57 protein-coding genes, 3 tRNA genes and 1 pseudogene are annotated in these 55,467 nt (G+C 68.5%); 35 read left to right on the plus strand and 26 right to left on the minus strand.

Annotation, left to right across the window (positions count from 1 at the left end; genetic code table 11):
* Positions 1-731 precede the first annotated feature (731 nt).
* Positions 732-1,040, minus strand: coding sequence for a hypothetical protein (locus ACRWK8_RS15110; protein ID WP_017546622.1), 309 nt, complete (start codon positions 1,038-1,040; stop codon positions 732-734).
* A gap of 229 nt (positions 1,041-1,269) precedes the next feature.
* Here ACRWK8_RS15110 and ACRWK8_RS15115 point away from each other — a divergent pair, with 229 nt between their 5' ends.
* The 5 genes from ACRWK8_RS15115 to ACRWK8_RS15135 all read left to right on the plus strand — a co-directional run bounded on the left by ACRWK8_RS15115 (position 1,270) and on the right by ACRWK8_RS15135 (position 4,520).
* Positions 1,270-2,103 (plus strand): helix-turn-helix domain-containing protein, encoded by an 834-nt coding sequence (locus ACRWK8_RS15115; RefSeq protein WP_431871016.1) that lies wholly within the window; start codon positions 1,270-1,272, stop codon positions 2,101-2,103.
* Positions 2,104-2,289: 186 nt separating this feature from the next.
* Positions 2,290-2,412 carry a DLW-39 family protein gene (locus ACRWK8_RS15120; RefSeq protein WP_014912962.1) on the plus strand — a complete coding sequence of 41 codons (123 nt, stop codon included), beginning with the start codon at positions 2,290-2,292 and terminating at the stop codon, positions 2,410-2,412.
* 161 nt (positions 2,413-2,573) lie between these two features.
* Positions 2,574-2,646: transfer RNA gene (locus tag ACRWK8_RS15125), tRNA-Ala, on the plus strand.
* 707 nt (positions 2,647-3,353) lie between these two features.
* On the plus strand, positions 3,354-3,683 hold the full coding sequence (locus ACRWK8_RS15130) for a WhiB family transcriptional regulator (RefSeq protein WP_378743304.1): 330 nt from the start codon (positions 3,354-3,356) through the stop codon (positions 3,681-3,683).
* A 216-nt stretch (positions 3,684-3,899) separates the two neighbouring features.
* Positions 3,900-4,520, plus strand: a complete 621-nt coding sequence (locus ACRWK8_RS15135; protein ID WP_378743306.1) for a DUF1707 and DUF4870 domain-containing protein — start codon at positions 3,900-3,902, stop codon at positions 4,518-4,520.
* A 103-nt stretch (positions 4,521-4,623) separates the two neighbouring features.
* Here the strand turns inward: ACRWK8_RS15135 and ACRWK8_RS15140 are convergent, their stop codons facing one another.
* Positions 4,624-5,160: a hypothetical protein gene (locus tag ACRWK8_RS15140; protein WP_378743308.1), complete on the minus strand. Its 537-nt coding sequence runs from the start codon at positions 5,158-5,160 to the stop codon at positions 4,624-4,626.
* A gap of 237 nt (positions 5,161-5,397) precedes the next feature.
* Between ACRWK8_RS15140 and ACRWK8_RS15145 the strand changes: the two genes are divergently transcribed.
* Together ACRWK8_RS15145 and ACRWK8_RS15150 are read left to right on the plus strand one after the other, a co-directional pair.
* Positions 5,398-5,922 carry a peptidylprolyl isomerase gene (locus ACRWK8_RS15145; protein WP_378743309.1) on the plus strand — a complete coding sequence of 175 codons (525 nt, stop codon included), beginning with the start codon at positions 5,398-5,400 and terminating at the stop codon, positions 5,920-5,922.
* Positions 5,923-5,966: 44 nt separating this feature from the next.
* Positions 5,967-6,881 (plus strand): rhomboid family intramembrane serine protease, encoded by a 915-nt coding sequence (locus ACRWK8_RS15150; protein ID WP_378743311.1) that lies wholly within the window; start codon positions 5,967-5,969, stop codon positions 6,879-6,881.
* Positions 6,882-7,096: 215 nt separating this feature from the next.
* On the opposite strand, the gene ACRWK8_RS15155 is transcribed toward ACRWK8_RS15150, so the two are convergent.
* The 8 genes from ACRWK8_RS15155 to ACRWK8_RS15190 form a co-directional block, all read right to left on the minus strand.
* The gene (locus tag ACRWK8_RS15155) at positions 7,097-7,351 is read right to left on the minus strand and encodes a cell division protein CrgA (RefSeq protein ID WP_378743313.1); all 255 of its coding nucleotides are present in this window, start codon (positions 7,349-7,351) and stop codon (positions 7,097-7,099) included.
* 203 nt (positions 7,352-7,554) lie between these two features.
* Entirely contained in the window at positions 7,555-9,360 is a 1,806-nt protein-coding gene (pknB, locus tag ACRWK8_RS15160; RefSeq protein ID WP_378743315.1) for a Stk1 family PASTA domain-containing Ser/Thr kinase, read from the minus strand.
* Positions 9,361-9,440: 80 nt separating this feature from the next.
* Positions 9,441-10,916: a serine/threonine-protein kinase gene (locus tag ACRWK8_RS15165; RefSeq protein WP_431871020.1), complete on the minus strand. Its 1,476-nt coding sequence runs from the start codon at positions 10,914-10,916 to the stop codon at positions 9,441-9,443.
* Positions 10,916-12,379 (minus strand): peptidoglycan D,D-transpeptidase FtsI family protein, encoded by a 1,464-nt coding sequence (locus ACRWK8_RS15170; protein WP_378743319.1) that lies wholly within the window; start codon positions 12,377-12,379, stop codon positions 10,916-10,918. Before ACRWK8_RS15170 ends, ACRWK8_RS15165 begins: the two co-directional genes overlap by 1 nt.
* Positions 12,376-13,782, minus strand: a complete 1,407-nt coding sequence (locus tag ACRWK8_RS15175) for an FtsW/RodA/SpoVE family cell cycle protein (RefSeq protein WP_378743321.1) — start codon at positions 13,780-13,782, stop codon at positions 12,376-12,378. Before ACRWK8_RS15175 ends, ACRWK8_RS15170 begins: the two co-directional genes overlap by 4 nt.
* A gap of 4 nt (positions 13,783-13,786) precedes the next feature.
* Positions 13,787-15,181: a Stp1/IreP family PP2C-type Ser/Thr phosphatase gene (locus ACRWK8_RS15180; protein WP_431871023.1), complete on the minus strand. Its 1,395-nt coding sequence runs from the start codon at positions 15,179-15,181 to the stop codon at positions 13,787-13,789.
* On the minus strand, positions 15,178-15,678 hold the full coding sequence (locus tag ACRWK8_RS15185; RefSeq protein ID WP_431871025.1) for an FHA domain-containing protein FhaB/FipA: 501 nt from the start codon (positions 15,676-15,678) through the stop codon (positions 15,178-15,180). Before ACRWK8_RS15185 ends, ACRWK8_RS15180 begins: the two co-directional genes overlap by 4 nt.
* 292 nt (positions 15,679-15,970) lie before the next feature.
* Complete coding sequence (locus ACRWK8_RS15190; protein ID WP_431871027.1) at positions 15,971-16,735, minus strand: FHA domain-containing protein; 765 nt, start codon at positions 16,733-16,735, stop codon at positions 15,971-15,973.
* 229 nt (positions 16,736-16,964) lie between these two features.
* On the opposite strand from ACRWK8_RS15190, the gene ACRWK8_RS15195 reads away from it, so the two are divergent.
* Both ACRWK8_RS15195 and ACRWK8_RS15200 read left to right on the plus strand, forming a co-directional pair.
* Positions 16,965-17,047, plus strand: a tRNA-Leu gene (locus ACRWK8_RS15195).
* A 527-nt stretch (positions 17,048-17,574) separates the two neighbouring features.
* Positions 17,575-18,186 carry a TenA family protein gene (locus ACRWK8_RS15200; RefSeq protein WP_431871029.1) on the plus strand — a complete coding sequence of 204 codons (612 nt, stop codon included), beginning with the start codon at positions 17,575-17,577 and terminating at the stop codon, positions 18,184-18,186.
* Between the two features lie 53 nt (positions 18,187-18,239).
* Here ACRWK8_RS15200 and ACRWK8_RS15205 read toward each other — a convergent pair whose 3' ends face one another.
* On the minus strand, positions 18,240-18,731 hold the full coding sequence (locus ACRWK8_RS15205) for an SSI family serine proteinase inhibitor (RefSeq protein WP_352388537.1): 492 nt from the start codon (positions 18,729-18,731) through the stop codon (positions 18,240-18,242).
* 81 nt (positions 18,732-18,812) lie between these two features.
* Here ACRWK8_RS15205 and ACRWK8_RS15210 point away from each other — a divergent pair, with 81 nt between their 5' ends.
* From ACRWK8_RS15210 to pheA, 7 genes are all read left to right on the plus strand, one after another.
* Positions 18,813-19,145, plus strand: coding sequence for a rhodanese-like domain-containing protein (locus ACRWK8_RS15210; protein ID WP_431871031.1), 333 nt, complete (start codon positions 18,813-18,815; stop codon positions 19,143-19,145).
* 89 nt (positions 19,146-19,234) lie between these two features.
* Positions 19,235-21,160 carry a sensor histidine kinase gene (locus tag ACRWK8_RS15215; protein WP_378743332.1) on the plus strand — a complete coding sequence of 642 codons (1,926 nt, stop codon included), beginning with the start codon at positions 19,235-19,237 and terminating at the stop codon, positions 21,158-21,160.
* Positions 21,161-21,387: 227 nt separating this feature from the next.
* Complete coding sequence (locus tag ACRWK8_RS15220) at positions 21,388-21,981, plus strand: ATP-binding protein (protein WP_378743334.1); 594 nt, start codon at positions 21,388-21,390, stop codon at positions 21,979-21,981.
* Between the two features lie 130 nt (positions 21,982-22,111).
* Complete coding sequence (locus tag ACRWK8_RS15225) at positions 22,112-22,468, plus strand: STAS domain-containing protein (RefSeq protein ID WP_378743335.1); 357 nt, start codon at positions 22,112-22,114, stop codon at positions 22,466-22,468.
* Between the two features lie 10 nt (positions 22,469-22,478).
* Positions 22,479-23,327, plus strand: a complete 849-nt coding sequence (locus ACRWK8_RS15230) for a glycosyltransferase (protein WP_431871120.1) — start codon at positions 22,479-22,481, stop codon at positions 23,325-23,327.
* Between the two features lie 36 nt (positions 23,328-23,363).
* Positions 23,364-23,948, plus strand: a complete 585-nt coding sequence (locus ACRWK8_RS15235) for a DUF4446 family protein (protein ID WP_431871034.1) — start codon at positions 23,364-23,366, stop codon at positions 23,946-23,948.
* A gap of 37 nt (positions 23,949-23,985) precedes the next feature.
* Positions 23,986-24,933, plus strand: a complete 948-nt coding sequence (pheA, locus tag ACRWK8_RS15240; RefSeq protein ID WP_378743339.1) for a prephenate dehydratase — start codon at positions 23,986-23,988, stop codon at positions 24,931-24,933.
* Between the two features lie 248 nt (positions 24,934-25,181).
* Here the strand turns inward: pheA and ACRWK8_RS15245 are convergent, their stop codons facing one another.
* Positions 25,182-25,358: a hypothetical protein gene (locus tag ACRWK8_RS15245; RefSeq protein ID WP_431871036.1), complete on the minus strand. Its 177-nt coding sequence runs from the start codon at positions 25,356-25,358 to the stop codon at positions 25,182-25,184.
* Between the two features lie 149 nt (positions 25,359-25,507).
* Between ACRWK8_RS15245 and serS the strand changes: the two genes are divergently transcribed.
* Positions 25,508-26,788 carry a serine--tRNA ligase gene (gene serS, locus ACRWK8_RS15250; RefSeq protein ID WP_431871038.1) on the plus strand — a complete coding sequence of 427 codons (1,281 nt, stop codon included), beginning with the start codon at positions 25,508-25,510 and terminating at the stop codon, positions 26,786-26,788.
* A gap of 87 nt (positions 26,789-26,875) precedes the next feature.
* Here serS and ACRWK8_RS15255 read toward each other — a convergent pair whose 3' ends face one another.
* Both ACRWK8_RS15255 and ACRWK8_RS15260 read right to left on the minus strand, forming a co-directional pair.
* Positions 26,876-27,427, minus strand: a complete 552-nt coding sequence (locus tag ACRWK8_RS15255) for a bacterial proteasome activator family protein (protein ID WP_378743345.1) — start codon at positions 27,425-27,427, stop codon at positions 26,876-26,878.
* Positions 27,428-27,460: 33 nt separating this feature from the next.
* Positions 27,461-28,435: an NAD(P)H-quinone oxidoreductase gene (locus tag ACRWK8_RS15260; protein WP_378743347.1), complete on the minus strand. Its 975-nt coding sequence runs from the start codon at positions 28,433-28,435 to the stop codon at positions 27,461-27,463.
* A 183-nt stretch (positions 28,436-28,618) separates the two neighbouring features.
* Here ACRWK8_RS15260 and ACRWK8_RS15265 point away from each other — a divergent pair, with 183 nt between their 5' ends.
* The 3 genes from ACRWK8_RS15265 (at position 28,619) to ACRWK8_RS15275 (ending at position 32,301) form a co-directional block, all read left to right on the plus strand.
* The gene (locus ACRWK8_RS15265; RefSeq protein ID WP_431871041.1) at positions 28,619-30,322 is read left to right on the plus strand and encodes a MinD/ParA family ATP-binding protein; all 1,704 of its coding nucleotides are present in this window, start codon (positions 28,619-28,621) and stop codon (positions 30,320-30,322) included.
* A gap of 75 nt (positions 30,323-30,397) precedes the next feature.
* A complete protein-coding gene (locus tag ACRWK8_RS15270) occupies positions 30,398-31,288 on the plus strand; it encodes a universal stress protein (protein WP_431871043.1) in 891 nt (296 codons plus the stop codon).
* Positions 31,289-31,371: 83 nt separating this feature from the next.
* The gene (locus ACRWK8_RS15275; protein WP_378743353.1) at positions 31,372-32,301 is read left to right on the plus strand and encodes a universal stress protein; all 930 of its coding nucleotides are present in this window, start codon (positions 31,372-31,374) and stop codon (positions 32,299-32,301) included.
* A gap of 214 nt (positions 32,302-32,515) precedes the next feature.
* On the opposite strand, the gene ACRWK8_RS15280 is transcribed toward ACRWK8_RS15275, so the two are convergent.
* Positions 32,516-32,719 carry a hypothetical protein gene (locus ACRWK8_RS15280; protein ID WP_378743355.1) on the minus strand — a complete coding sequence of 68 codons (204 nt, stop codon included), beginning with the start codon at positions 32,717-32,719 and terminating at the stop codon, positions 32,516-32,518.
* Between the two features lie 122 nt (positions 32,720-32,841).
* Positions 32,842-33,054, minus strand: a complete 213-nt coding sequence (locus ACRWK8_RS15285) for a hypothetical protein (RefSeq protein ID WP_431871046.1) — start codon at positions 33,052-33,054, stop codon at positions 32,842-32,844.
* A 797-nt stretch (positions 33,055-33,851) separates the two neighbouring features.
* Here ACRWK8_RS15285 and ACRWK8_RS15290 point away from each other — a divergent pair.
* Entirely contained in the window at positions 33,852-35,354 is a 1,503-nt protein-coding gene (locus ACRWK8_RS15290; RefSeq protein WP_431871048.1) for a hypothetical protein, read from the plus strand.
* 13 nt (positions 35,355-35,367) lie between these two features.
* A complete protein-coding gene (locus tag ACRWK8_RS15295) occupies positions 35,368-36,258 on the plus strand; it encodes a DNA adenine methylase (RefSeq protein WP_431871050.1) in 891 nt (296 codons plus the stop codon).
* 101 nt (positions 36,259-36,359) lie between these two features.
* Here ACRWK8_RS15295 and ACRWK8_RS15300 read toward each other — a convergent pair whose 3' ends face one another.
* From ACRWK8_RS15300 to ACRWK8_RS15310, 3 genes are read right to left on the minus strand one after another with little or no spacing between them, the layout of a single operon-like run.
* Positions 36,360-36,815, minus strand: a complete 456-nt coding sequence (locus ACRWK8_RS15300; protein WP_431871052.1) for an NUDIX hydrolase — start codon at positions 36,813-36,815, stop codon at positions 36,360-36,362.
* A gap of 32 nt (positions 36,816-36,847) precedes the next feature.
* Complete coding sequence (locus ACRWK8_RS15305) at positions 36,848-37,396, minus strand: flavoprotein (RefSeq protein WP_431871054.1); 549 nt, start codon at positions 37,394-37,396, stop codon at positions 36,848-36,850.
* A complete protein-coding gene (locus ACRWK8_RS15310) occupies positions 37,389-38,801 on the minus strand; it encodes a helix-turn-helix domain-containing protein (protein WP_431871056.1) in 1,413 nt (470 codons plus the stop codon). Before ACRWK8_RS15310 ends, ACRWK8_RS15305 begins: the two co-directional genes overlap by 8 nt.
* A gap of 414 nt (positions 38,802-39,215) precedes the next feature.
* Between ACRWK8_RS15310 and ACRWK8_RS15315 the strand changes: the two genes are divergently transcribed.
* The 9 genes and pseudogenes from ACRWK8_RS15315 to ACRWK8_RS15355 all read left to right on the plus strand — a co-directional run bounded on the left by ACRWK8_RS15315 (position 39,216) and on the right by ACRWK8_RS15355 (position 46,607).
* Positions 39,216-39,539, plus strand: coding sequence for a hypothetical protein (locus tag ACRWK8_RS15315; RefSeq protein ID WP_431871058.1), 324 nt, complete (start codon positions 39,216-39,218; stop codon positions 39,537-39,539).
* The gene (locus ACRWK8_RS15320; protein ID WP_431871060.1) at positions 39,536-39,967 is read left to right on the plus strand and encodes a hypothetical protein; all 432 of its coding nucleotides are present in this window, start codon (positions 39,536-39,538) and stop codon (positions 39,965-39,967) included. Before ACRWK8_RS15315 ends, ACRWK8_RS15320 begins: the two co-directional genes overlap by 4 nt.
* Positions 39,968-40,194: 227 nt before the next feature.
* On the plus strand, positions 40,195-40,935 hold the full coding sequence (locus ACRWK8_RS15325; RefSeq protein WP_431871062.1) for a GntR family transcriptional regulator: 741 nt from the start codon (positions 40,195-40,197) through the stop codon (positions 40,933-40,935).
* 116 nt (positions 40,936-41,051) lie between these two features.
* Positions 41,052-41,462 (plus strand): plasmid replication, integration and excision activator, encoded by a 411-nt coding sequence (locus tag ACRWK8_RS15330; RefSeq protein ID WP_094800300.1) that lies wholly within the window; start codon positions 41,052-41,054, stop codon positions 41,460-41,462.
* A gap of 94 nt (positions 41,463-41,556) precedes the next feature.
* On the plus strand, positions 41,557-41,811 hold the full coding sequence (locus ACRWK8_RS15335) for a hypothetical protein (protein WP_431871064.1): 255 nt from the start codon (positions 41,557-41,559) through the stop codon (positions 41,809-41,811).
* Positions 41,808-43,238 carry an FtsK/SpoIIIE domain-containing protein gene (locus tag ACRWK8_RS15340; RefSeq protein WP_431871066.1) on the plus strand — a complete coding sequence of 477 codons (1,431 nt, stop codon included), beginning with the start codon at positions 41,808-41,810 and terminating at the stop codon, positions 43,236-43,238. Before ACRWK8_RS15335 ends, ACRWK8_RS15340 begins: the two co-directional genes overlap by 4 nt.
* Before the next feature lie 235 nt (positions 43,239-43,473).
* Positions 43,474-44,892 (plus strand): annotated as a pseudogene (locus tag ACRWK8_RS15345) (replication initiator); the annotation flags it as partial.
* Positions 44,893-45,175: 283 nt separating this feature from the next.
* A complete protein-coding gene (locus ACRWK8_RS15350; RefSeq protein WP_431871122.1) occupies positions 45,176-45,385 on the plus strand; it encodes a helix-turn-helix transcriptional regulator in 210 nt (69 codons plus the stop codon).
* A gap of 22 nt (positions 45,386-45,407) precedes the next feature.
* Positions 45,408-46,607 carry a tyrosine-type recombinase/integrase gene (locus ACRWK8_RS15355; protein WP_431871068.1) on the plus strand — a complete coding sequence of 400 codons (1,200 nt, stop codon included), beginning with the start codon at positions 45,408-45,410 and terminating at the stop codon, positions 46,605-46,607.
* Between the two features lie 123 nt (positions 46,608-46,730).
* Here ACRWK8_RS15355 and ACRWK8_RS15360 read toward each other — a convergent pair.
* Positions 46,731-46,819 (minus strand) — tRNA-Ser (locus ACRWK8_RS15360).
* Positions 46,820-46,946: 127 nt separating this feature from the next.
* Between ACRWK8_RS15360 and ACRWK8_RS15365 the strand changes: the two genes are divergently transcribed.
* Positions 46,947-47,405 (plus strand): DUF4442 domain-containing protein, encoded by a 459-nt coding sequence (locus ACRWK8_RS15365; protein ID WP_431871124.1) that lies wholly within the window; start codon positions 46,947-46,949, stop codon positions 47,403-47,405.
* A 57-nt stretch (positions 47,406-47,462) separates the two neighbouring features.
* Complete coding sequence (dnaN, locus tag ACRWK8_RS15370) at positions 47,463-48,569, plus strand: DNA polymerase III subunit beta (protein ID WP_431871070.1); 1,107 nt, start codon at positions 47,463-47,465, stop codon at positions 48,567-48,569.
* A 199-nt stretch (positions 48,570-48,768) separates the two neighbouring features.
* Here dnaN and ACRWK8_RS15375 read toward each other — a convergent pair whose 3' ends face one another.
* The 3 genes from ACRWK8_RS15375 to ACRWK8_RS15385 all read right to left on the minus strand — a co-directional run bounded on the left by ACRWK8_RS15375 (position 48,769) and on the right by ACRWK8_RS15385 (position 50,906).
* Positions 48,769-49,581 (minus strand): DUF2786 domain-containing protein, encoded by an 813-nt coding sequence (locus ACRWK8_RS15375; RefSeq protein ID WP_378743439.1) that lies wholly within the window; start codon positions 49,579-49,581, stop codon positions 48,769-48,771.
* Between the two features lie 136 nt (positions 49,582-49,717).
* Positions 49,718-50,155 carry a hypothetical protein gene (locus ACRWK8_RS15380; protein WP_431871126.1) on the minus strand — a complete coding sequence of 146 codons (438 nt, stop codon included), beginning with the start codon at positions 50,153-50,155 and terminating at the stop codon, positions 49,718-49,720.
* A gap of 274 nt (positions 50,156-50,429) precedes the next feature.
* A complete protein-coding gene (locus tag ACRWK8_RS15385) occupies positions 50,430-50,906 on the minus strand; it encodes an NUDIX hydrolase (protein WP_378743365.1) in 477 nt (158 codons plus the stop codon).
* Positions 50,907-51,118: 212 nt separating this feature from the next.
* On the opposite strand from ACRWK8_RS15385, the gene ACRWK8_RS15390 reads away from it, so the two are divergent.
* On the plus strand, positions 51,119-52,306 hold the full coding sequence (locus ACRWK8_RS15390) for a hypothetical protein (protein ID WP_431871072.1): 1,188 nt from the start codon (positions 51,119-51,121) through the stop codon (positions 52,304-52,306).
* Positions 52,307-52,319: 13 nt separating this feature from the next.
* Here ACRWK8_RS15390 and ACRWK8_RS15395 read toward each other — a convergent pair whose 3' ends face one another.
* From ACRWK8_RS15395 to ACRWK8_RS15405, 3 genes are all read right to left on the minus strand, one after another.
* Entirely contained in the window at positions 52,320-52,859 is a 540-nt protein-coding gene (locus ACRWK8_RS15395; protein ID WP_431871128.1) for a hypothetical protein, read from the minus strand.
* 514 nt (positions 52,860-53,373) lie between these two features.
* Positions 53,374-53,985, minus strand: a complete 612-nt coding sequence (locus tag ACRWK8_RS15400; protein ID WP_431871074.1) for a hypothetical protein — start codon at positions 53,983-53,985, stop codon at positions 53,374-53,376.
* On the minus strand, positions 53,982-54,599 hold the full coding sequence (locus ACRWK8_RS15405) for a hypothetical protein (protein ID WP_431871076.1): 618 nt from the start codon (positions 54,597-54,599) through the stop codon (positions 53,982-53,984). The genes ACRWK8_RS15400 and ACRWK8_RS15405 overlap by 4 nt, the downstream gene beginning before the upstream one ends.
* A gap of 669 nt (positions 54,600-55,268) precedes the next feature.
* On the opposite strand from ACRWK8_RS15405, the gene ACRWK8_RS15410 reads away from it, so the two are divergent.
* On the plus strand, positions 55,269-55,427 hold the full coding sequence (locus ACRWK8_RS15410; protein WP_431871134.1) for a hypothetical protein: 159 nt from the start codon (positions 55,269-55,271) through the stop codon (positions 55,425-55,427).
* Positions 55,428-55,467: the final 40 nt, after the last annotated feature.

Genomic DNA, 55,467 nt, shown 5'->3' on the forward strand with positions numbered 1-55,467 from the left:
GTTGGTGTGGGCAGCCCTGTGTGGGCGCAGGCGTGGGTTCCCCCGGTATTGAGGTTAGGCCTTCTGGGTGGGGGTTGTCAGGGGCGGCCACGGGGGGCTGTGGACAACCGAAGCCCCCTGGACAACCACGAGACCCCCGGGCGCGGAATGGGCCTCGGGGGTCTTCGATGGTGCGGGTGGAGGGAGTGGAGGGATGGGCCGCGCACCCCGGCGGCCTGACCGGCTCCTCGACCTCCAGGGCCTGGAGTGAATGCCGCGGGGCGAGCCGCCACCGCGCGGGAGCGGGGGCTCGGAACTCGGGTCGGGGATCAGAACACGGGGCCTGGGACAGGTGGGGACCCCCTGGGTCCGAGGGGGTCTGCACCGTGCTCCTGGAGGTCAGTCCTCGTCGGCTTCTGGTGCGTCGATGAGCTGCCGCAGCAGCGCAACGAAGTCGTCCTCGCTCATCCCAGACCAGTCCACGTGCTCGTTCATGTTCAGCGGTCTCCCCCAACTTCTCCGTCCGTAAGCCTCTGTGTGGCGTATTGGTTCGGGAAGTCTGGGTTAACGGCGAGTTGGCGCAGGTGGGAGAGGTGACCGGAAGAGGACGCCACAGGGGAAGAGGAGAGGACACCGCGAGTGGACCGCGGAACCGGAGGAGGTCCGCACGTGCGGGACCCGCACCTGATCGGTACCGCACCTCGTCAGGCCGAACGTCGGTCGGTACGGCACCCCGTCAGTCCCGCACTCGATCAGACCCGCTGCTGGAGGGCCCCACGGCACTCGGGGCAACGGCAGCGCTTGTTGTAGCCGGTGACACTGCCGTGGGGGAGGGACGGGTCCCGCTGGCTGGTGAGCGTGGCGTCGAGCTGCTCACCGAAGGGCTTGAGGACGCGCGCCGTCGAGAAGACCTGCTTGGGGCTGATGTCCAGCTCCTTGGCGGCGTCGTCGATGTGCTTACCCATGCGGAGTTTCGCGATCAGGCGTGACCGTGTGCTCGGAGGCATCTGGGCCTCCGCGTTCGCGATCAACTGCTCTGCGTCGTCAAGCGGGTAGCTCATGGGTTTCCTCTATGTGTGCGGGTACGCCCTCAAGCATCGTACGCGCTATCCAACTGTGGGTTCGTGTGTGGTGGATGTGGCTACTTATCGTAACAAACGGGAAGTTTTGGCTTTGCGGACCGCCTCGTAATGCATCGAATCGGTCGCTCTTTTCTAGAAACACATTGCTAGATGCTAGGTGTCGTGTTTCGCTGATAGACCCGACACTCTGCGTCATTGGATCAGTGCTATGACGAGCCCCACTGTTCGCCGGCGGAGGCTGTCCGCCGAACTTCGACGTCGCCGTGTCCAGGCGGGCATGACCCTCAACGACGTGGCCGAGGAGCTGGAGTGGTCTCCGGCCAAGCTGGGCCACATCGAGACCGGGATCCGCAAGTGGCCCTCGGTCATGGAGATCTCCGCGCTGCTGCGCCTGTACGGCGTCACCGGAGGCCAGCGGGAGGCCGTTCTGACGCTGGTGCGTGAGTCGCGTCTGCGTCCGTGGTGGACGGAGTACGAGGACGTGCTCTCCTCCGCGTACGTGGGCAACGAGGCCGGTGCCGTCTCATTGCGGTCCTACGCGGGGATCCTGGTGCCGGACCTGTTGCAGACCCCCGACTACACGGCGGCCCTGGCTCGGCGGCTGGGGCACGGGGAGCACGCGGCCGAGCGGATGGTCGCGGCCTACCTCAAACGTCAGGAGATCCTCGACTCAGGGTCCCTGGGGCACTACCACGCGGTCGTCGAGGAGGACGCCCTGCAACGTGTCTCCGGTGACCTGGGTCTGCTGCGGGGACAGACGAGGCGGATCGTCGAGCTGGCCACCGGGTCCGAGCACGTGACGGTCCAGCTGCTGCCGACGTCCGCCGGTCCCCACCCGGGGTTGGCCGGGCCGTTCTCCATCCTGGAGTTCGAGGAGGACGAGGCCGACCTCGCGTACGTCGAGGCGACCCAGGGCGGAGGGATCGTCGAGTCCGAGGACGCGCTCCGGTCGTGTCGGCGGGTGTGGGACGAACTCACCCGAATCGCCGCCTCGCCGGAGGCCACGGTGGGGATTCTGGGGCGGATGGCCCTGCTGACCTGACCGTACGGAACCCCCTCAGTGCGGATCAGAGGAAGAAGACGGTGTGAATCGGTCCACCATGGCAGGGACCGCCCGCCATGGCTTGCTAGTCTGCTAGGTGACAACCTCATAAAGTTGCCCACGGGCCCCGCTCATGCGGGAGCCCGTGCGTACGACCGGTTTTCCAACAGAGAAAGGGTCCGGACAGTGAAGAAGATCATCGTTCTGGCGCTGGTGGCCCTCGGGGCTTTCGCCGTCTACCGCAAGATCCAGGCGGACCGCGCCGAGCTCGACCTGTGGACGGAAGCCACCGCGGCCAGCGAGAGCTGATCCGAGAGCTTTCCATGTGACACGAAGACGTGGGTGGGCCGACGACCCGTGGTGCGACCCACGGCTTTGTGCTGCGTAGCCCCAGGGTCCGGGTCCTCCCGGCGTGACCGGGGCTCCGATGCGGGTATGCTCTCCAGGTGACCTGGGTTCCCGGGTCCGATGGGGCCATAGCTCAGCTGGCAGAGCGCCGGTTTTGCATACCGGAGGTCAGGGGTTCGACTCCCCTTGGCTCCACCCTTGAAGCGGTCCTGTGCTCTGCACAGGGCCGCTTCGTCGTGTCGGGAACCCATGTGGTGCCGAAATCACGCTGCCGGGACCGCTGGCACCATTCATCGGATTGGTCGGGGAGTCCCAGAAGGGGCGCACGAAATACCCTTCCAAGTTACTAAACGGTAGTTCTGTATGCGTTCGTGTGGGAGTGAATTGGGGGGCCTGTGTGGTTGCCCGGCCCGTCTGTCCGGGGGTCCGCATAGCCCGATCGGGTGGGGTCGGTGACAGCCTGTCCTGTTGCGGCATCCCTGTCGCAGTGGGGTGAGTCGCACGTGGGATGGTGCGAAGTCGCAGGTCATCACGGTTTTGAAGGAATGGTCTGAGAGTGACCTTTCATTGTGGTTGCACGGGGGTGCCCGTATCACATGTGGTGACTCTCCGTGTGTGTATGATGACACTTCCTGGAGAGGCAATGGTCCTAGTGGGCCATATGAGAAATAGGCCTCTTGGGGCCTGTTGGTGAACTCCGGCAATCCGTAGTTTCGACACCAACGACAACGAGAAACACAGTGCGCCGAAACGAGAGACCCCCGAAGGTGAGTGAGCCGTGCGGCCCCCCGCCCGGCCTCGTACACCGTCCTCGTACCGGCCCACTGTTCCTCGTCCACCGGCGGCCGTGCCGCCCGGTGGGTTTCGATCACCACACATGCTGATCTTGGGAGTGGGGCAACATGTGGAACGAGAAGATGGCGGCCCGAGCCAAGTGCCGTGAGATCGACCCGGACGCCCTGTTCGTTCAGGGCGCCGCGCAGAACCGCGCGAAGCTCATCTGCCGGGGTTGCCCGGTGCGTACCCAGTGCCTTGCCGAGGCGTTGGACAGTCGGATCGAGTTCGGTGTCTGGGGAGGCATGACCGAACGCGAGCGTCGTGCGCTGCTGCGTCGACGCAAGGACGTGACCAGCTGGTTCGACCTGCTCACCAGCGCCGAGCGGCGCTACGAGGAGGAGCGGACCGAGCAGGAGCCCGCGCGGACCGGGGTGCACGCCACCGCGCGACAGTGAGCTGAGACCCGTCTGGGAGGGGAGCCCGGACGGATGACGGTGTGGGGCGCGGCGTTCCGACCAAAGTCGATGCCCGCATCCTCCCCCAGGGGGAGGAGCGGATCAGGGGAGGATCAGGGACGCCCCCCATACCCGCACCGCGTGTGATGCCGCATCATGGAGGGGGCGCGGTCATCGTCGTACGGCCGTGCTCGTCGGAGCACACTGGGAGTGGGGATGGCCGTGCAGAACCCTCAGAGACGGAATCCGTGGGAGCCGGCCGTGCCGGAGCCGCAGATCCGGCTGACCCACGCCGACCGCGACGCCGTGGCCGAGGTGCTCCGTGAGGCCTACTCGCAGGGGCAGCTGGACGAGGACGAGTTCGGTGACCGGCTCGACCGGGCCATGCGGGCCAAGATCAGCGGAGACCTGGTGCCGCTCACGTCCGACCTGGGGGTCAGTGTCTCGCCGGGTGGTGCCGGACAGGCGCCCAGGACCGAGGGCGGGCGGACGGATCGCAAACTGACCACCGAGAACCCGATGGAGAAGGTCGGGGCGGCCGCCGGACACCTGTCCGCGTTCTTCCTTCCCTTCCTCGCCCCGCTGGTCCTGCTGCTGGTCGGCGGCGAGCTGTCGCCCTACCTGCGGCGGCAGGCCATGGAAGCACTCAACTTCCAGCTCTTCTGCCTGGTGAGCGCGATCGTGAGCGTCCTGCTCGTGTGGCTGGTGCTTCCGGCCCTGGTCCTCGTCGGCGTCTTCCTCGGCTGGTTCATCCTGCCGATCATCGCCGCCGCCGGAGTCCTGATGGGCCGGGACTGGCGGTACCCGCTGGTCTACCGCCTGATCAAGGAGAACTGAGGCCGCGTCGAAGCCTCGACGCGGCTCTCAGGACACACCGGTCCGGCGGGCCCCTCTCGGAGGGGCTCCGCCCTCACCGGGAGGGGATGTCGGGTCCGGGACGTCAGTCGTCCTTGGCGGCGCGTACGGTCTCCTTCGCCTTGGCCTTGGTGGCCTTGGCGGTGTCCGTCGCCTTCTCCTCCAGGTGCTCGCGGGTCTCACGGACCTGCTCGCGGGCCTGGTCCAGGTGCTCCTGCCACTCGGCGTCCTGCGAGGCCTGGCGCATGCGGATGAGCGAGTACACGATCACGCCGCCGACCACGGCGGCGCCACCGATCAGGACCCCCCGGGGAACGCGACGGTTCCCGCGCCGGAGCAGGCGCAGCCCACGGCGGCTCGGCTTCGGGTCGATCCGCTGCGCGGCCGTGGTCAGCAGCCCGGCCACCCGGGGCGCCACGGTGTCCTCGACTCGCTGCGCGGCCGTCTCCAGCCGGGGAGCGGTCCATCCTCGCGCCTGGAGGAGTCTGAGGGCTGCCTGGTCCCGCGCCTGGTCGGCGTAGGGGCCGAACCGGTCGGCCTGCTCCTTGGCCAGGTCCTGTAGGCGGGCGAGACTCGCCTCGGCCTCCTTGCGGGCCTTGCGACGCTTGGCAGTGATGGGCACGTCGTCAGCTCCTTCGATCGATCTCAGGGTTCGTTGCCACCCGGCGGTGCCGACGTGTGCGGCCCACTCGGGCTTCCCGTCGTCCTTCCCCGTTATCCGGGTGTTATCTCAACATACGTCCTCTGCGTCTGTGATCTACGTTTCGACACCGTCGAGCGTGGATCGGGTTCAGGCGAAACGCGGTGGACGGACGGGTAACGTGAGCACGTAAATCTCGCTCGATCGAAAGGCACTGAGGTGTCGGACTCCACGGGTCAGCCCACCGCGCGGCTGAACACCTCCAAGGGAACCATCGTCGTCAAGCTCTTCGAGGAGCAGGCGCCGGACACGGTCGCCAACTTCATCGGGCTGGCCGACGGTTCCAAGCAGTGGATGGACCCCACCACGGGCAAGCCCTCCAACAGCAGCCTCTACGACGGCACGATCTTCCACCGTGTCATCGACGGCTTCATGATCCAGGGCGGGGACCCGCTCGGCAACGGCCGCGGCGGCCCCGGCTACAAGTTCGGGGACGAGTTCCACCCCGACCTGACCTTCGACCGCCCCTTCCTGCTGGCCATGGCCAACGCGGGTCCGGGCACCAACGGCTCGCAGTTCTTCATCACCGTCGGTGAGCCGTACTGGCTCAACGGCCGTCACACCATCTTCGGCGAGGTCGTCGAGGGCAGTGACGTCGTCACCGCGATCACCAAGGTCGACACCGACGCGCAGGACCGTCCCCGCGAGGACGTGGTGATCAACAGCGTCGAGATCACCCGCTAGCTCGGCACCACAGTGGTGAGACCCAGAGGAGTGACGACCCACCCATGACCGCGTACCCCCCTCCGCCAGGAACCCCGTCCGAGTCCGGCTCCGAGCCGGGAACGCCCCGTACCTGCTACCGACACTCCGGTCGGGAGACCGGCGTCAGCTGCACCCGGTGCTCGCGGCCGATCTGCCCGGACTGCATGGTCGAGGCTTCGGTGGGGTTCCAGTGCCCCGAGTGCGTGGCGGAGGGAAACCGGAGGGTGCGCTCGGCGCGGACCACCTTCGGCGGCAGGATCGTCCAGAAGCCGTACGTGACCTGGACGATCCTGGCCCTGATGGCGGTGGGCTTCCTCGCCCAGCTGGGTACCTCCGACCCGGTCGGCCAGGCCGGGCGGTCGCCGCTGGTCGTCGAGTTCGGGATGCACGGCTTCGCCGCGATCCTGCAACACGAGTGGTACCGGCTGATCACCGCGGCCTTCCTGCACGGCGGTGTGATGCACCTGCTGTTCAACGGGTACGCGATGTACCTCCTGGGGCAGCAGCTGGAGCGCTGGCTCGGGCACGGCCGGTTCCTCGCGCTGTGGGTGGCGGGGGCCCTGGCCGGGTCCGTGACGAGTGCGCTCTTCGTGCCCGGCCAGCTCTCGGTGGGCGCCTCCGGCGCGATCTTCGCCCTCTTCGGGGCGGTGTTCGTGCTCGGCCGGCGCCTGCGGCTGGACATGCGGATGATCCTGGTCCTGCTGGCGCTCAACCTGGGCATCACGTTCCTGGTCCCCGGCATCTCCTGGACGGCGCACATCGGCGGTCTCGTGGCGGGCCTGGCCCTCGGGGCGGTCTTCGCCTACCTGCCGACCCGCAAGGGGAGGGAGGACCGGCGGACCCTGACGCACGGGCTTCTCGTGGCGGCCTTCGTGGCCCTGCTGTTCGTGCTGTTGTTCCTGGCGCCCCGGCTCTGGTTCGCCGTGCTGCCCGTCTGAGTCGTACGGAGGCCCCCGGAGCGTGTGCTCCGGGGGCCTTTCCGTTGCCGCGTGAAGGCCTGCTTCCGGGCATGCGAACAGAGCTACCCACAGCCTGTGGATAACCCTGTGGAAAACCTGATCAAGGCTGGTCGAACGCCCACGGGGGGACGTTGGTGCCGTTGTCGGACCCCGCTCGGGTCAGGGGGCGCCGCGCACGTGCGCGGCGGGGGCGGTCAGTGCCAGCGCGTGGACAGGATGACGGCCACGATGATCCCGCTGAAGCCGATCAGCAGGTTCCAGTTGTGCCAGTCCTGCATGTAGGGCACCTGGGAACCCGCGATGTAGTAGACCGCGATCCAGAGAATGCCCAGGATGAAGAAGCCCAGCATCGTCGGCACGAGCCAACGCGGACTGACCTTCGGCTTCTCTTTGGAAGGAGGCGGCGTGTAGACAGCCTTCTTCTTGCGGTCGCTGCGGGACTTGGGCACGGTCGTTGCTCCAAGGTTGTGCGGAGGTTCGGAACGCACTCAGTCTACGCGTCGGGTGGGGCGCGCGTCACTGGAGGAAAGGTTCCAATACCCCAACGGCCCCAGGGGTCCTGGCACGCACACGACGGCGGGCGGGGCTCCCGTGAGCACCCGCCCGCCGTCGTGATCGTCCTGGGTCGTGTCCGGCCTTCGCCGGTGTGGGCCTAGCCCCTGCGGAAGACGAAGTCGTCCGTCCCCGGCGGCGGCCAGCCCGGGAAGCTCGGTTCGCCCGGTTCCTCCGGGTCGGTCGGCTCCTCCGGGTCGGTGGGCTGCTCCGGCTCCGTGGGCTCGGCCGGGGCCACGGCGAGCGTGACGGTCACCGAGGTGCCGGTGTTCACCGACTGCCCCGCGGCGGGCGACTGGTTGATGACGGTGCCCTCCGGGGCGTCGCCGTTCTCCTGCTCCTGGAAGTCGCCGCTGAGCCCCGCCGAGCTGAGCGCGTTCTCCGCCTGCTCACGGGTCATCCTCTGGAGGTCGGGCACCCCCACCTGGTCGGGGCCGGAGGAGATGATCAACGTGATCTCGTCCGCGGGGTCGGCGTCCGTGCCGGAACCGGGCTCGGTGCCCACCGCGTAGCCCTCGGCCACGGACTCGTTCGCCCTGCGGTCCGTGGTGACGTTCTCGAAGCCCACGTCGTTGAGCGTGGAGATCGCGTCGGACTCCGACTGGTTCTCCACGTTCGGGACCTCCAGCTCACCGGGGCCCGAGGAGACGTAGATGACGATGGAGGTGGTGGCCTCGATCTCCGAACCGGCCGTCGGGTCGGTCTCGATGACCGTCCCCTCCTCGACCTCGTCGTCGGACCTCTCCTCGGAGCGGTGGTTCTCGAACCCCTCCTCGGTGAGCTGGGCCTCGGCCTCGGGCAGCGTGCTCCCGGCCAGCTCGGGCACGGCCAACGTCTCGACGTCGTCACCGCCGCCCTGGTTCATCAGGAAGAAGACGAGGATGATCGAGGCGATCACGCCCAGTCCCAGCAGCGTCCACAGGATCGCCTTGCCCGCGCCGCCCTTCTTCTCGTCCCGGTAGTCGTCGTAGTCATCGTCGTAGTCGTCGTACCCGCGGTCGTCGGCGGGCGGCAGCGCCGTGGTCGCCCCGGCCGCGGCCATCGCCATGGTGCCCGCCTGGGTGGGCATCCCGGCCAGGCCCCGCTGGATGTCCGCGCGCATCTCGGCGGCGTTCTGGTACCGCTCCTCGCGGTCCTTGGTCATCGCGCGGAGGGTGACGTCCTCCAGCCACTCCGGGATCTGCCCGTCCACCTCGGACGGCGGCACCGGGTCCTCGCGGACGTGCTGGTAGGCGATCGAGACCGGGGAGTCGCCAGTGAACGGCGGACGGTTGGTCAGCAGCTCGTAGAGCACACAGCCGGTGGAGTAGATGTCGCTGCGCGGATCCACCCGCTCACCGCGAGCCTGCTCGGGGGAGAGGTACTGCGCGGTGCCGATGACCTGGGAGGTCTGGGTCATCGTCGCCTGGTTGTCGTCCATCGACCGGGCGATGCCGAAGTCCATCACCTTGACTTCGGCGTTCTTGGTCAGCATCACGTTGGCGGGCTTGATGTCCCGGTGGACGATCCCGTTGTCGTGGCTGTACTCCAGAGCCTTGAGGATGCCGTCCACCAGCTCAGCCGAACGCTCCGGCAGCAGCTTGCGGTCGTCGTCCAGGAGCTCCTTGAGCGTGCGACCGTCGACGAACTCCATGACGATGTACGGGATCGAGACCCCGTCGATCATGTCCTCGCCGGTGTCGTACACCGCGATGATCGCCGGGTGGTTCAGGGACGCCGCGGACTGCGCCTCCCTGCGGAACCGCGCCTGGAAGACGTGGTCGCGTGCCAGGTCGTGCCGGAGCGTCTTGATGGCGACGAGCCGGTCGAGCCGGAGGTCGCGTGCGCGGTGTACCTCGGCCATGCCGCCGCGCCCGACCACCGTGTCGAGTTCGTAGCGGCCACCGAGGAGCCGGGGCTGGGACATGTCGTGCACTCATCCTCGTGTCATCCGGAAGCCGCCCGCGGGCCGCCGCCTACCCTGATCGTCTCTGGCTCATTACCTGTTCACGGAGCGTTGCCGGGGTTGTCCTGGCCGGGATTGGGAGGATTGTCGCCACCCTCGGGAGGCGTCTCCGGGTCCGTGCCGCCCGGGTCCTCGGTTCCGGGCTCCTCCTCGGACCCGTCGTTCTCGTCGTCCTCGGGAACGGTCGGCTCCTCCTCGCCCTCGTCGGGTAGGGGGCTCTCCGTCTCCTCCCAGCCTCCGGGATCGGGGGTCCAGTGCGGTGTGTCCTCCACCGGCGGCGGAGCCTCGATCTCCTCGTCCGGGTCGTCGTCCTCGCTGGGGGTGGGGGACGGCGAGACCTCGGAGGTCGGGGGCTTCGTGCTGTCGTTGACGTTCTGGGTGTCGCGGTCCGGGCTGAACACGAACCCCGCCACGGCCGCGGCCACGATCAGGATGGTCGCCGCCACCGCGGCCAACACCACGGGGGTCCGGATGCGTCGCTCGTGACCCGAACCCTCGGCCAGACTAGCCGAGTCGCCTCCCTGAACAGGGGTTACGGCCGACTGTCCGGCGGTTCGCCGTACGGTTCCGGACGGTCCGGTACGCGGCCCGTCCGGGATGGAGCCGACCACCGCCGTCTGGGCCATGCCGTGGAAGCCCGTCGAGGGCGTGGGCGGTCCGGTGCCCGCGTTGGAGCGGATCACGGCGGCCAGGTGCGCGACCTCGCCCGCCGAGGAGGGACGGTCCTTCGGGTCCTTCTGCAACAACGAGAAGACCAGGTCGTCGATGTCGGCGGGGACGTACTCGGGGAGCTCGGGCGGGTCGTCGCGGGTGTGCGCGAGGGCCAGGGCCACGGGGCTGTCCCCGGTGAACGGAGGTGTTCCCGCCAGGCACTCGTAGGCCACCACGCCGAGCGCGTACAGGTCGGACGCGGCGCTCGCTGGCCGCCCCGACGCCTGCTCGGGTGAGATGTACTGCGCGGTGCCCATGACCATGCCGGTCTGCGTCAGGGTGACCGACGTGTCGCCCCGGGCGATGCCGAAGTCCGTCAGCTTGAGCTGGCCGTCCTCGGTCACCAGCAGGTTCCCGGGCTTGATGTCCCGGTGCACCACACCGCGCGCGTGCGCGGCGGCGAGCGCCTTGGCGGCCTGGCACACGAAGTCGAGGGTCTGGTCGGAGCTGAGCGGGCCCTGCTCGCGCAGGACCTGCGAGAGCGGCTCACTGACCACGAGTTCCATGATCAGGAACGCGCGGCCGTCCTCCTCGCCGTAGTCGAAGACCTGGGCGATCCCGGGGTGGGACAGGCCGGCGGTGATCCTGCCCTCCGTCCGGAAGCGCTCGCGTGCCGTCGGCTCGGCCATCTGGGCCGGGTGCAGCAGTTTCACCGCGACTGAACGGTTGAGCAGTGTGTCGGTCGCCCGCCACACGGTGCCCATACCGCCGGAGCCGATCTGCTCCTCCAGGCGGTAACGGTTGCTCAGAACGGCCCCGGCCAGTCCACCGGGGCCGTTCTGCGAAGACGGCTCGTAGGCGCTCACTACTGGACCACTGCCTCCATCATCTGGCGGGCGATCGGCGCGGCGAGCTCGCCACCGCTGCCGCCGCCGTGCTCGATCACCACGGCGACCGCGATCTGCGGGTCGTCGGCCGGCGCGAAGCCGATGAACCAGTTGTGGGTCCCGCTCTCCCCGCCGGTCTCGGCGGTACCGGTCTTTCCCGCCACGTCCATGCCGGAGATGGCTCCGTTGGTGCCGGACCCGTCCGGGCCGGTCACCAGGACCATCATGTCGGTGAGCGTGGACGCGGTGCTCGCGCTCATGGCCTGGCTGTAGACCTCGGGGCTGGTCTGGGTGACCACCGAACGGTCGGCGTCGCGCACCGAGTCGACCAGGTACGGATGCATGACCTCGCCGGAGTTGGCCACACCGGCGGCGACCATGGCCATCTGGAGCGGCGTCGCCTCGACGTTGGACTGCCCGATGCCCGCGCGGCCCAGGATGTTGCGGTCGTCCTCGACCGGCGCCAGGCTCGGCACGGCCTCCAGCGGCACCTCCAGGGGGTCGCGCTCGTCGGCCGTCCGGGAGAAGCCGAACGCGTGCGCCTGCTCCGCCAGGGCCTCACCGCCCATCTCGATCGCCCAGTTGGCCATCGAGGTGTTGCAGGAGATCTGGATGGAGTGGGCCAGGGTGTCCGGCTGCCCGTTGTTGCAGGTGCCGCCGGGGGTCGCGTTGGGGAGCGGGTGCCCCAGCTCCAGGACGTTCGGGGCGTCCATGGTGCTGTCCGGGCCGGCGTCCAGGTGCTCGATGGCGGCGGCGGCCGTCACGATCTTGAACGTCGAACCCGGGGGGTAGCGCTCGCGCAGCGCCCGGTTGAGCAGCGGCTGGTTGGGGTCGTTCTCCAGGGCCACGTAGTTCTCGTTGGCCTCGGTGACGTCGGTGATGCTGGAGACGTCGTTGCCGTCGTAGGACGGGTAGGAGATCGAACCGAGGATGGCCCCGGTGGTCGGGTCCAGCGCGACGGCGGAGCCGTTCTTGCCCAGCGACTCGAAGCCCCGGAAACCGGCCTCCTGGACCGCGGGGTCGATGGTCAGCTCCACGCGCGCGCCCTCGGGCTCGCGGCCCGTGATGACGTCGCGGAAGTTGCGCACGGCGAGGCGGTCGTCGCTGCCGTCCAGCAGGGCGTTCTCGTAGTACTCGATCCCCGAGGCGCCGAACCGGCGGAAGGATCCCACGACCGGCGTGTACATGGTGCCGCCGGCGTACTCGCGCTGGTAGCGCGGCGGGTCGCCCTCCTCCGAGATGTTCGTGGAGGAGGCGACGTTCTCGTCACCGATGACGATCGGCCCGCGCTGCTCGCTGAGGCGCTCGGTGTACTGGCGGGCGTTCAGCGGGTCCTCGCGGATCGCCTCGGCCTGGAACCCCTGGATGTAGGTGAGCTGGAGCATCAGGGCGCCGAACAGGATCATCGAGAAGACGCTGAGGCGTCGGATGGGTGTGTTCATCGTCGGATCACCTGGGTGGCCCCCTCGTCCTGGATGGCCTGCGGCGCCGGGCGCCGCGCGTTGTCGCTCATCCGGAGCAACAGACCGATCATCAGCCAGCTGGCCATGAGGGCGGAACCGCCCGCGGCCATGAAGGGCGTGGTCATACCGGTCAGCGGAATGAGCCGGGTCAGGCCACCGAGCACCACGAACACCTGGAAGCACATGACGAAGGCCAGGCCGCTCGCGAGCATCTTGACGAAGAGCTCACGGGAGGCCAGGGCGATCCGCATGCCCCGCTCCACCAGGATGAAGATGACGGCGAGGATCGCCATGACGCCGGTCAGTCCCAGGTCCTCCGAGAGGGAGGCCAGGATGAAGTCGCTGTCCGCGGCGAAGATGTGGTGGGCCTGACCGCCGCCCATGCCGGTGCCGAACAGGCCCCCGTAGGCCATGCCGATCTGCCCCTGGACCAGCTGCATGCTGCCGCCCAGACGGTCGTAGACCTCCTGGTCGAACGCGTGGAACCAGATGTCGACGCGCTGGCGGAAGTGCCAGAAGAGCTGGAAGGCGAGCGCGGCCGCCCCCACGAACACGGTCAGGCCGATGATCACCCAGGAGGAGCGCTGCGTGGCGACGTACAGCATCGCCAGGAACGTGCCGAAGAGCAGCAGCGAGGTGCCGAGGTCCTTGGTGATGACCAGCAGGCCGATGGCGGCGACCCAGCCGACGACCATCGGCATGAAGTCGCGGGCGCGCGGCAGGTCCATGATCTTGAACCGGCCGATCTTCACCTGCTTCGCCGCCAACGACAGCACCTGCCGTTTGGTGACCAGGTAGGACGCCAGGAAGATCACCAGGGCGATCTTGGCGAACTCGGAGGGCTGGAGGGTGCGGCCCGCGATGCCGATCCACCGCCGGGCGCCGTACTCGGAGACGCCCAGACCCGGGACCATCGGCAGCGCGATGAGGATCAGGGCGGCCAGGGCGCTGATGTAGGTGTAGCGCTGGAGGACCCGCGGTTCCTTGAGGAAGAACAGCAGGAGCATGCACATGACCATGCCGACCGCGGTCCAGATCAGCTGCATGCCGACGCCGGCGTGCTCGATCTCGCCGGAGTCGGCGGCGTCCAGACGCCAGATCATCGCGACGCCGATGCCGTTGAGGAACAGCGCGCACGGAAGGATCAGGGGGTCGGCGTAGGGGGCGATGAAGCGCAGCGCCACGTGCGTGGCGAGCGCCAGGGCGCCGAAGATGAGGCCGTAGCCCCACATGGCTCCGGGGACCTGGCCGTTGAGGTTCAGACCGGACATCGCCATCGCACCCATGGTGATGACGATGGTGATGCCGATCAGGACCAGCTCCGCGTTGCGGCGCTGGACCGGGGGGAGTGCCGTGGGCGCCTCGGGCGCGGTGGTACTCACAGGGTCACCCCGATTCCCCGGTCTCGGTCCCCCTGTCGGCGCCGCCCGTCGTGGACTCGTTCGAGGCACCGCCGTCGGCGGCCTCCTCCAGTTCCCCGACGACGCGTGTGGCGTCGTCGCGGTCGTCCACCGTGATGGTGTTCCGGAGCAGCTCCTGGTCGGCGTCGGAGAGGGACGACACCTGGAGGTCGGTGGTCTCGACCTCGTCGGAGAGGCTGATGCCCGCGATGTCGGTGTCGATGCCCTGGTAGACGCTGACCGTCTCCCCGTTCGGGGACAGCCCCACGTAGAACTGGCTCTCCACGTACTGGCGGCCGAAGTAGTACCCGCCGCCCGCGACCAGGGCCACCACCACGATGAAGACCACGACGATCGGCCACCAGCTGCGGGTGCGGTACTCGGGTTCCGCGTCCCCGCCGCGCGAGGGCGGCGCGTCGTAGTCGTCGCGGGTGTCGTGGGGGCGCTCCTCGTGGGGTGCGCCGTAGGCCTGGCCGGGCTCCTGCTGCGGGAGGTCCTCGCGGACCGGGTCGAGTTCGGCGGTGTCGCCGCCGGTGCCGCGCAGTTCCTGGGCCCGTCTGGCCGGGCTGGTCTCGTTCGGCCCGGTCGACTCGTCGCGCTGGTCGGCCGCGCCCACCGTCTGGGAGGCGCCGGTCGGACCCTCGCGGTCGGTGTCCGTCTCGATGACGTCCGCGACGACCGCGGTGATGTTGTCCGGCCCGCCGCCGCGGATCGCCAGCTCGATGAGCTTCTTGGCGGCCCCGCGCGGGTCGGTCTCCGCGACGAGGGTCTCGTGGATGGTCTTCTTGCTCACCACACCGGACAGGCCGTCGGAGCAGAGCAGGTAGCGGTCGCCGACCTTCGCCTTGCTGATGGAGATGTCCGGGTCGACCGGGGTCTTGCCGTCCAGCGCGCGCAGGATCAGCGACCTCTGCGGGTGGGTGGCGACCTCCTCCTCGGTGATCTTGCCCTCGTCGACGAGGGTCTGCACCAGGGTGTGGTCGTGGGTGATCTGTTCGAAGCGCGGTCCGCGCAGCAGGTAGGCGCGCGAGTCACCGATGTGGATCAGGGCGACCTGCGAACCCGACCACAGCATGGCGGTCAGGGTCGTGCCCATGTTCTCGAGCTGCGGTTCCTGCCGGATGCGGATGGCCAGCGACTCGTTGGCGCGCTCGACCGCGCGCTGGAGGACCTCGGCCATCTCCTCGGCCCGGGGGTCGTCCTGGGTGTCGAGCTGGCGGATGGACGAGATGGCGATGGAGCTGGCCACCTCACCGCCCGCGTAACCGCCCATGCCGTCGGCTACCGCGAGGAGGTGTTGGCCGGCGTAGCCGGAGTCTTCGTTGCCTTCGCGGAGGCATCCAACGTCGGAGTACGCCGCGTATCGGAGAGCGATTGTCATTTGCGCAGTTCCAGGACGGTTTTGCCGATACGGATGGGCTGACCCACCGTGATGGGCTGGGGGCGGTTCAGCTTCTGCTGGCCGAGGTAGGTGCCGTTGGTGGAGTTCAGGTCCTCGACGAACCAGCGGCCGTTTTCGGAGTAGACGCGCGCGTGGCGGCCCGAGGCGTAGTCATCGGTGATGACCAGTGTCGAGTCGGGGGCGCGGCCGATGAGGATGGGCTGTGAGGCCAGGTCGACCGTGGTTCCCGTCAACGGGCCCTGGGTCACGGCCAGGACGGTGGGCTCGTTGCGGCGGGGACGCTGGGGTCGGGCCTGGGTCGACGACGGCGCGCGGCGCTGGGCCGGACGCGGTGCGGAGGGGCGAGGCTTCTTCCGAGCCTTCTTCTTCGACTGACCGAAGAGGTCCGTGCGGATGACGCCGACCGCCATGAGGACGAACAGCCAAAGCACCGCGAGGTACGCGATCTTGATCAATATGAGGGTCAAGTTGGACATCGAACTGCTCTTCAGCCCCTGTCGTGCTTCGGCCGGGGTGGCGGTCATCGGCGCCGCCACCGTTTCTGCCCCACCTTCGAGTCGGTGAGTCTGGGTCGCTGGTCCGCGGCCCAGCCGGCCGCGGACATTCTGCCCGATCGGTCAGGTCATCGCGGAGACTACCCTCCCGGCCGGAGTTCCGACACAGGTCCATACCAGGCCTGACTCGGACATCGCCCTTTCAGACGCCGAATCGGGGCGGTTGGTTGCGGTCCGGTTCGGCCAGATCGTCCGACTGCTCGGGGCCGGGCGGTCAGTCCCGGCGGAAGGTCATCGTGGTACGGCCCAGGCTGATCCGGGTCCCGTCCACCAGCCTGGCCTGCCTGATCTGCTGTCCGTTGACGAAGGTCCCGTTCGTGGACCCCTTGTCCTCCAGGACGACCTCTTCGCCGTCGACCCGGATCTCCACGTGGTGACGAGAGACACCGTTGTCGACCAGGCGCAGGTCGCAGTCGGTGCCGCGGCCCAGCAGCGTGACCGGTGTGGTCAGTTCGAAGGACTGCTGCATGCCCTGGCTGGCGATGTTGCCCTCGGCGGTCGCGCCACCGGGGGAGATCAGCAGTCGGGGGCGGCCGGTCTGGCGCGGTCCCCCGCCCGGACCCGGGTCGCCGACGGGCTGGCGGACCTCTCCGTCCTTGACCATCGTTCCGCGGACGACGCCCGAACGGATGCGGAAGCGCCCCGTCTTCAGACCCTCGTCCGACCTGAACTGGACCCGCACCGGACCGACGAACGAGTAGCCCTGTTCGGTCGCGTAGTCACGTGCCAGCTTGGACAGTTCCTGGCCGAGGCTGTCGGCGTAGACTTCCAGGCGCTCCTTGTCACTGGCCGAGAGCTCGACGATGAAGTCGTTCGGAACCAGTGTGCGTCCCTGGGCCACGATCGCGGCGCGCTCGTCCATCTCACGCTGGACCGCGCTCGCGACCTCGACCGGCTGGAGCTCAGACTTGAAGGCCATCGCGAAGGTGCCTTCGATCATGCCCTCAAGCCTGCGCTCGAAGCGTTGGAGCACTCCCACGAGGTACCTCCCTTGTACTCCACTCCGTATGTGTAGACGATCGTAACCGGGCCCGGGTGCCCCTGGTTTCAGGCGCACCCCCGTCAGGGCCCTCCGGGGGCCCGGATCCGGGTCCGCCACAAACGGTGTGCAACCCGCCTTCAAGCCGTGCTAGCCTTGTTCATGTCGCCAGGGGGAACAGGCAAAACGCCCGAATCACCTGGCAACACAACTTCATGCAGCACCACCAGCGCGGGTGGCGGAACGGTAGACGCGCACGGTTCAGGTCCGTGTGTCCGAAAGGATGTGAGGGTTCAAATCCCTCCTCGCGCACCCTGTGAGGGACGACCCCGGGAGCAAGCAGAGCTTGCGACCGGGGTCGTTCTCGTTCTGCCCCGCGGGAGGGGTCCCCACACCCCGGTGTTGTCCGGACGCCCCTGGTCACGGGCCGCGCTCGCGCTCGTGCGCATGCTTCGGGGATCGTCTTCGTCGCGCCTCGTGGGATCCCCGTGCCTCGGGGTGCTGCTCGGGACTCCCTGGTCGGAGGCCGTCCTTCCTCCCGACGCCGTCGTCGTTCCGCCTCGTGAGGGCGCCCCCGCGTTCCCCGGGCGCCGCTCCGCCCCGGGGTCGTCCGGCCCCGCTCCCGCGTTCGTCGCTGTCGGCACTGCGTCGCGTCGTCCTCCGTTCCCCCGATTCCGTCGGAATCCCGGGCGTGGCGGGGCTTTCGGTTGGCGCGGGCGATGGGATTCGGATTGCCCCAAGCGGCCGTGGAGGCCCCACTAACGATCTTCGATCGTTAGGTCGGGGCCGGATACGGACACCGAAGGCGGCGACGTCCACGCGAATGGGACACTCCGGGCGTGGGAATCATCGAGAGACTTCATGAGATCGGGCGTCCGCTGGTCGCCGAGCAGCTCGCGCACCCGACGGTCGCCGGGATCGCCCGGGGCGACCTCGACGACCGGGCCTTCCGGTACTGGCTGGAGCAGGACCACCTGTACCTGCTGGACTACGCGCGGGCCTTCTCCCGGCTGGCCTGGCAGGCACCGGACGGACACCTCGCGGACCTGGTCGCGATCGCGCACAGCACCCTGACGGAGGAGCTGGAGCTGCACCGCTCCCTGTCCGGGGAGTTCGGCGCCGACCTCAGCACCAGGGAGAAGGGCGCCGCCTGCGAGGCGTACACGTCCTGGCTCCTGGACGCGGCGGCCGACTACCGGGACGGGCTGGCCGCCGTCTACCCCTGCATGTGGGGCTACAACACCCTGGGGCTCGAACTGGCTGAGGCCAGGCCCGAGGACCCCCGGTACCAGCGGTGGATCGACACCTACGCCGACCCGGCCTTCACGGACCTGACCAGGAGGTACGGGCGCATGCTGGAGGAGGCGGAGCCCGACCCCGCGAGGGCGGAGCGCTTCTTCCTGGAGGGCATGCGCCACGAGGTGGCCTTCTGGGACACCCCTCACACGTAGACGAGGAGGAGGGGCGGACCCGGGTCCGCCCCTCCTGACCCCGGTTCCACGGTCTACGGGTTGAGGACCGAGTGGACCTCGTCGAAGCGCTCGATCTCGCAACCGTCACGCTTGTTGAACTCGGTGTCGATCTCGGTGCCGTTCACGTGCCCGGTGACACGGGCGACCTCGGGGCCGCCGATCTGCAACGTGCACATGGAGTCGCTGGTGTCGAGGGTGAAGGGTTCGGACCCGACCTCCTCGATCTCGGCGCAGGCCGCCTCGGGGTCGGGGTGGTCTCCGCCGACGGGGGCGCAGGTGAGCGTCCACTCGCCCTCCTCGAACCCCTCCTCCGGGGTCAGGGCGTCCTCGTCGGACAGGGAGCGTTCGATCACGAGTTCCACTTCGGCGGACTCGTCGGGGGTCGTCTCGGTGGGGGCGGTCTCGTCGGGGGCCGGTGCGTTCACCTCGGTGGGCTCGTTGCCGCAGGCCGTGAGGAGCAGGCCAAGAGCTGCGAGTGCGGCGAGGCGGGCCGGCAGGGCCGTTGCGAAGGTGTGCTTACGCATACTGGTTGGACGGAGGGCCCGGTTCCCGGGTTCCACCGATCTTCGATTTTCAGAACACGCCTGACACAGGGGGTCACCAACATGTTCGGTGAGCAGGTCGCCGAGGTCGCCGTCAACGATGTGCCCGAGGGCGCCTACCTTCTCGACGTCCGGGAGGACGACGAGTGGGGGGCCGGGCACGCGCCCGGCGCCGTGCACATCCCGTTGCGGACGCTGGGGGAGCGCGCGGGCGAGGTGCCCAAGGACCAGAGGGTCTACGTCGTCTGCCGGTCGGGCGGGCGCTCGGCCCAGGCGACGATGGCGCTCAACCAGGCCGGTTGGGACGCGGTCAACGTCGCCGGGGGCATGCGCGCCTGGCACCAGGCCGCGTTCGACATGGCGTCGGAGGGGGAAAGTGAGCCCACAGTGATCTAGCGGTAACGCTGTGACGTGGGAGTCGTCGAATTTGGTCGGATTGTGCGAAGCCCCGCCACGTGGGGCCCCACGAATGGCACTATGACGTCGTGAGTTCCGACCGCGCGCCCCTCAGTGCCGAAGCCGTGCTGTCGTCCTCGGCGGACGCGGTCATCGGTATCGACGACACGCTGCGGGTCACCGTCTGGAACCCCGCGGCCGAGCGGATGTTCGGCTGGCCCGCCGCCGAGGTGATCGGCGGCGAGCTGCCGATCGTCCCCAAGGAACTGCGTCCCGAGCACGGCGCGGTGCTGGAGCAGGTGCGCAACGGCACCCCGTTGACGATCTTCACCCGCCGCACGCGCAGGGACGGCACCGCCGTCGACGTGCGGGTCAGCACCGGCTGTGTGCGCGGCGGGAACGGTGAGCACGCCGGGTGGGTGCTGGTGCTCTACCCGGGCGAGAAGGAGGTCCAGGCGCAGGCCTCCGCCATGGAGCGCGCCCGCCTGGTCCGGCGGCTGACCGACGTGGTGGCGGACATCAACGCCGACCTCAGTCTGAAGTCGGTCCTGGACCGCATCATCAGCAGCCTCACCGAACTCACCGGCGCCGACGCGGGCGGCTTCGTCCTGCTCAACGAGAACCGGGTGGAGCTGGTCAGCCTCACCCACCTGTCGGAGGAGCTGCACGGGGTCAGCGCGCCCCTGGAGTCAAGCCTGTTCGGTGAGCTGCTGCGCAGCGGCAAGTCCGTGCTGCTGGCCAACAGCGCCACCCGCAGCCTGGACGACCTGGTCTGGGCCGACCTGCCCGGGCTGCACACCATCGCCCTGTGCGTGTCCAACGTGCAGGGCCGCCCCTACGGCGCCCTGTACGCGCTGTACAGCGAGCGCCGGGTGGGCCACGTGGAACTGGAGCTCCTCGAACTCCTGGCCGAGCACGCCGGGGTGGCGATAGGGAACGCGATGGCCTACGAGGAGCTCAAGCTCCAGCGGGCCAGGGAACAGGCGGTGTCGGACTCCAGCGCGGACGGCATCGCGGTGCTGGACTCCACCGGCAAGGTCCGCAAGTGGAACCGGTCGGCGGCCGAGCTGACCGGCTACTCGTTCGAGGAGATGGAGGGACGGCATCCGCCGTTCCCGATACCGGCCGCGCACGGTGAGCCCGTCAAGCACAAGAACGAGGGCGGCCGCTGGCTGGAGATCCTCATGGCGCGCATCCCCGACACCCACGAGTGGGTGGTGGACTTCCGCGACATCACCGCGCAGAAGGCCCTGGAGGAGGAGCGGGAGTTCTTCCTGGCCAGCACGGGGCACGAGCTGCGCACCCCGGTCACGGTGATCCAGGGGTACGCGGCGCTGCTGTCCCGCAAGGGTGAGCGGCTGGGCCCGGAGGGCCGCCAGGAGGCGAGCGAGATCATCCTGGACCGTGCCCGCTCGCTGGCCAAGCTGGTGGAGCGGCTGCGGTTGGGGTCGGACGTGGCCAGCGGCGAGATGACCGTGGACCGGGTGCCGTTCGACCTCGTGGAGCTGCTGGGCCAGTCCGTGGCGGCCTTCCGCCCGCTGGCCGAGCGCCAGGAGCTGATCCTGGACTCCGGCGGGACCCTGTGGACCGTGGGGGACCCGCTGGTCACGGGGATGGTCATCGACCAGCTGCTGGAGAACTCGCTGAAGTTCTCCCCGAGCGGCGGAACCGTGCGGGTCACGGTGCAGGAGGACGAGGACGTCGTCACCATCCACGTGGACGACGAGGGCATCGGGATCGACCCCGGCGACGAGGAGCGCATCTTCGAGCGGTTCTTCCAGAGCGGCGAGCGGGGCGACCGCCGGGGGTACAGCGGGCTCGGGATCGGTCTGTACATCGTGCGCCAACTGGTGCGGGAGCAGGGCGGCGAGGTGACCGCGCACCGGATGGGGACCGGCACCCGCATGCGGGTCACGCTGCCCCGGCACCGGGGCGAGGACGCCGAGATCGGCGCCCTGGTGTCCGAAACACCGCAGGGCGGGGAGGAGCCTGAGGTGCTCCCCGCGCAGGCGTAGAACGGACACGCCGACACACGGAAAACCACAAAAACCTCAACGGACCCTCAAGCCCTGTCACATCGGAGGTGTACGCGGTCGCGGAGGGGTCCGTCCCCGTGGATTCGCCCACATGCTGGTTTCCCCTGCCGGGGATCGGGGCATTTCCACCCCTGGTGGAATTCGCTGGCACACTTCGGGCGAGTTCCGGGCCGACCGAGAAGTACGAACTCGCGGGGACGAAAGCTGTGTCAGGAGACAACGCCGCACACGACGACGGGGGCCACGGCGCGCCCCGGAAGGTCGAGCGAAGCGTCGTCCTTCCCTACGTTCCCGAGAGCGTCACCGGCGCGAGACGGGCACTCTGCGCCGACCTGCGCGCCCTGGGCGTCAGGGTGGACCGGATCGACGACGCGGCCCTGATCCTCAGCGAACTGGTCAGCAACGCCCTCAGGCACGCCAGCCCCCTGCCGGACGACACCGTGGGCGTGTGCTGGCGCGCGGACGCCGATCCGGAGGCCCCGGCCGCGCACTGGCTGGAGATCTCGGTGCGCGACGGCGGCTCCACCACCATGCCGCGGGTGTCCCGGCCCTCACTGTCCGGTCTGGGCGGACGCGGCCTGGGCATCGTGCAGTCCCTGGCGGGCCGCTGGGGCACCGAGATGGACGCCACCACGACCACGGTCTGGGCGGTGTTGGAGATCGACGTCGAACGGGCCGAGACCGCCGACGACCTTCCCGCCTCCTCGGAGGCGGGGCCCGTCCGCGCGTACGCGGCCGACGTCGTGGAACTCGACCTGGGAACGGTGGAGGGCCAGCCCGCCTGGAGTGTCCTGCCCTGAGTCGGTGTGTGCCGGTCTGATCCGCTTTGAGCTGGGCTTTTCGTGGTTCCGGGCGGAGGAACGTGACCGATGTAGCGAAACGCCGCCAACGAGGTGGCCTGGCCCTGGCGTGGACGCTACAGTCACGACTGTGGAGTTGAAGATATCAAGCCGATCTCAAGATGACGTCGCAGTGGTAACCGTGGGCGGTGAGATCGATCTGTACACGGCACCCCAGTTGCGCTCCGAGCTCGTCGAGTCCCTGGAGCTGGGGGCACGGCGCCTGGTCATCGACATGTCGAGGGCGGAGTTCTGCGACTCCACCGGGATCAGCGTCCTGCTCTCCGCGATGAAGCGCTCCCGTGACCGGGGCGGGGACCTGGAGCTCGTGGCGCCCAAGCCGGCGGTCATGAAGGTCCTCCAGGTCACCGGTCTGGACGAGGTCTTCGTGATCCACCCGGACATCGACGCGTCGCCGGTGGCCGCGGGAACCGGCACGGCGCAGTAGCCGGGTGAGCGTGGCACGAGGAGGGCCCCAGGGGCCCACGGACGCGGCGGTCGCCGTGGTGATCGCCGCCAAGAACGAGGACGACCGCATCGGCGCCACCGTCGAGGCGGCCCACACGCTGCCCGGGGTCGACCTGGTCGTGGTGGTCGACGACGGTTCCACCGACCGCACCGCGGACCTCGCCCTGCGAGCGGGGGCCCGGGTGCTCAGGCACGGCCGCAACCGCGGCAAGGGCGCGGCCATGCAGACCGGTGCCGAGGGTGTGCGTCGCGCGGAGGTCCGCGAGGCGGACGGAGGCACGACCCGTGTCCCGCGCCATCTGCTCTTCCTCGACGCCGACCTCGGGGAGACCGCCAAGGACGCGGCGCCCCTGGTCGAGCCGGTACTCGCGGGCACGGCGGACATGACCATCGCGCTGTTCCCCGCCACCCGGCTGCGCCTGGGCGGGCACGGTTTCGTGGTCCGCCTGGCACGGGAGGGCGTGCGCAGGTCGACCGGCTGGGAGCCCGAGCAGCCGCTGAACGGTCAGCGCTGCCTGAGCCGCGCCGCCTTCGAGGCGGCCCGGCCCCTGGCGCCGGGGTTCGGAGTGGAGACCGGGCTGACCATCGACGTCCTGCACGGGGGTTTCCGGGTCATGGAGGTCGAGGTCCCGCTGGAGCACCGCGCCACCGGCACGGACCTGCGGGCCCAGCTGCACCGGGCGCACCAGTTCGTCGACGTCGCCCGAGCCCTGACCGCCCGTGAGCTGCGGCCCGCGCTGCGCCGGACGTGGCGGGGCGTGACGGCGGGCAAGGGTGGCGGCGGGCGTGAACAGCCCCGAAAAACCGGGCACATTACTCGCAAAAATCGCCAAGAGTGACCCCACGGCTGCGATGCGTGGGGATACGCTCGCGCTGTGTTCACTACCACCATCGCTTCCATCGCACTGTTCGCCGGGCTGGCCGGGCTCGCCCTCGGTGTGTACGCGCTGTTCAGGACCGCTCAGGTCCGCGGTGAGTACCAGGTCCTGGCCCAACGAGCCCTCGCGGTCAACACCTCGGGGGCGGACCCACGCGCCGTCCGCGACGTGGCCGTCCTGCACTACGACGCCCTGGAGGAGATGTCGGGTGCCCGCTCCTTCTCTCTGGCCATGCTCAACAGCCACGGCGACGGCGTGGTCGTCACGTCCATCAACGGCCGCACCGAGACCCGCACCTACGCCAAGGCCATCACCCGGGGCGAGGCCGACCACCTGCTCAGCCCGGAGGAGTACCGGGTGATCCGGTCGGCACGCCTGGGCAACGGGATCGGGGCCACGCTGCCCGACCCCGCGTCGCCCTCGGGAGGTCCGGCGGCCGACGCGCCCGACGAGGGCACGGAGGCCCTGGTCACGGTGGTCCAGGGGCCCGAGGCGTCGGAGGACGAGGCCGAGGGGGACGCCGACCAGCCTCGGTCACCCGAGGGGACCCAGGTGCCCCCGGCGCCCCGACCGGAGAAGTGACCACCCCGGCCCACCGGCTGCGTATAGCCTGAACAGCATGCCCAACCGCTACGCCTACCTCGGCCCCGAGGGCACCTTCACCGAAGCCGCCCTGCGCGATCTGCGCCCCGAAGCCACCGACGAAGCCCGCGTCCCCTGTGACGGTGTGGCGGCGGTCTTCGACGCGGTCCGCGCCGGGGACGTCGACGGCGGGGTCGTCCCGCTGGAGAACTCCGTGGAGGGCGGGGTCACCGCGACCATCGCGGAGCTCATCAACGGCGAACCGCTGCTCATCACCGGCGAGACCGCCGTGCCCGTCGAGTTCGCCCTCTTCGTCCGGCCCGGGACCGCGCTGGAGGACGTCAAGCGGGTCGCCACGCATCCGCACGCCCTCGCGCAGTGCCGGGGCTGGCTCTCCCGTCACCTTCCCGACGCCGACACCCACACCGTCTCCTCCACGGCAGCCGCCGCGCGTGCCGTCGCGGAGCCGGGAGCCCCCTACGACGCCGCGATCTGCGCGGTCATCGCGGGGGAGCGGTACGGGCTGCACGCCCTGGCCACCGGGGTGGGCGACCGCTCCGACGCGGCCACGCGCTTCATCTACCTCTCCCGGGCCGGGGACCTCCCGGCGCCCACCGGCGCGGACCGGACCTCCCTGGTCGCCTTCATCTCCGACGACCAGCCCGGCGCGCTGATCGAGGTGCTCAACCAGTTCGCGGTGCGCGGCGTGAACCTCACCCGGCTGGAGTCGCGCCCCACCGGCGACGGCCTCGGCAACTACTGCTTCTGCATCGACGCCGAGGGCCACGTCTCCGAGGCCCGCGTGGGCGAGGCGCTCATGGGCATCCGCCGGGTCTGCCGCGACGTGCGCTTCCTGGGCAGCTATCCGCGCGGCGGCCGGGACACCGGGACGACCCCCGCGATGCGTCCCCGCCCGACCACCGACGCGGACTTCGCGGAGGCCGAACTCTGGCTCGCCCGGGTCCGCGCGGGCGAGACGGCCTAGGGCGTGTTTTTGTGGATGCTTTCGCCGGTGGCTGGCGGAGCCGCCATCGATGCGAGCGGCCGTCCAGGCCATCTCTCGCAAGACGATGAGCGAAGCTGCCCCTACTGTGCGCTGCTACGCAAGCTCCGCAGCTTCGCACAGCGGGGGCCCGCCCGGGTTTGGCTGTCCGAGCTTCATCGGCGCAGCGAGAGGCAGCCTGGCAACGCGAGCGCGGAATGATCCAAAAAACACGGCCTAGCCAGGCGCGGTCAGGTGGCCTCCACGGGGGAGCCGGACCCCTCCTCGAAGAGCCACTCCTCGGCGGCGGCCCGGCGCAGCTCCAGATACAGGGCCAGCCTGAGCGCGGTGTCCTCCGGGCGCGCGTCGTCCAGGGCCTCCAGGGCATCGGAGAGTTCCTCGGTGGTCATCTCACCCAGCGGTTTCACGACTTCTCCCCCACGGTCGGCGTGCCGCTCGGGGGGCTCGCGCTCCCCGTTCGGTCCTTCGATGGAGAGACGGGGCCGGTGCCGCTTCATGACGTGACTGTCGGCAAAAGATGTGGGGCCGGGGTGGGGCGGGCGGTAACCTGCAAGACGTGATCGACCTTCGCGCACTTCGAGAAGACCCCGAACGACTTCGTGCATCGCAGCGGGCCCGCGGTGAGGACCCCGCCGTGGCCGACCGGCTGCTCGAACTGGACTCCAGTCGGCGCTCAGCGCTGACCCGGTTCGAGACCCTGCGCGCCGAGCAGAAGAGCGTGGGCAAGTCCGTCTCGAAGGCCTCTCCGGAGGAGCGCGAGGAACTCCTGGCCCGGGCCAAGGGCCTCTCGGTGGAGGTCAAGGAGGCCGAGGCCGAGGCCGGACGGCTCGGAGACGAGCTCGACGCCGTGCTGGCGCGCGTGCCCAACCTCGTCGAGGAGGGCGCCCCCGAGGGCGGCGTGGACGACTTCGTGGTGTTGGAGACCGTGGGCGAGCCCCGCGCGTTCGACTTCACCCCGCGCGACCACCTGGAGCTGGGCGAGATGCTCGGCGCCATCGACATGGAGCGCGGCGCCAAGGTCTCCGGCTCCCGCTTCTACTTCCTCACCGGTGTGGGAGCCCAGCTGGAGCTGGCCCTGCTCAACATGGCGATGAACCAGGCCATCGGTGCCGGGTTCACCGCCATGATCCCGCCGGTGCTGGTCAAGCCCGAGACCATGGAGGGCACCGGGTTCCTCGGTGAGCACTCCGACGAGGTCTACCACCTGCCCGCGGACGACCAGTACCTGGTGGGCACCTCCGAGGTGGCGCTGGCCGGGTACCACGGCGGCGAGATCCTGCCCGCCGACGCACTCCCCAACCGGTACGTGGGCTGGTCGTCCTGCTTCCGCCGCGAGGCCGGTTCCTACGGCAAGGACACCCGGGGCATCATCCGGGTCCACCAGTTCAACAAGGTGGAGATGTTCGTCTACACCCGCCCGGAGCAGGCGCACGAGGAGCACGCGCGGCTCCTCGCCTGGGAGCGGGAGATGCTGGACAAGCTCGAACTGCCCTACCGCGTGGTCGACATCGCCGGCGGGGACCTGGGCACCAGCGCCGCCCGCAAGTACGACTGCGAGGCGTGGGTCCCCACCCAGGAGACCTACCGAGAGCTGACCTCCACCTCGAACTGCACCGAGTTCCAGGCCCGCCGCCTCAACGTGCGCTACCGGGACGAGGACGGCAAGCCGCGCTTCGCCGCAACCCTGAACGGCACGCTGGCCACCACCCGGTGGATCGTCGCGATCCTGGAGAACCACCAGCGCGCGGACGGTTCCGTGGTGGTGCCGGAGGCCCTGCGGCCGTTCCTGGGCAAGGACGTCCTCGAACCCGTCCAGGCTCCCAGGAGCAGGAAGTAGGCACTGACGACGGAGCCCGCCCCTCGCGTGAGAGGCGGGCTCCGTCGTGCGTGGTCCCACAGGGGAGTGGTCCCGCTCGTGCCCGCCCTACAGGTAGGGGCCCGACCCCATGTGGGGGTGGTCCTCCTGCGGCTCGGCGCCGGGGCCGCCCTGGGCCTGGAGCCCGGACACACCCGGGGGAAGCGCCTTGCGCATGTTCTCCAGCTGCGCCCGGGCCGCCATCTGCTGGGCGAACAGGGTGGTCTGGATGCCGTGGAACAGGCCCTCCAGCCATCCCACCAGCTGGGCCTGGGCGATCCTCAGCTCCGCGTCGCTGGGCGCGGCACCCTCCGCGAAGGGCAGGGTCAGCCGCTCCAGCTCCTCGATGAGCTCCGGGGCGAGCCCGTCCTCCAGCTCCTTGATCGAGGAGGTGTGGATCTCCTTCAGCCGGGCGCGGCTCGCCTCGTCGAGCGGGGCCGCCTTCACCTCGTCCAGGAGCTGACGGATCATGCTGCCGATCCGCATCACCTTGGCGGGCTGCTCCACCATGTCCGCGAGGGTGCGCGGCTCGTCGGAGCCGTCGTCGTCGCCGTTTCCGTGGCGGTCGTCGGTACCGACCACCAGGACCTGCGGTTCCTTCTGGTCGTCTGCGTTGCTCATCGATCCCCTAGTTCGGCTGTGTCCGGCACGCTGTCAACGGGTGAGAAGGATCTTGCCTGTGTGCGCGCTCGATTCCATCACGCGGTGCGCCTCCGCCGCGTCCTCGATGGACAGTGCGCGGTCCACGACGGGGCGGATGGTTCCCTCCTCTACCAACGGCCAGACCTGCTCCAGTACTCCCGAGACGATGGTCGCCTTCTCCTGGGCCGGACGGGAGCGCAGCGTGGTCGCCTGGACCGAGAGGCGTTTGACCAGCATGCGGCCGAGGTCGATCTCGGCGGCGCCCCCTCCCATCAGACCGATGATCACCAGGCGCCCGTTGGTGGCCAGCGAGCGCAGGTTCCCCTCCAGGTAGGAGCCGCCCATGATGTCCAGGATCAGGTCCGCGCCGCCCTCGGCCCGCAGGACCTCGGTGAAGTCCTGGGTCCGGTAGTTCACGGTGATCTCGGCTCCCAGGTCACGGCAGCGCGCGAGCTTCTCCTCGCTGCCCGCGGTGACCGCGACGCGGGCGCCCAGCGCCTTCGCGAACTGGACGGCGAACGTGCCGACCCCGCTGCCGCCGCCGTGGACGAGGACGGTCTGCCCGGCACGCAGGCCGCCGACCATCACGAGGTTGGACCACACGGTGCAGGCCACCTCGGGCAGCGCAGCCGCGTCGGTCAGGCTGACCCCGCGCGGTACCGGCAGGAGCTGGCCGACCGGGACCGCCACCCGCTCCGCGTATCCGCCGCCGGTCAGCAGGGCGCACACCCGGTCCCCGACGGACCAGCCGGTGCCGTCGGTGCCGGGTCCCAGCTCGGCGATGGTGCCCGAGCACTCCAGACCCGGGTACTCGGAGCCGCCCGGGGGAGGGGGGTAGAAGCCCTGGCGTTGGGACACGTCCGCGCGGTTGACCGCGGTGGCCGCCACGTCCACCAGGACCTCGCCCTCCCGGACGACGGGATCGGGGACCTCGGACCAGGCCAGGACCTCGGGGCCGCCCGGTTCGGTGATTCTGATCGCGTGCATGGGGCCGACAGTACCCAGACTCGGGACCGAAGGGGAGGAGGGTTCGGGGGATCACTCTGTTCACGGTGCCGCTGAGGATGCTTTTCTGGTGCAGCACGGGTATGAGAACCCCGAGGGCCCCACCCCCGCAACCCGGCGGGACCCTTCCTCCACAGACACACCCCTCGACGCAGGAGAGCCCCGGTGGCACAGCAGGAACAGAACGGGTCGGCAGCCGAGTCGGAGCCGCACGAGCGGTCGGGCTGGCACGGAACCGACGACTCGGCGGAGGTCGAGGAAGCACCGGGCTCGCCCGCGCCTACTCCCAGGGAGCAGTGGTTCGGCGGGTTCGAGGGGGCGGCCCCGCCCCCGCCGCCGTACGCGCGCCTGCCCGAGGACACGCCGCCGCCGACGCCCGGCACGGCCTTCCGGGCACCGGCGCCGGAGGACGACGTGCCGGACGAACCCGAGGAGGAGGCGGACGGCACGGTCCGGCTGTTCCCGGGTGCCCGCGACCGGAGGCCCCGGCCCTCCGGTCCGTGGCAGGAGGAACGCCGCCCCCAGCGACCCCAGCGCCTCGGGGGTCAGGCGGAGGAACGGGACCCGTTGGCGCCGCGCGGCACCCCCGGCGACTCCGACGTGCCCGAACCCGAGCAGCTGCCGCCGCTGGAGGCCGAGCGCGCCGAACCGGTGGAGGCCGATCGGGCGGCACCGCTGGAGCAGGGGCCCTCGGGGCCCTGGGCCGGTCCCGCCCCGGCGGGGAACACGCGGCCCCCGCTGGGCCCTCCGGGGCTCTGGACGACCCCGGAACCCCCGTCCCCTCCGCCCTCCCTGACCGGTCCCCGCGACACCGGCCCCCGGGACGCGGGCCCGCGCGACACCGGTCCCCGTGACACCGCCCCCCGTGACACCGGCCTTGGAAGCCAGCCCTGGAGTGGCAGCCAGGCCCCGGCACGCCCTCCGTCGCCCCCCACCGACCACGGGGAGACCTCCGACTCCCTCAGCGCGGCCACGCTCGTCCGCAACCGCCGCTACGGGCCCACGGGCGGCTGGCGCCGCGCCGTGCACAGCGCCAGCCTCGGCCTGATCAACCCGGGCGAGTCCCCCAGGGTGCTGCGCGAACGCGAGCTGGTGGCCCGCGCGAGCACACCGGTCGCCGCCGGGCACCACAGGGTGGCGGTCCTCAGCCTCAAGGGCGGGGTCGGCAAGACCACCACCACGGTCGCCCTGGGCGCCACCCTGGCCTCGCTGCGCGGGGATCGGGTCCTCGCCGTCGACGCCAACCCCGACCGGGGCACGCTCTCGGACAAGGTGCGCCTGGAGACCGCCGCCACCATCCGTGACCTGCTCAACGAACGCCACCTGGTGTCGCGGTACGCGGACATCCGGGGCTTCACCTCCCAGTCGCCCAGCCGCCTGGAGATCCTCGCCTCCGACCGCGACCCGGCGGTCTCGGAGGCGTTCAGCGACGCCGACTACCGCGAGGTGGCCCGGATCGTCGAGCACTTCTACTCCATCTGCATCACCGACTGCGGCACAGGGCTCCTGCACGCGGCCATGCGCGGGGTGCTCGGGCTGGCCGACCAGGTGGTGCTGGTGAGCTCGGCCTCCGTGGACGGGGCGCGCAGCGCCAGCGCCACCCTCGACTGGCTGGACGCCCACGGGCACGGGGGGCTGGTGCGCGGCGCCGCCGTGGTGCTGTCCATGGTGCGCTCGAACAGCAAGAGCAGCGTGGACCTCAACCGGCTGGAGGAGCACTTCGCGGGGCGCTGCCGGTCCGTGGTGCGGGTGCCCTGGGACGGGCACCTGGAGGAGGGCGCGGAGGTCGACCTGGAACAGCTCGCCCCCGCGACCAGGGACGCCTACCTGCAGCTGGCCGCGAACGTGGGGGAGGCCTTCGCGCGCTGAGAGGACGCGCGGGCCCGCCCTCGCCGGTTTCCCGGCACCCGGTCCCGACAATGGAGGTGAGGGGAAGAGGTGGACATGAACGCACAGGAACGCCCGCCAGCGGTCATCGCGGGGGTGGACGGCTCACCCATCGCCGGAGCGGCGCTGGCCTGGGCGGCGGACACCGCCGCCCGGTACGGGCGGCAGCTCAGGATCGTGCACGGCCTCGGCCTGCCCGCGGTGATGGGGACCCTCCCCTCGTCGGAGCGGTACCAGCCCGGCGACGAGGTCCGGGAGGCCGGGCACGCGCTGCTCTCCGAGAGCGCCGAGCACGTCCGTGCCTCCCACCCCGAGCTGGACGTGGCCACCGTGCTGGCCTCGGAGGACGCCCCGGAGGTCCTGCTCGACGAGGCCCGCCACGGCGACGTCATCGTCGTCGGCTCCCGAGGGCTGGGCGCGGTGCGGGCGATCATGCTCGGCTCCGTCAGCCTGCGCACCTCCTCCCACGCCCCCTGCCCGGTGGTGGTCGTCCCCGAGGCGGCCCCGGAGCCGAGGGGCAGACTCGTGGTGGGGGTGGACGGCTCGGAGTCCTCACGCAGGGCACTGCGCTTCGCCCTGGAGCACGCTCTGGCCACGGACGCGGAGGTGGTGGTGGTCAACAGCTGGGAGGTGCCGCTCCCGGAGGACCCCACCGACGGGCCGTCCCCGCACGAGGAGATGTTCGACCGCCAGTCCGAGGAGGTGGTCGCCGGGGTGCTCGCGGAGGTGATCGACGACCGGACCCAGGCCCTGGAGATCAGCGCGGTCCGGATGCAGGCCGACCCGGTGGACGCCCTGCTCGAGGCGGGGGAGGGCGCGGACCTGATCGTGGTGGGCTCCCGGGGGCGCGGCGGGGTCCGGGGGCTGGTCATGGGCTCCACCAGCCAGGGCGTCCTGAGCCGGGCGCACGGCCCGGTCGCGGTGCTGCCGCCGCACTCCGACGACTGACGGATTCCCTGTGCCGTTCACGTGTGTTCGTGCACCACTCGGTGATGATGGTGAACAGAGGGAACTCTTCTCAAGGGGGAACCATGTCAAGCGAACGACAACGTCCCAGCAGGGTGGTCGTGGGCGCGGACGGATCGGACCACTCGCGGGCGGCCCTCGTATGGGCGGCCGCCGAGGCCGCGCGCCGTGACGTCGAACTGCACGTCGTGTACGCGCTGGGGATGCCGCTGATCGTGTCCGCCTACGGGGGACCGACCCGCTTCGAGCCCTCCGACGAGATCTCGGGGCAGGCCACCACGATCCTCTCCGAGGCGATCGAACTGGTCCGGAAGGACCACCCGTCCGTCCGGGTGGAGACGTTCACCGCCCTGGAGGAGCCGCCGCTGGCGTTGATCCGGGACAGTCACCCGCACGACCTCATCGTGCTGGGCACCCGTGGACTGGGAGCCTTCGCCTCGATGTTCGTCGGGTCCGTGAGCGTCCGGGTGTCCGCGCAGGCCCCGTGCCCCGTGGTCGTGGTCCCCACCGGCCCCAAGGGCAGGCCGGCCACCACGAAGCTGGACCGGATCGTCGTGGGTGTCGACGGGTCGAACCCCTCCCGGCGCGCCCTGGGACTGGCGGTGGACCTGGCCGCCGAGACCGACGGCGAGCTGGTCGTGGTCAACAGCTGGGAGGTCCCCTACCCGTACGACCCGATCGCGATGACGGCGGCCGGGCACCAGCCGCAGGAGAACATCTTCGAGCGGCAGTCCGAGGAGCTCGTGGCCGAACTCCTGGCCGAGGCCATGGACGAGCAGCGCGACGACGTGAACATCGAGGTCACCGTGGTGCGGACCCAGTCCGGCCCGGTCGACGCGATCCTGGAGGCCGCCGAGGGCGCCGACGCCATCGTGGTGGGTTCCCGTGGTCGGGGCACCATCCGGGGGCTGCTGCTGGGCTCGGTGAGCCAGGGCGTGCTGCACCACGCGAAGATCCCCGTCGTGGTGCTCCCCAAGCACGCCGACGAGGACTAGGGAGGGGCGGCCCAGGGGCCGCCCCCCCTTCTAGGTCGTGCTTTTTGGATCATTCCGCGCTCGCGTTGCCAGGCTGCCTCTCGCCGCGCCGATGAAGCTCGGACAGCCAACCCCGGGCTGGCCTTCGCTCATCGTCTTGCGAGAGATGGCCTGGCGGCCGCTCGCATCGATGGCGGCTCCGCCGCCACCGGCGAAAGCATCCACAAAACACTCCCTAGCTCTCCAGCTCCGACCTGCCGCGGGAGGCGCCGCTGGCCAGGACCCAGACACCGCTGACCACGAACGGCGCCAGCATGAAGAAGTAGGTGGTCCAGGACCCGCCCAGGCTGGGTACCAGCACGGCCAGGGCACCGGCCGTGAAGACCACCCCGAGGGTGACCCACAGGACCTTCTGTCTGCCTCTTCCGATCGTCCTCACCCCGTACTTCCGTGTGCGTCGCCGGTGTCGAACCGGTCACCCTCCGGCATACCGAACCAAAGGCCCGCCAAACCCTCCCGTGGTGATTCGTCGACAAAGCGACAGGTCCACCCACCCTCCTGTCACCGGGCGTCCGTCTCCCGCTCGGCGGGGGAGATCGCTCTCTTGACGATCAGGGGGGCACCGACACCGCACACGAGGCCGACGACCGTTCCCACGACCCACGACGGCGCGTCGAACATCCAGTGGACGAGGACGCTGAGGGCGACGGCCGCCGCCATGAGAAGCACCATCGACGCCGCGGGAGAGGTGAGCCAGCGGGGGAGAGCTGCCATGAGTGTTCCCGACGGTTGGGGGAGAACGCCGACCGGGGGTCTACCCACCCCTCGAACCCGGTCAAACCGGCCGTGGTCGCGGGACGAGGCTGCTGCTGGAACGACGAAGGCCGGTGGCCTGGTCCCTGGGGACCAGGCCACCGGCCTTCCGTTCTGCGGAGGGTATGGGATTTGAACCCATGAAGCCCCGTTGTGCCGAGGGGACTTGGCGACCTGTCGACAAACCGACGAAGTGGCCCCTGACCTGCGCGGATGTTCCGAGGGATTCCCAGCGCTTCTGGCCCCTTCCCGGAGCCATGTGCGATGAATGTGCGATGCGGTGGGGGCGCTGCTGTGGCCCTGGCGGGCACAGACGTTCGTTCCTTGGGGCTTGGTCGGCGTAGCGTGCGTGGGCTGGGCCGTGTTCATTTTGCTCACCTCAACCACGACTACAGCAACCATCTGGAACCAAGTACCACGGTTCCGGGCCGAGGTGCCCGTCAGCGCTGGAGTCGGTCCCCCAAGACGGTCGTAGCTCGCTGACGGGTGCCTCGGGACAGGTGAGCACATCCGTCCGTTTCGGGACCAAAAGCTCTGACATACACGCAGGTCATGGGGCACGATGGCCTGACTCGGTCAGTTCTGGACCCCGCTCTGTCGGGCTTGTCCGAGAGAAGTCTTCTAGTGTGCGGCCTGCGGGCGCGCTCGGGACCGGGCGGCAGCCCGCAGCCCGAACGACGGCCGAGGGCCGCCGCGACGGCGCTTGCGCCGTCGCCTTGATTTCATATAGCACAAATCGGCAACAGGAAGTGCATAAAGTGGCATACACGTTTGAAGAAATTGAAGTATCACTTCTTCTTTTGGATCCGGCTAATGCTCGAATAGGAGATGAAAAATCCAGTCAGAGGGATACCATTGAAACCCTGATCGGCAAAGTCGGTGGGCAGTTCGTTCCCATGACACTCGATATTGCCACCCATGGTTTGGACCCGACAACTTTGGTGGCTGTCGTCAAAGTCTCTCCCGAAGATGATCATTACACAGTACTTGAAGGAAATCGTCGAACGCTTTCAGTCAAGGCCCTTCGGGATCCTACTATTGTCAAGGGACTCATTCCAAATGCCCACTATAAGAGAATCGTAGACGCGTCAAAGGATTTCTCTATAGATTCTATTTTGTGTGTTGTTTTTGATTCAGTAGAAGAAGCAGTTAAATGGGTAGAGTTGCGTCATACAGGTGCAAATAAAGGCGTGGGCCTTGTCTCCTGGGATGCAAACGAACAAGATCGTTACAAGAGTCGGTATGGGACGAGTAAAAATCGCAAGCCCGCAGGTCAGATAATTGACTTCGTAGACCGGCTTCGCCCCTCCAGTGAATATCAAAATAATAAGATCATTACAACCCTTCAAAGGATGGTATCAACAAAGAAATTGCGAGACGCTCTGGGAGTGGAAGCGAAGAGGGGTAGGGTATTTTCGCTCTATCCTGCAGAGGATGTGCTTCCAGTACTCAGCTATGTAGTAGACGAACTTCGTTCTGGAAGAGTGAAAGTTACTGACGTCTATTACGAGGACGAGAGAAAAGACTATGCAAGGTCTATTCCTGAAAGTGTTCGACCTAACGAATCGCGTGCATTAAAGAACCCCATTCCGCTTGACTTTCTTGAAGTGGGTATGGATGAAGATACACCCCCTCCTAGTGGCGGTGTAGATCCCTCACCACCGGATGACCGTAACTCGGGTGGTTCTGAATCGCAGAATCCCAAAGAACCAACAGAGAATAATCCCGCAGTCGTAGACGAGAAGGAAAATGGTGGTCCGGAGGACAGGGAAGGAGGTTCCGGTGACTCACAGAAACCACCGCCTAGGGAGAGGATTCCGAAGCCGAGGAGTAGCGTTATTGAAAGAAGTTGCATTCTTAAAATAGAAGACAAAAGAATAAAGGCTATTTATTTCGAGCTTAAACGACTTAATGTTGAGGATTACACAAACGCCTGCGCTGTCCTTTTGCGAGTATTTTTTGAACTCTCAGTAGATGACTATCTGGTTAAGGTCTTGCTTGCTACCGAGGGTGAGCGAAGAAATGAATCTTTGGCCAAGAAGCTAAAGTTGGTCGTAGACAAGATGGAACAGTCAGGTAAAATAGATGCGCAACTAGCTAAAGCCATGCGGAAAGTTGCGGATGAGCGAGGTTTGTTGGGAGTTTCAACTGTGACTTTCAATCAATATGTGCATAACAACTATGTCGTCCCTAAGCCTTCTGAGATTCTGCTGACTTGGGACGAATTGCAGCCCTTCATGCAGTGTCTATGGAACCGATAAAAAGAAAATTCCCGTGAGTCAAAAAAGTGCCATCTCAAGATACCCCTCGCCTCTTAGGTATCCAGGAGGAAAGGGAAAAATATCCAACTTTATTAAGCTCCTCATACTGAGGAATGAGCTGGAAAATGTGCGTTATGTTGAGCCCTATGCTGGAGGGGCAAGTGTAGCCCTTTCGCTTCTGTTTGAAGGATATGTGGAAAAGGTTCTAATTAATGACATGAACCTCGGTGTTTATTTTTTCTGGAAGTTCCTCCTTGAAGATGAAAAGTCGCTCTGTGACAGGATCATGTCTACCGAGGTCACAGTTGATGAATGGAGGAACCAAAAAAAGACTTATTCTGACCCTTCCTCCAGTCCTGAAGATCTTGCCTTTGCAACGTTCTTTCTTAACAGGACCAATCGGTCGGGAATCGTTTCTGGTGGGGGTGTTATTGGGGGTCTGTCTCAAGAAGGGAAATGGAAGATAGATGCCCGATATAATAAGGATGCCTTGTGTAAGAGGATCAAGAAGGTAAACTCTTTTCGTGAAAGTATAGAGGTCTGCAATCAAGATGCCCTTTCTTTGATTAGGGGATTGGATCAAGAGGAAGGGAATTCTTTTCTCTATCTCGATCCTCCTTACTATGTTAAAGGATCTCAGCTTTACGATAATTTCTACCTTCACGATGATCATTTGGAGATATCTATAGCGCTGAGGAATATTGGCTTGCCGTGGGTAATATCCTACGATGCCGCCCCAGAGATTCTTGATATGTACTCGTTCGTTCGAGGAATTCGATACGAACTTTCGTATTCTGCTTCAAAGCGATCCACTGGAAGTGAAGTGATGTTTTTTTCGCCATCGATTAAAATCGATGGCGACATGTCTCCGACGCAGGTGTCTCGATCGCACTTGCAGGGATAATTTAAAGAACTATTCAATCCCGCGATCGTGTCGTTCATTGAATAATGTTCTGTTGGGTGTCCTGGATTGTAGAAGTGTCAGATTTATTGTGATTATTTAACTTACCCATCAGAGGTCAGTCGACGGCCGTCGTGGCTGCGAACATGTGGTGCGCTGATCTCTTGGGCATCTAACAAGCGGATGGCATAGGCTTCTGGCATGTGCTCTGTTACCTGTGCGGGTGTCATCCACTCAACGGCCACGGTCTCGGAGGTTATGAGCTTTTCTCCTCCGGACGGTTTGCAGCGGAAGACCAAGGCCACAACTCCACGGGTCATGTTCTTGTAAACGCCCGTGAGCTGTTCCACCTCGACGTGGATACCGGTCTCCTCCAAGACCTCGCGGACAACACCCTCTTGCGGGGTCTCGTCCAACTCCAGCACGCCGCCCGGCGGCTCCCAGTTGCCGTTGTCCCTGCGCTTGATCACCAGCATCCGCCCGTCCTCGCGGATGACTGCTCCCGCCACAGACACGGAGTGCAACGGGGTTGATGAGCGTCCGTCGCTGTCGCGGTTCATATGTCGCAGACCTGAGTTCCAGTTCTGCTGCTCTAGAGAGAGTTCTCCGCCTGGTCTAGAGCAAGCCGCCATGGGAAGGTATCGAACGCGCTCGTTCCGCTTCCGGCTCCGTGAGGGACGAACGCATCTTGTCCGATCAACACGGACACCTCTTCGGCCCGGAGCTTCCTGACGCTCTCTCGGAACGGGGCTCTGCTGGCGTAGGCGGAATTTACGAACGGGAGGATGACGGTCGGCACTCCGAGGCCGATGGCCTCGTTCACCACGTCCAGGGCGTAGTTGTCGGCGATCCCGTTGGCCAGCTTGTTGATCGTGTTGAAGGTGGCCGGGGCGATGATGATGGCGTCCGCCTTGGGAGAACGCGGGTCTCCCGGAGCGCGGTGCTGGCTCCGGACCGGCCTGCCGGTCTGCTTCTCCAGCGCCTCGACGTCGATGAAACTCACCGCTGATGGTGTGGCCATGACCTGAACGGTCCAACCCTGCTCCTGGGCCAGATCGACCAGCGTGCCGACATCCGAAGCCGGACCTGCCGCGCACACCACCACGTAGAGAGTCTTTTGCTCACTCACTGAGTCAGGCACCGACCCTTTCCGCTAGTTCGCTGACGTTGTCGTACAGGTGACCACTCGCCCGGGTACGGATGTCGTTGATCAACTGGTGCACCACCGGACGGGCGGTCAGCTCCTCGCTCGCCATCTCCTCGGCGTTGCGCAAGGCGTGGTAGGCGTGCTCGGTCTTTCCCCACTGCTGGTACGCACGGGCCGCGTCGATGAACAGCGTCACCCGGCGTTCCATCACGTCGATGTTGTCCAACCGCACCTGGCGCGCGTAGTCGATCGCGCTGCCCGCGTCGCCCAACTCGACGGCCGCGCTCACCCGGTGCAGCAGGACGTTGGTCGGCCCGAAGGCGGTCCACTGGTAGTTGAAATCCCCGCCGAGCCGTTCGCCCGCGTCGCTGGCCTCGTCAAGCAGGCTGAGTGCCTGGCCCCGGTTTTCGCGCTTGGCCGCAGAGACCGCGCCGCTCAGCAGAAGCGACCCGTACACCGACAGGGATTCCGGCGTGGCCTCGTCCGTGGCGCTGTCCACACGTTCGGCGGTGCTCGTCGCCAGTTCCGTCGCCGCCTTGTAGTGGCGCTCACGCATCAGCGCCCGGGTGAACGCCCTGACGCTCGCACCCACGACCGCGGGGTTCTCGCTCGCCTCGGCCGCGCGCATACTTCGGTCGGCCGCGAGGTAGGACAAACCGCGCTCCTCGCACTTGAGCAGGAGGCTCGCCGCCACGTGGTACGCCTCCGCCCGAAGCGCGTGCACCCGGAAGAGGTCGTCGTCTTCGACACCGGACACCGCGTCATCCAAGCTGCGCAGCAGCTCGGGTAACCGCTTGGCCACCGCCGTGTAATGGCACGCCTGGTATCCGGCCTTGGCCGCGTGCGTCCGCTTGGCGAACTCGCCGAGGCTCGTCGCCGCTCGCACAGCCGACCGAGGACCTCCCGCGTACCTGGTGAGTGCTGCAGCGATCTCGTCCATGTCCAGCACTGAACCTGTGGTGGCCTGGAACAGGGCGGTTCCGGCCAGTCCGACGAATGCGCGACGTCGCACCTTCTCATCCTCCCCCGGGCCCGGCCTCCTGGGTGCGGGTCGCCTCGGTGGTGCCGAGGACTCCGCGCTGTCGGATCCAGTGAACGTGCCGGGGTTCTTCGGTGCAAGGCCGAACAGCATCCGCGCGCGGTCGGGCATCCCGAAGCCGTCGGCGATCCGTTCGTACACCTCGAAGGCCGTGACGGTCTTACGGCCGTTCAGTACCTCGCTTACCCGCCCCTGTGAGAGGCCGGTCGCCGCCGAGATCGCCATCTGGCTCGCACCGCCGTACTGGCGCCCGAACCGGAAAAGTGCCTGGACATCGCGCCTTCTCAGGAACTCCGCCGTGTGCTCGCGTTCCCATGCCCACGACGGGATGGTGATCCGGCTCGTCGGGTGGCCCGGCATCGTGACTCCTCGGCGGTGCGAGTGCAGGGGGGACGGCCAGTATCCCCCCTTGTCATCCCGAGGAGGAATGGGTTTCGGGAAACCGAATCGGGATTGTTGGCCTCATGGACAGCAGCAGCGCAACCACGTGCAGGTCATGTCGCGGACGGGGCTGGAAGTCCGTCCGCCCTCGGCGCTTGGTCGTCGTTCGGGTCCCCTCCGACACGGAGCCGACCAGGCGTACCGCGATGTGCCCCTTCTGCAAGGGGACGGGACAGGTCTCCACCATGGCGTCCCCGTCCCACGGCAGCGGTCTCGCCTGCTGACCCATGACAAGACAGACCCCCGCGACGCGGTCGAAGGCGTCCGGGGGCGCGGCCAACCTGAGGAAAGCAGGCTGACGTGAGCGACCTTATCGCCCTGATTCGGGCTTGGGTGACTCTGATTCGACCGAAACGACACGGCAGACACCACCGCACCGGCCCCCGGTCCTACTACCTGCCCGCACCCGCGCGGGCGGAGCTGTGGCCCGCACCGGACCCCATCGTGATGGACACGGGCGACCCCCGCGCCTACTCCCTCCAACGCGGCCCCTACACCCACCTGGAGCACCGGCGCCGCGCCCAGCGGGCCGAACGGGACCGGCGGGGGATCGACCTCCTGGTGCAGATCGCGCGTTCGACTCCCGCCCTCGACGACATGGCCGAGTTGCGTGACCTGGTGCGCACGGCCATCGCGGTCGGGGCGGTGCGGCGATGACCACCGAACCCTCTGCGCCGATCGCCGACCGGGAGACCCTGACCGCCTGGGCGCGGGAACAGGGCGTGCGGGTGCGGATCTCCTCCGAGGACTGGGACTCCATCACCTACGAAGCCCTCTCCACCGGCCCGGACGGAACCCCGCTGGTGGAGCGGTACCGGTGCGTGCTGCCCGCGTCCCTCGCGCTGCGGCGTCTGCGGCTGACCTACGTCGTCGGGCTCTGCCACAACGCGGGCGGGGCGGCGTGCAACCATGTCCGCCGGGTCGTGCCCCCGGTGCTCTCGGCCTCCGAGTCGGCCGCCCGGCATGACGTGGCGCTGGTCGCGGCGGCGCTGGTGGAGTCCGAACGCCGGGCGGTGTGCGGGGCGACGGTGGACAACCTGACCGTGTACACCGTGCGGCGCGCCCAGGACTGGCAACCCTTCTGAGGGTCCTTCCTCCGGCGCTTCTGTGACCCCCGCGTGCCCTGATGTCTCTTCGAGACCAGGGGGCCCAGGGCACGCGGGCTCCTTCTTCGCGGCGACGTGCACGCCTGGGGGTGTGCTTCCCGCCGTGTCCTCTGACCAGTGGTGGGGGTTCATATGTGCCCCCACCTGCTGACAGAGACGACCGAGAACAGTAAGCTACTCGACCACACGAGTACTAGAGTCACCAGGTGGACATCATGTCGAGTCTGGAGTTCGCTCCGCCCAAGTACGTACAGATCGTGCGGGCGATCCAAGAGCGCATCGAGGACGGTACCTATCCGGTGGGGGAGATGCTTCCCTCCGAGTCGCGGATGGTGCGCGAGTTCGGGGCCGGGCGCTCCACGGTCGTGCGGGCCTTGCAGATCCTGAGCATGCAGGGGTGGATCGACCGCGAACACGGACGAGGGTCCTTCGTGCGCGGCGTCCCGCAACAGGGCTCCGAACGCTCCCACGCGGGGGCCAGTGCCTTCGACGCCTCCGAGGAGGCCAAGCGCAACCGCATCCTGACCGCCGGACGCGCCCCGGCCTCCGCTGCCGTGGCTGAGGCGATCGGTGTGCCCGAGGGTTCCCCGGCGATCATGCGTCAACGCCTGGTCCTGGACGAGTGCGAACCGAGTGAGCTGGTCACCCTGTGGTTCCCCCTAGACGTGGCCGAGGGCACCGACCTGGGCGAGACGCAGCCGATCAGCATCGGCGCACGCGAACACGTGCAGATGGTCAAGCAGCTCAGGCCCTCCAAGGTCGTCGAACGGCTCTGCGCACGCCTGGCCACCAGCGTTGAACGCGAACCCCTGGGGCTGGACGAGGGGACTCCGGTCCTGGGCATCACCGCGCGGATACTCGATGCCTCCGGGGACGTGATCGCCGTCGCTGAGGTGGTGCTCCCCGGTGACCTGCACGAACTGGAGGACTCCTACCCGGCCGTGTAGGCGCGGCTCCAAGACCGGTCACATATCCACTTGTCCGGACGAGTGTGGCCGGTTATTCTTAGGCTCCACTCGACCGGTCAAGTAGTTGAGTGAACATCACAAGGAAGGTCGTTCAGATGGCTATTCAGGGTGCGTTGCCGGTGGCGTTCGGGACGGTGTTCCCACACGGTGCGTTCGCGTTGGGGGTGGAGGCGATCACCGACTTCGAGACCAAGCGGCCTCAGCTCGACAAGGACAGCGGGTTGCCGTTGTGGGCGGTGGACGTGATCGACGCCGATCCCGAGGCGCGGGGCAAGGCCAAGTCGGTGAAGGTCAAGGTCGCCGCCGAGGTGTGCCCGACCCTGCCCGATGAGGTCCCGGGGCTGCCGTTCCGGCCGATCGAGTTCGAGTCCATGGCGGTCATGCCCTACGTGGACGACTCCGGCCGCCGCCCCCGGGTGGCCTACTCGCTGCGCGCCCGGGGCGTGAAGGCTCCCGGCGGTGCCGCTGGCGGTCGTCGCGCTCCTGCGGCCAAGGACGCCGCCTGACCCCCATGTAAGCGGGGCGGCCTGGTGCTGGAACACCTCGGCCGCCCCTGAATCCCTCCTGCGACTGCGAAATCTCAGAAGAGGTGTCTTCAGTATGTCCGATTACCCCCGTGACCTGTCCGGGTTGAGTGGCCCGGAGCTGGTCCGTCTGCTGTTGGACGCGACCAACCCCCCGCCTGCCACCGACGCTGAGCGTGCGGAGTTCTTCGACTTCAAGGCCCGGGTGTTCGCCACGATCGCGGACCGGGAGGAGAACCCCACCGCCGCGACCTTCGCCGCCCGTGCCCGCTCCGAACGTGACCGGCTCCTGGCCCAGATCGAGAACGAGAAGCGGGGTGGCCAGCGATGATGCGCCAACCCAAGATCGGTTCCGCTCAGTCCTCCCCGACACTGCCCACGCCCGCCCAGGGGGTGCGGTGGACGACCCCGATCGTGGAAACCCCCGGGATCGTCGTGCTGGCCTCGTGGATCTGGCGGCTGGTCCGCTTCCTTCTCACCCTGCCTTTCCGGTTCCCGGTCATGGTCGCCTGCCTGACCTTCTCGGCGGGGGCCTGGTGGTGGCTGGACTGGCCCGGCCTCGCCTGCCTGTGGGGCGCCGCTGCCGTGGTCTCCCTTATCTGGTGGCGCACCTGGCCGGACTCCTACCGCACCTGCGTCACCCTGCGTCTGCTGGCGTGGTGGCGGCACCTGTTCGTGTACAAGCGGCACTGGCAGCCGGTCCTGGTGATCTCCGGGCTGGCCGAGTCCTACCAGGAACGCCGCTACCTGCCCCGTATCCGGCGTGTGCGGTGCAACTCCTGGGCCGACTACGTCCGCGTCTCCCTGGTCGCCGGAACCTCCCCGGCCGACTTCGAACACCGCGTCACCGAACTGGCGCACGGCTTCGCCGCCCCCTCATGCCGCGTGGTCGTCAACGGGCCTCGGGACATCACGTTGGAATTCCCCCGCCACGACACCTTGGCCGAGGCGATCGACGCCTTCCCGATGACCCACCACGTGGACCTCGACGCCCTTCCCGTGGGACGACGTGAGGACGGCTCACCCTGGTTGCTGCGCCTGCATGGAACCCACGTCCTGGTCGTGGGTGTGACGGGGGCCGGCAAGGGGTCGGTGATCTGGTCCACCATCCGCGCCATGCTCCCCGCCCTGTCAGACGGCACCGCGCAGGTGTGGGCGATCGACCCCAAGCGCATGGAACTGTCCTACGGACGGGACCTGTTCGCGCACTACGCCGACACCGGCGAATCCGCGGTGGCACTGCTCGAACGGGCGGTGGCTTCGATGCAGGAGCGGGCCGAACGCTACGCGGGCAAACAGCGCTCGCACATCCCGACCACCGATGACCCGTTCGTCGTGGTGCTGCTCGATGAGGTGGCGTTCCTGACGGCGTACCACCCTGACCGGGACGTGCGCCGTCGTGCGGAGAACGCGATCGCCACGCTGACCTCGCAGGGGCGTTCGGTTGGCTTCGCGGTCCTGGCGGCGTTGCAGGACCCGCGCAAGGAGGTCATGAACCTGCGCAACCTCTTCCCGGACAAGGTCGCACTGAGGTTGGACGAGGCGTCGCAGGTGGACATGGTCCTCGGTGAAGGCGCGAGGGAACGTGGTGCGGAAGCCCACCTGATCGACCCCGCCCTTCCTGGTGTGGCCTACGTCCGTCTGGAAGGCTCTCCGTCCCCGGTGCGGGTGCGGGCCACCTACGTCTCGGACGAGGACATCACCGCCATGGCCGAGGGCTATGGCTTGGGCTCTTCGTCAGTGGAGGAGGTGGCCTGATGCGTTCGGTACTGTTCCCGTTCGGTGCGGTAAACGGAGGCTGTGACAACCACGTTCGCGAACGAGACGATGCACGCCCACCACATCACCCAAGGCATGACGGCACCTGGGCGGACCACAGCCGCTATACCAAAAGCTACGGTCGACAGAACCCAGAAGACCAGGCCCCACAGGTGTTTTCTTTGGGGGTTCATGCGGTAGAGGTCTCCCGCTCTGTGGTTGTGGGGGTGGGCTGATGCCGACTCCTACCGGTAAGACAACCCGGGCCGAACGCCTCGCGCAACCGCTGGCCCGTGAGGTGGCCGAACAGGTCGCCGCCGACCACGGCGTGTGCATCCGCCCCGTGTCCCTTCGACGCACCAACATCGCCACCGGTGCCACCGAGGTCATCGACGTTCCCTGCGGGTCCACCCTGGAATCCCGCTGCCCGGCCTGCGCGAAGAGGAAGCGCAGCCTTCGCCGCTCCCAGTGTGAAGAGGGCTGGCACCTGGCTACCGAACCCGTGGTGACCCCTGATCCGCCCTCCGAGGAACAACGCTCCTGGGTGGAACAGCGTGCGATGGTCACCGCCGAACGTGACTACCTCACCGCCACGGGGGCCGCTGACCCGGAACAGCTCTCGGCGCTGGACGCTGCGATTGCTGACCTGGACGAGGAGATCACCGCCTCCGGCCTTCGGGGTTCAGTCACCCGCTCCGCTGACTCCTCGGGCTCGTCGGGGTCGCGTCGGGTGCGCTCGACCAAACGCCGTCAGGACGTGCCCGACCTGCCCAAGCGACCCATGACGAGGAAGACGGTCGGGAGGGCCTTCACCGATCCGACTTCGGGGAAGGTGTTTCGGCCCTCGCTGTTCATCACCCTCACGCTCGACTCCTACGGGCGGGTGCGCTCGGACGGAACCCCGGTCGATCCCTCGACCTACGACTACCGGCGTGCCGCCCGGGACACGTTGCACTTCTCCAAGCTGGTGGACCGGTTCGTGCAGAACCTGCGCCGCGTGGCCGGGTTCGATGTGCAGTACTTCGCGGCCGTGGAACCCCAACGACGGCTGGCCCCGCACCTGCACATGGCCACACGCGGCACCATCCCCCGGGCGGAGCTGCGCCAGATCGCCGCCGCGACCTACCACCAGGTGTGGTGGCCTGCCGCCGACCGCGTCGTCTTCGACGGTGACCACCTGCCCGTGTGGGACGAGGACAACGACACCTACCTCGACCCCGCCACCGGGGAAGTCCTGCCTACCTGGGACGAGGCCCTGGACGCCCTCGACGACGACCCGGACGCGGAGCCTCATCACGTGGTGCGCTTCGGCCGTCAGGTGGACGCCAAAGGGGTCGTGGCGGGCTCGGCGGACGCGTCCCGGTGCGTGCGCTACCTGGCCAAGTACCTGACCAAGGACATCGCCGACTGCCACACCGTCGAAACAGTCCGGCAGGAACAGCACGTGGACCGGCTCCTCGATGCCCTGCGCTTCGAGCCGTGCTCGCCCCGGTGCTCGAACTGGCTGCGCTACGGCATCCAGCCGGACGAGGCCAAGGCCGGGCAGCGCCCCGGGTTCTGCCGGTCCAAGGCCCACCGCCGCGAACACCTGGGCTACGCGGGCCGCCGCGTCCTGGTCTCGCGCAAGTGGTCCGGCAAGACCCTGGCCGATCACAAGGCGGACCGGCTCGCCTGGGTCCTCAACGCCCTCGGAATTAACGGCGTTAATAGCGACCCCGCCAACGAGGACCAGGGCGACGAGGAGACCCGCGTCCCCCGGCGCTGTCCTCGGTCGCCTCGGGCTCCTTCGAGTGGGAGTTGGCACGCCCCACCGACCCCGACGTGGCTCCTCGGGAGCAACGCCTTCTCCGGGCGGTGGGCGAAGCACTCAAACGCCGCGCCCAGCTCGACGCGGCACGGCGGAACGATCTTTCGGCAATCCACGGAAGCAGGACGGCATGAGTGCGACGACGGCGACCCCGGCTGTTCTGGAACAGCGTCGGGACCACGGCCTGTGGTCGGTCAAGGACACGGCCTCCTTCCTGCGCGTCCCGCCCAAGACGCTCTACGAGTGGCGCTACAGGGGCGACGGTCCGCCCTCCCACCGCGTCGGCCGGTACGTGCGCTACGTGCCCGCCGAGGTCCACGCCTGGGTCCTGGCCCAGTAACCCACGGAAAGGAGACACCCCCATGGCTCGCGCGTGGGTCTACGACCGCACCAAGGACAGGGCGTATACGGAGGCGGTGAGCAAGGCCAAGGCCTCCAAGCGCACTCCGCCCGGCCGGTGGTGGGTCCGCTACTACGACCCCTCCGGGAGGATCAAGAGCGGCGGCGTCTTCCAGAAGAAGCCGGACGCGGAGAAGAAGCGGACCGAGATCGAGAACAGCCTTCACGAGGGCTCCTACCGCAACCCCCACGACGCCAAGGTCACCGTGGCGGAGATGGCCGAGAAGTGGCTCATCACCCGTACGGACATCAAACGGTCCACGTGGTGGCAGTACCGGGCGGTCCTGGACAACCACGTGTTGCCGCGCTGGGGAGACCTGCGCCTCTCGGCAGTCCACGCCGAGGACGTGGCCGTGTGGGTGGCTCACCTCCAGAAGCCCCGGGACGAGGGCGGTAGCAACCTGGGGGCTTCCCAGACCCGGCACGCGCACGTCGTGCTGTCGATGGTCCTGGGCTGGTGCGTCCCCCGGCGCATCCCCTTCAACCCGGCCAAGGGCGTACCGCTGCCCAAGCCCAGCGAGGCCGAACACGTCTACCTTGACCACGCCCAGGTGGAGGCGCTGGCCGACGCCTCCCTGACGCTGCGCACCAAGTACGGGCAGGAACTCGCCTCGGCCAGGGTGAGCCGGGCGCTCGTCCTGCTCCTGGCCTACACCGGCATGCGGTGGAGTGAGGCCGCCGCGCTGCGCGTGGGGCGGGTGGACCTGGACCGACGGCGGGTCCGGGTGGTCGTGACCTTCGCCGAGGTGGACGGCAGGCTCGTCGAACAGCCTCCGAAGAACGGCAGGTTCCGGACCGTACCCGTTCCCCGGTCCCTCGTCCCCGAACTGCGGTCCTTCGTGGAGGGACGTCCGGTTGACGCGCTGGTCTTCACCACCAGGCGGGGCGCCCCGCTGCGCATCCGGAACTGGCGCAACCGCGAGTTCGCCCTAGCGGTGAGGGCGGCCGGGCTCGACGGCATGGGGCTGACCCCCCACAAGCTCCGGCACACCGCCGCGTCGCTCGCCATCGCGGCCGGTGCGGACGTCAAGGTCGTGCAGGCCATGCTCGGCCACAAGACCGCGACCATGACCCTGGACCGGTACGGGCACCTGTTCCCGGACCGCCTGGACGAGGTGGCCGACGCGATGGACGCCGCCCGTCGGCGGGTCCTCGCCGCCTGACCGGTGAACGGCGAAGGCCGGTGGCTCCCCGGGCCGTGTGCGATGAATGTGCTACGGGCCCGGACCACCGGCCTTCGCCGTGTTCCGTGGAAGCCTCCCACCTGGGGAGACTCCCTGATTCTGCGGAGGGTGTGGGATTTGAACCCACGAAGCCCCGTCAAGGACTTGGTGCTTTTCAAGAGCACTGCACTCGGCCGCTATGCGAACCCTCCCGGGGAGAGGAGCCCTCTCCGCCAGACATGGTAGCCCACGGCGGAGGCGGGTTCGCGGGAGTGCTCGGTGTCGTCCGGGGGTGGCGCTTCCGGGTTACTCGTGAGTAACCTTGGGGGTATGCAGAAAATGGACGCCGAGACGGCGGAGATGGTCAAGTCCGGGTTCCTGGCCGCGGTTCCCTTCGCGCGCACACTGGGTGTGACCTTCAGCGAACTGGACCACGGTCGCGCCGTCATGCGGTTGCCCGACGACGCCGACCACCACAACCACGTGGGCGGCCCGCACGCGGGCGCCATGTTCACCCTGGCCGAGTCGGCCTCGGGCGCCATCGTGATCGGCACCTTCGGCGACCAGCTGGAGCGCGCCGTTCCCCTGGCCGTCAGCGCCGAGATCACGTACCTCAAGCTCGCCATGGGCGACGTGACCGCCGAGGCCACGCTGGGCCGGTCGAGGGACGAGGTCGTCGCGGAGCTGGACGAGGGCAGGCGCCCGGAGTTCCCCGTGGAGATCGAACTGCGCACCGACGACGGCACCGTCACGGGCCGGATGACCGTGCTGTGGACGCTGCGTCCCAACCGCAAGTAGCCCCAGACTGTCGGTACCGCTGGGTACGTTGACCGGAGGCAACGACCGGGAGGCGCAGTGAGACTACGTGTGGACCGCGACGCGTTCGCGGAGGCGGTCGCGTGGACCGCCAGGGCCCTGCCGACGCGGCACGCGGTCCCCGTACTCGCCGGGATGCGCCTGGAGGTCTCCCCGGACGGGACCTCCCTGCACCTGTCCGGCTTCGACTACGAGGTCTCCACCCGGGCCTCGGTGGAGGTCCTCGCGGAGGAATCCGGGGCCGCGCTGGTGCCCGGGAGGCTGCTGGCGGAGATCGTCAACAACCTGCCCTCGGGCACGGTGCGGATCGAGACCGACGGTTCCCGGGTGCGCGTCAGCGCCGGTGCGGCCAGGTTCACCCTGATCACCATGCCGCTGGAGGACTACCCCAGCCTGCCCGGGATGCCCGGGCGAATCGGCTCCGTGCCGGCGGACGCGCTCACGGCGGCGGTCCGCCAGGTGACCCCGGCGGCCAGTGGGGACGACACCCTGCCGATGCTCACGGGTGCCTACCTGGACTTCACCGGCGACCGGTTGAGTGTGGTGGCCACGGACCGCTACCGCATCGCGGTCCGCGAACTCTGGTGGAAGCCGGAGGATCCGGGGATCGACGCCGATGCCCTGGTGCCCGCGCGCACCCTGGCCAACACGGTGCGGGGCCTGATCAACCAGAGCAACGTGGACGTCGCCCTCGGGGGCGAGGGCATGATCGGATTCGAGAACGGCGAGCGCGCGACCACCACCCGGCTGATCGACAGCGACTTCGTCAAGTACGCCTCCTGGTTCCCGACGGAGTTCTCGGCGCGGGCCGAGGTCCCCGTGGGGCCGCTGCTGGAAGCGGTCAAGCGGGTCGCCTTGGTGGCGGACCGAAACACGCCGCTCCGGCTCGCTTTCACGGAGGGTGAGGTTGTGCTGGAGGCCGGATCCGGGGACGACGCGCAGGCCGTGGAGGCCCTGGGGGTCGGCTACGAGGGTGCCCCGATCCGACTGGCGTTCCGGCCCGACTACCTGGCGGACGGGCTGACCGGGGTGGAGACCGACACCGCCCACCTGAACTTCACCGAGCCGACCAAACCCGCCGTGTTCACCGACGCGGCAGAGGAACCCTCGTTCCGCTACCTCGTTCAACCCCTCCGGGTTAGTTGACCAGGTGTTTTGCTGTTCTTGGGAAAGTTCTCCACAGGTTATCCACAGGCTGCTTCCTCAGCCTGTGGATAACCCCGGGTGATCGGCCCGCTCGGGGCTCGAACGGCCTCTCGAATCGGCCCGTATTTCCTGTGTGACATGGGAAAACGGGGCGCCTGTGGATTTCCTGCACAGCCTGTGGATAACTCGGGGTGAGGGGCTATTCGCCCTCGGCCAGAGTGGACGTCCGTCCGCTGGTCACCGGGGTGTCCAGCCCCAGCTCCGCCTGGCGCCCACGGCGGTATCCGGCGCGGTACCCGGCCGCGCTGTGGGTCCGCTCGGGACGGTGTTTGCGCAACTGTGGGAATTGCTTGTGGAACTCTTCGTTCACCCGGTTCGGATCGTCCCGCAGAACCAACTCCGCGCCGCGAGCCGAACCGTTCTCACCGTTACCCTCAGTGACGCCCGACTCCGCGTCCTGAGCGGCCATTTCCTGGAGTCGCGTCCTGAACTCCCGAATGCGTTCGGCCACGGCCTGACCGTAGGCGCGCACGAACGACCGGTAGTAGCGCTTGCGTTCGGTCTCCAGTTCGGAGCGGGTGTAGTTGCGCAGTTCCCGGATGTCGGCCACGTGCGAGGAACTCATGAACCTGGCCGAGGCCTCCATCTGCATGGAGATCGACGGCATCAGCATCCGCAGCGCGTCCAGGGCACTGACCGTCCCCACCAGGATGATGGTCCGGTCGGTGTTCTCGGAGTTGTTCCCGCGCACCGCGGACTGGCATCCGTACGCGGCGGCGATGTCGGCCAGGGCTCTGACCCTGGCCTTGCCGTGGCCACCCACTCCGGGGACGGTGTAGTCCATACGGCTGATCGCGTCCGGTTCCTCGCCCCTCTCGGCGCGGGCCTCGGCCTCGGCGATCGCGTGGCGGGTCATCAGCTCGGCGGCCTTGGCGGTGAACGCCTGGCTCTCGGCATCAGTGACCGCGGGGTCCTCCGCCATGCGAAGGAGCCCGCGGACCCGCTCGACCATCTTCTGACGAGCAGCTTCAGTCATCGGCGCCGGTTGTCTCCCGTAGGTGAGGTGTGGTGCATCCGCTCCTTGGCGGAAAACATCGAGCCTAGGCCCTTCTGTTCCCCGCCACCATCACGGCGGCGCCCGACCACCCCTACTTCTTGTCGCCGGCGACCATGGCCACCACGCCGATGATGAGCCACAGGGCGAGGCCCACACCGAGACCGGCCCAGAGGCCGCCGAACAGGCCGCCGATGATGGCGAAGTCGGTGATCACGGACACGACGTAGCTCACCACGGCGGTGGCGCCACCGCCGAGGATGGCCGGGGCGCTCGCGTAGCGGAACGGGTAGGTGGCGGCCCAGCGGCGACCACGGCGGTCGCCCTTCTTGCTCAGCACGCCGCCGACCCCGCCGATCAGGGCGAAGAAGAAGATGCCGGTGGTCACGGCGGCCGGGATACCGGCCAGACCGAAGTTGGCGAGGAAGGAGAGGGCACCGGCCACGGTGCCGCCGACGACGGACGCCCCCCAAGGCCAGATCATCGTCGCCGAGGCGACGGGAGTGAATGCGTTACCGCGCTCCAGCGTCATGTTCACAGCTCCAGTCGAATCGCGTGGCGCCCACTCTTCGCAGGGCCGTCCCCCTCAGGATGCGGGGCCAGGGGCGGACCGCACATCAGGGCCCGTCCCTGACTTACCCCCGAGGCGGTGCCTTGGCACCTGGCCGCGGAGGAAAGCAGACACGAATCATCCCAGAACGGTGGGGTCGCCGCCTCTCGCGAGTCCAACGATCGGCGGGGCGCGAAAGTGCCCGCCCCGAGGGGTTCGTGGCCGACACCGCCGCGACCGGGCGCGGATCCGTGGACTACGCCGTGGCCGAGCGCAGGTCGGCGCTCAGGTGCGGCCAGGCGGTACGGAAGGCGGGGAGCAGGGGCAGCTCCTCGGCGGCGTCCACCGAGACCCACCGGATCTCCTTGCTCTCCGAGTTCCCGGGGCGGAAGGGGGTGAGGGTCGGCACACGGAGCAGGAACGTGTCGTAGCGCCACACGGACAGGTCCTGCTCGTGGCGGCCCAGGACCGTGTAGTCCTCGAGGTCGCCCGCGACCTCCTCCCGGAACTCCCGCACGGCCGCCTCCAACGGGGTCTCGTCCCGGTTCCGGGCTCCGCCGGGGATGCCCCAGGTGCCGCCCATGTGCGTCCAGCCCGCGCGGTGCTGGAGCAGGACGTGACCGGAACCGGCCACGTCGGTGGCGTACAACAGCAGCCCGGCGGCGCCGTACCGGCCCCACCTGCGGGATCCGTCGGCCAGGTCGACCCAGCCGTTTCCGTCGCCCTCCTGCATCAAAGCCCTCCAACCAGAGCCGTTCCTCGTGTCCCGCGATCAGGGGTTCCCCGGTCCGTGAGCAGTGGACCAGGGGAATCCACGGAGACCGTTCCCGCTAACCTCTTGAACCTATGGCCCGCCTGACCTCTTCCGCAGCCGCTCTGCCCGTGTACGCCCTCGGCCTCGTCCGAAGCCACGGGGTCCCCCTGCTGTGTGCCTACACCGCGGGGATGCTGACCCACACGCTGCTCATGCGGGGGCTGGTGGCGCTGAACGACGTCAACCCCACCCTTTCCCTCGCGGGGCTCGGTCTCACCCTCCTCGTCACCCTGATCACCTTCGTCGTCATGTTCCAGCTGCTCAGGCCGGGCCTGCCGATGATCGACTCCGAACTGGGCGCCCAGGTCGTCCGGCGCCGCCGGAACGGGTTCGCCGAGAGCGAGCGGAGGGTGGTCGACGGGGTGGCGCTCGCCATCTTCCCCTTCCTGCTCTTCTACGGGGCCTGGGGACTGATCGGGGAACAGTACGACACCTACAGCGTCAGTCTGCTCAACACGGGTGGCCTGGAGGCCTTCGCGGCGCCCACCGAGCTCTCCTGGTTCGGCTTGCCCCTGGTCGTCGCCGTGACCGCCTGGGTGCTGCGCCGGGTGTGCGGCCGCCTCTACGAGGCCAGCCGCAACCCGGTGCTGGGCGTGCTCACGGCCCTCTTCGAGGGCGTGTGGATGTTCCTCGCGGTCTTCTCCGTCGGGGTCTTCCTCAGCCTCTGCCAGGAGTGGATGTCGAACCGCGTGGTCTGGGTGGGCCTGGAGACCGGTGTGACCGGCCTGCTCGACGGGATCGGTCAGCGGATCGACGTCCCCGCGCTCTCCGCGGGGGTGGCCGCCGCAGTCGCGAGCACGTGGTCCGTTCTCAAGGAGGGCTTCCTGGGTCCGATGCTCTGGCTCACCATCACGGCGGTGGTCTACCGGGCCCAGATCGACGATCACGACGCGCTCTTCGAGGAGCGCCGGGGCGGCGGTGAGTTCGGCGCCGTGGTCAACCGGGCCGCGCGGATGGGCCGTGTGTTCGGCCGGGCCGCCTCCTCGGACTTCCGGGAGAAGTTCAGCCCCTGCCTGAACGCCGTCCGCTTCGTGCTGGGCGCAGGTCCGGTCTTCTACCTGACCTTCTGTCTGTACTTCGTGCTCCTGGACGTGGCCTTCAGCCAGCTGAACCGGGGCCTGTTCGTCCTGTTGGGGCCGGGTGACTTCCGGGGCGAGCTGTGGCCGTGGCTCCAGCCGGTCGACTTCGCCGTCGACGCGCTGCACATGCTGTTCCGCCTGTGCCTGCTGGCCGCCGCCTTCGAGATCGCCCTGCGCAGGGCCGAGGAGACCAGCGTGGGCCGCCGCGTGCGCCGGGTCGCCGGGCACGCCGTCCGCTGAGCCGTCGGCGGAGTCAGTCGAGGAGTTCCGGCTCGAACAGCAGCGCCTCGGGGCGCGGAGCGGCCTTGTCCGCGGAGGTGGCCACGGTGACCTCGAACCGCAGGTCGTCCGCGACCTCGGCCGGGACCAGGTACGTGACGACCAGGGACTGCGTGGTGCCCGCCGGGATCGGTTCCCAGTCGCCGCCGGTGCACCCGCCCATGACCCGGCCGGGGTCCTCCGCGAGGTTGCGCAGGCTGAACTCGTTGGTCGGCTGCCAGGCGCGGCCCTCCCCGTCGAGTGCGCGGAACCGGCAGTAGTCCGCCAGCCGTGTGCTGGCCTCCCCGTCTCCGGGGGTGACTTTGAAACCGACGTCGACGATCTCGGTCCCCTCAGGAGGGGCGGGCAGGGTGTCGAGGAAGCCGGTGACGTAGCCGACGGACTCCCACTCGCTCCCTGCGAGGTCGGCGGTCCGCCCGGAGACGGGTGCGGCGTCGGGGCGGACCAGGCCCTGTTCGCGTGCGGCGTCGAGTTCGGTCAGGTAGGGCCAGACCAGGACACAGGGCAGGAGCACGACCAAGGCGCCAAGGTACGGCAGGTGCAGGCGTTTCCACAGGGGGCGGGCGTGCCGGACGGGACCGGTCGACGCGCGTCCTCCCCCGTGGCGGGCGGGGTGGGTGGGACGGGTGGGGCGGTCACCGTTCCAGGGGTGCTCCCGGGGAGGGTGCTGCCACGGCTGGTCGGGTCGCTGGTACCGATGCCCCTGGGGCCCCTGAGGGCTCTGGGGCGGCTGAGGCGGTCCGGGGCGCGAGGCGGGCGGCGCCGGTGCCCGTGGGGGGCCCTGGGGTGGTCCTGGGGGCGCGGGGGGCTGGCCCGGGTGTCCTGGGCCGGGCTGGGGCGGGAACCGTCTCTGGGGTCCCTGCGGGGCCTGGGGGGCCGGAGGTGGAGGAGGCCCCTGGGGTTGGGGAGGCCCTTGGGGGCCCGGAGGTGGACCGGTGGGTCCGGTCGGGGGCTGCCCGGGTCGTCCCGGGTGGCCGTAGGGGGTGTTGTCCGGGCGCGGCCAGCCGGGCCCGGAGCGCCAGTGCGGGTTATGTGGACGCATGGTCGTCCTCCCCGGTCTCCGCGCCGTCGGCCCGGAGCTCCGCCGGGAGGAGGGTCGCGGGTCGGTCGGTGGGTTCGGGGTTCTCCAGGCCGAGGTCGACCTTCGCCTGGGCGCCCAGGCGGCTGTCGTAGCCGAAGGCGTGGGTCACGACCAGCGCGGGCTTCTCGATCCGGTCCGTCGGGACCTCGAACACGAACGCGCCGTGCACCGGCAGGCCGGGGGAGAACGTCTGGTGGTCGAGACTGTCGCGGAACCAGCCGCGCTCGACGTAGACGGAGCCGTCCCTCATCCGCAGCTCGGACGGGAGGTTCTCGATGGTCTCTCGGGTGGCGGTCACGTCGGCCCAGACCAGGACCCAGGCGCCGTTGGCCTCGACGGTGTGCGTACCGCCGTCCGCGTCGCCGGGGGCCTCCAGTGACGTGGCGAGGTCCACCTCGGTCACCCGGACGGTGAAGTCGTCGGTGGTCACGGCCGCGTCGGTGTCACCGGCCGTGGTGATCGGGTCGACCATGTCCTCCTTGCCCACCACGAAGCGTTGGAGGACCGCGATGAGGACCACCAGGCAGGCGCAGGTCAGGATGGAGAGCGCGCGGTTCACCGGCCGCTCCCCTCCAGGGGGACGGTGACCGCGCCCGCGAGCTTCTTGTCGGACGGCCACAGGACGCCTCCACCGCCACGGGCCTCCAGCCTCTCGACCTCGTGCACCGTGACGACCAGGTCCTCGATCGTGTCGGGGTCGACGCCGTCGGGAAGGTCCCAGGAGATGATCGCGTCCTTCTCCGGCATGTGCGGTTGCAGGTGGGAGACCATGCCGTCCGGCATGCGCTGGAAGAGGACGGTCGGGTGCTCGGTCCGCTTCCCCGCTGGCTCGATGTTCAGGACCACGGCCTTGACCGCGTCGAAGACGGAGACCGGCCTCTCGGAGCCGTGCATCTCGATGTCCGCCCGCAGTTGGAGCTGGTCTCCGAGCTCGCCGGTGACGACCCTGGCCTCGTGCGGGGAGATCCGGATCAGGGAGTTCTCCACCTCGGTCCCGGCCGCCGAGGGCTCGGACACGGCGTCGGCCCGCTCCAGCCCGCCGAACACGGCAACGCCGAGCAGGCCGACGGATCCGACCGCCCCGGCCAGCGAGACGAGGGCGAGGCGGGCGAGCGGGTTCCGGGGGAGGGGGGACCGACGGGGGGCGTCGGTCGCGAGGACATGGTGCACCACGAGGCGCAAGTGTAGGGCCAAAGGGTGCCGAACCCCCTGGACGCCCCCGTGTCCGCCCGAACCTGGCCGGAAGAGGACACCTCGGATCCGCCCAGCGCAGGACGGGTTCCGTTACCCGGTTCGGCGGAGGAACCGGGGGTGCGGGCGGGCCTGGAGCGCGGGAGACGTTCGCCTGCGCGTCCACGGGGTAGGAGGGGTAACCGTGCTCCCAGGTGTCCGGCGTTCGCCCGCGGTCGTACGCTCTTCCGGTGACACGGGGCGTCCGCTTCCGTGGTCCTCTCCGCGAGAACGTGGGAACGCGGTCATTCGTGTTCGATCTTTCCGACCGGGGAAACGGTGGGGAACGCCGGAATCCCCCTCGGCACGGGAAGTGAACAACGCGTAGCGCCTTTGTGACCTTGGGTTTTCCCGCTCAGACTGAAAGCCGGTTGAAAGCGGAGCGGAAGAGGACCTCTCTAGCGTCAAGGGTGTCGTCGGATCGGTAGCTGCGTGAGGACGGCTCGCAGCTCCCTGTGGTCCGACGGCTGTCGGACACATGCCATCCGTGGCGTAACTGAGGCGGAAGCGCCACGGATGGCGGATCCGCCGGAAGACGGTGGCCGCATGATGCTTCGTAGACGTAGGGCGACGTTACGGCTCTACACGAGTGCTGTACGCAAAGGAGTACGAGTGCCGAAGATGCTGACAGTGGACGAGCGGTTCGACGCGATCGTCTCCGGCGTGACGCCGGAAGCCAAGTTCGACCCCTTCCAGGAGCCCACTCCCAGGGAGAGTGTTCCCGCCGAGCGCGAGGACAAGCCGGAGGAGAAGAAGACGGAAGACAAGTAGACGGGCGTCTTTGAGGAGCCGCCGCTCCGAGTGCTGGTGA

The organism is Nocardiopsis eucommiae, assembly GCF_965344335.1.
GTDB lineage: Bacteria > Actinomycetota > Actinomycetes > Streptosporangiales > Streptosporangiaceae > Nocardiopsis > Nocardiopsis eucommiae.

What these genes read in the sequence shown, in the direction of transcription:
- ACRWK8_RS15260 (WP_378743347.1), bottom strand. Translation starts at nt 28,435, where the DNA reads ATGCACGCGATCAGAATCACCGAACCGGGCGGCCCCGAGGTCCTGGCC.
- ACRWK8_RS15365 (WP_431871124.1), top strand. Translation starts at nt 46,947, where the DNA reads ATGGACGCCGAGACGGCGGAGATGGTCAAGTCCGGGTTCCTGGCCGCG.
- ACRWK8_RS15380 (WP_431871126.1), bottom strand. Translation starts at nt 50,155, where the DNA reads ATGACGCTGGAGCGCGGTAACGCATTCACTCCCGTCGCCTCGGCGACG.
- ACRWK8_RS15330 (WP_094800300.1), top strand. Translation starts at nt 41,052, where the DNA reads ATGGCTATTCAGGGTGCGTTGCCGGTGGCGTTCGGGACGGTGTTCCCA.
- ACRWK8_RS15340 (WP_431871066.1), top strand. Translation starts at nt 41,808, where the DNA reads ATGATGCGCCAACCCAAGATCGGTTCCGCTCAGTCCTCCCCGACACTG.
- ACRWK8_RS15135 (WP_378743306.1), top strand. Translation starts at nt 3,900, where the DNA reads ATGGCCGTGCAGAACCCTCAGAGACGGAATCCGTGGGAGCCGGCCGTG.
- ACRWK8_RS15300 (WP_431871052.1), bottom strand. Translation starts at nt 36,815, where the DNA reads ATGAACCGCGACAGCGACGGACGCTCATCAACCCCGTTGCACTCCGTG.
- ACRWK8_RS15375 (WP_378743439.1), bottom strand. Translation starts at nt 49,581, where the DNA reads ATGGTCGAGCGGGTCCGCGGGCTCCTTCGCATGGCGGAGGACCCCGCG.
- ACRWK8_RS15130 (WP_378743304.1), top strand. Translation starts at nt 3,354, where the DNA reads ATGTGGAACGAGAAGATGGCGGCCCGAGCCAAGTGCCGTGAGATCGAC.
- ACRWK8_RS15205 (WP_352388537.1), bottom strand. Translation starts at nt 18,731, where the DNA reads ATGCGTAAGCACACCTTCGCAACGGCCCTGCCGGCCCGCCTCGCCGCA.
- ACRWK8_RS15110 (WP_017546622.1), bottom strand. Translation starts at nt 1,040, where the DNA reads ATGAGCTACCCGCTTGACGACGCAGAGCAGTTGATCGCGAACGCGGAG.
- ACRWK8_RS15275 (WP_378743353.1), top strand. Translation starts at nt 31,372, where the DNA reads ATGTCAAGCGAACGACAACGTCCCAGCAGGGTGGTCGTGGGCGCGGAC.
- pheA (WP_378743339.1), top strand. Translation starts at nt 23,986, where the DNA reads ATGCCCAACCGCTACGCCTACCTCGGCCCCGAGGGCACCTTCACCGAA.
- ACRWK8_RS15355 (WP_431871068.1), top strand. Translation starts at nt 45,408, where the DNA reads ATGGCTCGCGCGTGGGTCTACGACCGCACCAAGGACAGGGCGTATACG.
- ACRWK8_RS15390 (WP_431871072.1), top strand. Translation starts at nt 51,119, where the DNA reads ATGCTGACCCACACGCTGCTCATGCGGGGGCTGGTGGCGCTGAACGAC.
- ACRWK8_RS15185 (WP_431871025.1), bottom strand. Translation starts at nt 15,678, where the DNA reads ATGTCCAACTTGACCCTCATATTGATCAAGATCGCGTACCTCGCGGTG.
- ACRWK8_RS15385 (WP_378743365.1), bottom strand. Translation starts at nt 50,906, where the DNA reads ATGCAGGAGGGCGACGGAAACGGCTGGGTCGACCTGGCCGACGGATCC.
- ACRWK8_RS15210 (WP_431871031.1), top strand. Translation starts at nt 18,813, where the DNA reads ATGTTCGGTGAGCAGGTCGCCGAGGTCGCCGTCAACGATGTGCCCGAG.
- ACRWK8_RS15310 (WP_431871056.1), bottom strand. Translation starts at nt 38,801, where the DNA reads ATGCCGGGCCACCCGACGAGCCGGATCACCATCCCGTCGTGGGCATGG.
- ACRWK8_RS15180 (WP_431871023.1), bottom strand. Translation starts at nt 15,181, where the DNA reads ATGACAATCGCTCTCCGATACGCGGCGTACTCCGACGTTGGATGCCTC.
- ACRWK8_RS15170 (WP_378743319.1), bottom strand. Translation starts at nt 12,379, where the DNA reads ATGAACACACCCATCCGACGCCTCAGCGTCTTCTCGATGATCCTGTTC.
- ACRWK8_RS15335 (WP_431871064.1), top strand. Translation starts at nt 41,557, where the DNA reads ATGTCCGATTACCCCCGTGACCTGTCCGGGTTGAGTGGCCCGGAGCTG.
- ACRWK8_RS15255 (WP_378743345.1), bottom strand. Translation starts at nt 27,427, where the DNA reads ATGAGCAACGCAGACGACCAGAAGGAACCGCAGGTCCTGGTGGTCGGT.
- ACRWK8_RS15350 (WP_431871122.1), top strand. Translation starts at nt 45,176, where the DNA reads ATGAGTGCGACGACGGCGACCCCGGCTGTTCTGGAACAGCGTCGGGAC.
- ACRWK8_RS15270 (WP_431871043.1), top strand. Translation starts at nt 30,398, where the DNA reads ATGAACGCACAGGAACGCCCGCCAGCGGTCATCGCGGGGGTGGACGGC.
- ACRWK8_RS15285 (WP_431871046.1), bottom strand. Translation starts at nt 33,054, where the DNA reads ATGGCAGCTCTCCCCCGCTGGCTCACCTCTCCCGCGGCGTCGATGGTG.
- pknB (WP_378743315.1), bottom strand. Translation starts at nt 9,360, where the DNA reads ATGTCCCAGCCCCGGCTCCTCGGTGGCCGCTACGAACTCGACACGGTG.
- ACRWK8_RS15150 (WP_378743311.1), top strand. Translation starts at nt 5,967, where the DNA reads ATGACCGCGTACCCCCCTCCGCCAGGAACCCCGTCCGAGTCCGGCTCC.
- ACRWK8_RS15320 (WP_431871060.1), top strand. Translation starts at nt 39,536, where the DNA reads ATGACCACCGAACCCTCTGCGCCGATCGCCGACCGGGAGACCCTGACC.
- ACRWK8_RS15115 (WP_431871016.1), top strand. Translation starts at nt 1,270, where the DNA reads ATGACGAGCCCCACTGTTCGCCGGCGGAGGCTGTCCGCCGAACTTCGA.